This is a genomic window from Otoolea muris (genome assembly GCF_943193115.1).
In the GTDB taxonomy this organism is placed as follows: Bacteria; Bacillota; Clostridia; order Lachnospirales; family Lachnospiraceae; genus Otoolea; species Otoolea muris.
Window position 1 is genome coordinate 1 of record NZ_CALPCY010000027.1, and the last position, 56508, is coordinate 56508.

Sequence of the window (56508 nt, forward strand, 5' to 3'; positions counted from 1 at the left end):
GTGACATGGTACTTGGAATTGCCGGCATTCACATTCACGCCGCCCTTTTCCGGCGTTCCGTCCCCGATGCCGATGTCTGGAAGGGTGGAACCGGCCTCCAGCCTGGAGTCCACGCGCACGCTGACCTTATTGATCGGCCTGGAAGCGGCCAGGGCTGTCGCGGGAAGCAGCACAGTCATAGATAACACAAGAAAATAAACAGATAATTTTTGAAATAGTTGTTTCATTCCATACAATCCTCCTTTTTATCATTGTAGCATAAGGAAAATGGGAAGGTTTTACTTTTTTATTGCGAATTCTGTACGAATACAGACGGCTGTTTATCTTGCAGGATGGGAAAAAAGGCCATATAATGAGAGACATCCGGTAACCGTTTCATTTTCCTGAACGGCTATGGTGTATAAGTATGAAGGCTGTGGTTCACGGTAGGCATTCCGTGGATGCAGCCGGAAATAAGGTTGTAACAGATTACAGACGGCGGTTCAGCCTGCGATGACAAAAGGAGGAAAAGGAAATGATTTTGGCAGCCAGCCACCTGGTGACAGGAGACGGGAAAACGCATCTGCAAAACGCCGCGCTCCGTCTGGAAACAGATGGGCGCATCGGCTTTATCGGAAGCCGGGAGGAAATGAAACACCGCTATCCGGAGGATGCGGCACAGGACTTTGGGGAGGCAACGATCCTTCCGGGACTGTTCGATATGCACGTCCATTTCGGCTATTACTACAGCCAGCCGGATATCGGAAATTACGATGATTACATGATAGCGTATTATGCGCTCCGGCAGGCATCGAGCGCGCTGCGCCTCGGCATTACGACCGTGCGCGATCTCTCCTCACCCCACAACCTGTTAAAACAGCTCCGTCTGGCCGGAGAAAAGGGGTATGTAAAGGTTCCGAGAATCTTTCATTCCGATACGGGGATCTGCATGACCGGCGGCCACGGCCATCAGGACGGAATTGTGGAAGCAGACGGCCCGTGGGCGCTGCGAAAGGAGATCCGCCGTCAGTGCCGGGACGGCGCGGACTGGGTAAAGATCTTAACGAGCAACCGGGAGGATCTGGCAGAATTTACACAGGAGGAGCTGGACGCGGCGGTGGATGAAAGCCATCGCAGGGGATATAAGGCGGCGGTGCATGCGGGGACGCAGCCGTCGATCCAGATGTGCATTGACGCAGGGTTTGACACGATAGAGCACGGCACCTTCATGACTGCGGAGCAGGGACGCCAGATGGCGGAAAAGGGCATCGCCTGGGTTCCGACCATCACGGCTTATGCATACCTGTATCAGCAGACCAGAAAGCTGATCGAAGAAGGCGGCGATCTGTCAAATCCGATTTCCGCCAGAGCCGTAAAAGATCAGGCCTTCTTTAAGCCTGCATATGAGTCATACCGGGATCATTTTAAAGAAATATACGATACGGGCGTAACGGTTCTCGCCGGGACGGATATGGTGCTCTACGGCGCGCCGCCCCTTCCGCTCAACCGGGAGCTGGCCTATATGGTGGAATACGGGATTACGCCGCTTGAGGCCATCCGCACGGCGACCGTGAACCCGGCCCGGGTTCTTGGGATCGATAAAGAGACAGGCTGCTTAAAAGAAGGTCTTCTGGCTGATATTCTGGTGGTAAAGGGCAACGCGGCAGCCGATATCGCCGCGCTGAATCAGGTGCTTGAGGTACGGATGGCGGGAAAAAGCGTCTTCAAAGCCCCCGAAGAACCATGCTGTCCCTGAAAACACCCTACAGAATGACTTCTTCCCCGTGAACAAAGGGGTTCGGAGAATTCACCGTCAGTATCTTAACCACACGGTTGGTGTGATTGACCCAGTTATGGGGAACCTGGGAGTGGATCTGGATGCTGTCCCCGGGATTTAAGGAGTATTCACAGCCGTCCAGATAGACGGTCAAAATCCCCTCCAGGACATAGACAAATTCCTCCCCCTCATGCAGGTTCATCTCCAGCTTATCCTGCGAGGTATTGGCAAACGGCATCAGGTGGAAAATGCGCGGAAGAATGCCGAATTCCCTGGCGTTTCCGGTTAAGAGGTACTGAATAATCTGCGGGCTTACCTGCGTGCAGCGCGGCTCAAAGCTGCGGACAACCGGAGATTTCTCCTGTTCCGCGCCGGAGTCGAAAAAGGCGGATAAGCTGACGCCTAAAATATCAGCCAGCCTGGCCAGGGAATCAATGGCGATCGAGGACAGGCCGCGCTCTAACTGGGAGAGAAAGCCAATCGACAGCCCGGATTCCTCACTGAGCTGTTTCAGGGTGTATTTTTTAGCGGTACGGAAGGCTTTGACCTTGGCTCCGATGGTGATATTGTGATCCATATGTGAAATCTCCTTGACAAGCGGGTGAATTTTTATTATGTTCCAACTATACAGGATAAAAAAGAAAACGTCAATAGTTACTGTTTATACGCGCGCCATTTACTGGGGATGTCCTGTAGTGAAGTGTATGCGGGCCGGGGGGATCGGCGGGCAATACTTTAATAAGGAAGTAAATTTATGGATACAGAAGTAAAGAGATGATCGGGGAGTGTTCCCAGTTGGAGAGGCTTAATCTCGTGACAAGGCTGGCTGTGTGATCAGCGGACTGTATTTTAATGATGAAGGAAATAAGTTTATGGATACGGAAGTAAAGAAATATATCGGGGAGTGTTCCCAGATGGAGAGATTTAATCTCGTGACAAGGCTTGGGAATGATATTTTATTAAACGGCGGGGAGATTTTCAGGGCGAATGAGGCTATGGAGTATGCGGCGAAGGCGCTTTTACTTGAGGGGTTCAATGCGTATGTGATAGCGAACGGGATTTTCTCGACGGCGGTGATTGACGGGAGATTTTATTCGAGCCGGATCTGTTACGTCCCGCTGGCTCCTACTATGCTGTGCCGCGTGGATGCCCTGAACCATTTGTCCAGGCGGATTGCGTCTGGCGAATGCGGGCCGTATGAGATGCGATCTGAGCTGGAGCGGATCGAGCGCATGGAGACAGCCGGAAACAGGGCTAAGATCGTGGCTTCCGGCTTTGGAAGCGCGAGCTTCTGCTACCTGTTTAAAGGAAGCTTCTTTGACTCGGCGATGGCATTTGCCGCGGGAGTCATCCTGTACATCTTCCTGCTGTATGCCGCCCCGCGCATATCCGTATCCCGGATCATCAATAACATACTGGCCAGCGGGCTTGTAGCCCTGTTTTGCTGCTTTGCCTACGGCGCAGGGCTGGGAGACAACTTAGACCGGATGATGATCGGAGCGATTTTCCCCATGGTACCGGGAATTCCGCTGACGAATTCCATCCGGAATTTTCTGGAAAATGACTATTTATCAGGTCTGATACGCATGGTAGACGCCTTTCTGACAGCCGGGTGTATCGCGATCGGAGTGGGAATGGCAATGCGGCTGTGGATGACAATGACAGGAGGAACCATCGGATGACATACTTTTTCACACAGCCGGAATTCTGGCAGGCAGCGCGCCTTTTGGCAGACGCCGCTCTCCAGCTTGCCATGGCTTTCATCGGAACCGTAGCCTTCTCCGTCCTCTTCAGCGTCCCGCGCAGATTCTACGTCTCCTGCGGCGTGACGGGCAGCATCGGCTGGGCCGTGTACATCTTTATCAACCATACCTTTAAAATGCCCGTCATGGCTGCCTTTGCCGCAAGCATCGTCCTGACCGCGGTGTCAAGGGCTCTTTCCGTCCGCCGCAAGGCATCGACAACCGTATTCCTGCTATGCGGCATATTCACGCTCGTACCGGGCGCGGGAATTTACTATACAGCCTACAGCTTCTTCATCGGGGCGGAAGAAGCGGCCATGCTTAAAGGGATTGAAAGCATCAAGATGGCAGTCGCTATAGGGCTTGGGATTGGGGTGGCGTATTCGATTCCGACGCGCGTGTTTGGGTGGAAGAGGAAGCCGGAGGTTTGGCGTGGGGAGGAGTGATAAATATTTCCGTGATGTTAGCCGGGGTGGGGAGGGGCGCGAGGGGGACGCCTGAACCAGGCCATATATCCGACGAAACCGCGCTCACGCTCAGAGAAAAGCGCAGCGGACACTAAGCTCGAAAAGACCCCGCTAAAGTGTCCGCTGCGCTTTTCTCCGAGCGTGGGCGCGGTTCCGTTGGATACAGAACCTGACACTGGCGGCCCTTTCACATTTCCCCTTTCACCAGCATTATATTGCAAAGCAAAAACCAAAGAGCAAAAACCGAAAAATAACGCAACATTTACATTTCCACAAAAATATAGTAAAATAGGAAATTATGAAATCACAAAAAGGAGCTCATCGCCCATGAAACAATACGATTATCTCCTCGCAGGCAGCGGCCTCTACGCTTCCGTCTTTGCATGGATGGCCAGAAAACGCGGTAAACGCTGCCTGATCGTGGAAAAGCGGGATCACATCGGGGGAAACATCTACTGCACAGAGATAGACGGAATCCGGGTTCACCGCTACGGGGCCCATATTTTCCATACATCTAACCGCGAGGTATGGGATTTTGTAAACCAGTTTACGCAGTTTAACCGCTATACCAACAGCCCGGTGGCAAATTACAAAGGGGAGATGTACAACCTTCCCTTTAATATGAATACCTTCAGCCGTATGTGGGGCATATCGACTCCGGAGGAGGCGAGGGCGATTATTGAAGAGCAGAGGAAAGCGGTCCCCGGGGAGCCAAAGAATCTCGAAGAGCAGGCGATCAAGCTGGTCGGATCTGATATATACCGCAAATTGGTAAAGGGATACACGGAGAAGCAGTGGGGGCGCGACTGCCGGGATCTGCCGGGATTTATTATCCGCCGCCTGCCGATGCGGTTTACGTATGACAATAATTATTTTAACGACGCGTTTCAGGGAATTCCGGTCAGTGGATATAATGCGCTGATTCAGGGGCTGCTGGAGGGCTGTGAGATCCGGACGGGCGTGGATTATCTGGCGTGCAGAAAGGAGCTGGATCCGCTGGCAGAGCGGGTTGTGTATACAGGCATGATCGATGCCTTTTATGGCTTCTGTTACGGGAATCTGGAGTACCGGAGCCTGCGCTTTGAGACAGAGCGGCTTGATACGGACAATTATCAGGGCGTTGCGGTTGTGAATTATACGGATCGGGAGACGCCTTTTACGCGGATTATTGAGCATAAACATTTTGAATTCGGGACACAGCCGGGGACAGTGATTACCAGGGAATACCCGGCGGAGTGGAAGCCGGGCCTGGAGCCGTATTATCCGGTGAATGACGACAAGAACCAGGCGCTGTATAAGCGCTATGCAGGGCTGGCCGAAAAGGAGCCGAATGTGATTTTCGGTGGGAGGCTGGCTGAGTATAAGTATTATGATATGGACAAAGTGATTGAGTCAGCGCTTATGAGGGCGAAAGAGGAATTGGGCGATGAGCGGTAAATTTTATGAGCCGGAGACGCTGAAACGCCTCCAGCAGGAGATCCTTTCGATCCTGGATGATTTTGTGAGGATCTGTGAGGACTACCATCTGGAGTATTTTGGCATAGCCGGAACCGGGATCGGCGCGGTCCGCCACGGCGGGTTTATCCCGTGGGACGATGATATTGATATTGCCATGCCGCGGCGTGACTTTGAGAAGCTTTTGCGGATTGTGGAAAAGAAGATGGGGGACCGTTATCTGGTTTTGAATGCCAGGCGCTATCCAGCCTATCCTCTGATGACAACGCGCCTGGTGAAGCGGGGGACGGAGTTTGTGGAGGAGGTTATGAGGGATGTGGACTGCCCGTTCGGTATTTTCCTGGATCTGTATGTGCTGGACAATGTGGCGGACGACCCGATCGGTTATCAGATTCAGTCCTGGAGCGCGTGGTTTTGGAGCAAGCTGATGATCCTGCGCGCGATTCCGAGGCCGACGCTGGCCCAGAAGGGGCTTAAGGCCAGGCTTATCTGGGCCGTGTGCGGGGCGGCGCATCAGATGATGGAGATGCTTCGCGTCTCGCCGGAATGGCTGCGGGATCGCTGCGAGGCGGAGTGCCGGCGTTATAATAAGAAAAAGACGCGCCGGATGGCTTTTCTGCCGGACACAAGCCCTTACTGGAATGTGGTGGACAAGCGGAAGTACCATCCGCTCAGGAAGCTGGATTTTGAGGGCAGGAAGCTGAACTTTGCGGGGAATCTGGAGGAGATGCTTAAGAATCAGTACGGGGATTATATGACGCTGCCGCCGGAGGAGAAACGCAAGACGCATTATCCTTATAAACTGAGCTTTTCAGACAGGGCGCAGGAGCCGGGCGTATGAGGTTTTTGGGGCGTCTGCTGATCGGAGGGGACGAGCGCGTCGAACAGCGCAATATGGGCTGGAATATGGCGGGCAGCTTTCTCTATGCGCTGGCCTCCATGGTTCTGACGATCGCGGTCGTGCAGCTTGTTGGAGAGGACGAGGGCGGGATCTTTTCGTTTGCGTTTTCGACCTTCGGGCAGCATATGTTCATGGCCGCCTATTTCGGGATGCGCCCGTTTCAGATCACGGATACGGGAAGACGGTATACGTTCGGGGAATACCTGGGGCTGCGCGTTGTGACGTGCGGCGGGGCGCTGGCGTTTGGCCTTTTTTATGTGTTCCTGAACCGGGATTCCTATACCTGGGTCAAGGCGGCGACCGTGTTTCTGATGGTCTGCTATAAAGTGATTGACGGCTTTGCCGATGTGTATGAGGCGGAATTCCAGCGCGACGGGCGGCTTTACCTGACAGGTAAATCCAATACCTTCCGCACCATTCTCTCCGTGTCACTGTTTCTGGGCTGCCTGGGGTTTACGCGTAATCTGGTATTCTCCTGTGCGGCGGCGGTAGCGGCCCAGCTTCTCGGGCTGGCGCTTTTTAATTTTTCAGTGATCGGGGAGCTCGCGGGCGTGGACTGGGAGCGCAGGCCGGGCAAATGTGGCCTTCTTTTTAAGGAGAATGTGCTCCTGTTCCTCTCCGTGCTGATGGATTTTTATATCTTTTCCGCGGCCAAATACGCGATTGAGGGGAATATGGCGGATAAATACCAGGCGCTGTTCGGGGCGATCTTTATGCCGACGAGCGTGATCAACCTGGTAGCCGGCTTTGTGATCCGCCCGTATATTACCAGGCTTTCTATCCAGTGGGAGAGCGGGAAGCTTAAGGACTTTGCAGGCGTGGTGAGGCAGTTGTCAGCCATTATCGCGGGCCTTACGGCGCTGGCCATGGGCGGGGCCTGGCTTCTGGGGATACCGGTATTAAACCTGCTTTATCCGAAGCTTGCGTACCTGCTTGTCTCGTGCAGGGCGCCGCTGCTTCTGATCATCCTGGGCGGGGCCTGCAACGCGTATGTAAATTTGTTCTATTATGCGCTGATTATCATGCACAGGCAGAGGGTCATCTTTGGCGGGTATATCCTGGTATCGGCGCTGGCGGCAGTGATTTCATCGCCGTGCGTGCGAGCGGCGGGGATCCTGGGCGGGGCCGCCTCATACCTTGCCCTGATGGCGGCGCTGGCGGCGTGCTTTGGATGTATGGCATTTTCAGTTTACAGAAAAAGGAGGAAAAGGATATGTTGAATTTTGCAGTAGGGCCGGTTCAGATGGAGGAGGAGATCCGCTCTCTTGGCGCGGAGGAGATTCCGTATTTCCGGACGCCGGAGTTTTCAAAGCTGATGCTTGAAAATGAACGGCTGATGAAGCGGCTCATGAAGGCTGGGGAGGATGCAAGGGCGGTGTTTCTGACAGGCTCCGGCACATCGGCCATGGAGGCGGCCGTGATGAATCTGTTCACCGGGGCGGACCGGCTTCTGATCGTTAACGGAGGGAGCTTCGGGGCGCGCTTTGTGAAGATATGTGAGATTCATCAGATCCCTTATACGGAGATTTCGCTGGAGGCGGGGAAGGCCCTGACAAAGAGCCATTTAGAGCCGTTCGCGGGCCAGGGATACACGGGCTTTCTGGTCAATGCAGACGAGACGTCAACGGGCGTTTTGTACGATATGGAGCTGATCAGCCGTTTCTGCCGGGAAAATGGGCTGTGGCTGGTTGTGGATGCGATCAGCTCTTTTTTGACGGATGACTTTAAGATGGAGGAGTGGGGCGTGGACGCCGCCTTTACGGGTTCGCAGAAAGCGCTTGCCCTGCCGCCGGGGATCGCGGCCATGGTTTTAAATGCGCGCGCCGCAGCGCGTGCGGAAGCCATGGAAGTGAAATCGCTTTACCTGAATTTAAAGGATTATCTGAAAAACGGGGAACGCGGGCAGACGCCGTTCACGCCGGCGGTAAGTGTTTTGATCCAGTTGAACAGGAGGCTTAAGGGGATTGAGGAAAGGGGCCTTTTGGAGGAGCAGGCGCGGATACGCAGGCAGGCGGAGGACTTCCGCGAAAAGATAGCGGGGCTTCCGTTTGAGATCGTATCCGAATCCCTGTCGAATGCGGTGACGCCGCTTCACCCGACCGGTACGGACAAGGACGGAAATCCGGTGTCCGCGCACAGGATTTTTGAGATTTTAAAGGATGAATACGATATTTTCGTGTGCCCGAACGGGGGAGCGCTGGCAGAGAGCGTGTTCCGGGTGGGGCATATGGGAAACCTGACGCCGGAGGATAATGACAGGCTGATTCTGGCATGGAAAGATATGCACAAGAGGGGGCTTTTGTGAGGGCGCTGATACTGGCTCTGGTTCAAAGGGGCGTAAGGCGGGCAGATAAGGAGTGAAAGATATGCAGGATCGCAGGGGCATAGAATGGGCGGCCGGGATCAGACGGCGCATATCCGGCGCGGCATGGCCGCAGGGCGCCGGGGGATGGATTGCGGCCGTGGTTCTGGCGCTTTTTGCGGGCCTTGCGCTCGAAATCTGCTTAAGCCTTCCGGCAATCCGCGCCGCCGGAGGAGGCGGGGCCTCTTTCCGCGCGATCCCATTTGATCAGGTTATCGCAGAGGGCTTTGAGGAGCGTGACGGAACGCTTACCCTTACCGGGGAGAGCGGTTATCTGCATATTCCTCTGGACGGGGAGTATGTGGGGAAATTCGTGTATTCCTATCAGTACGGGGGCCTGATGAATACGCTGGTGAAAATCGGCGTGTACAATGAATACGGCGAGCTGCGCGAGCGCGACGCGGTTCTCACGGAGGATCGCAACAGCCGTGTGATCGGCGCTTCCTATATCCCGGTGGGAGGCCGCGCCGCTTATGCGGCGATCTCCGTGACCAGGGACCGTCTTCGGGAGCCGGGGCTTTTGTCTGTGGATTTTGACTCCTATCCGGTGGTCTTCACAGGCTTTGGGACAGAGACGCGCGGCGGGCTTAACCCGTACCGCCTTGTCTTCTTCTGGTGTGCGGCGGGGCTTGCGGTTCTGGTTCTTTCGGGGCGTAAATGGGCGGGAATGCGGCCGGAGATTGGCTTTCTGGCAGTTTCCTTAAGCGTGGGAACCCTTGTCTCCCTGTCCCTTCCGGCCAATAAAGTCTCCTGGGATGAGGAGACGCACTTCGCGCAGTCCTTCTGGATGGCCAATTACCGCTCGCCGGTCCCGGTATCCCACGCGGTCCTTCAGGAATTTGTGACCGGGATGGACACCTGGCCTTACAATCAGCCCGGCGGACGCGAAGAGCAGGAGGCGCTTGACCGTTATCTGGACACAGAGGGGGATTACAGGAACGGGGAGCATCTCTGGAGCATTGATCTAAATAAGACTACCATGACCGGATACGTCGGATCAGCCCTGTTTTTAAAGCTGGGACAGATGTTTAAGCTTCCGTTTTCCCTGCTCTATAAGCTGGGGAGACTGGGCAACTTGTACGTGTACTGTATTGTGATGTTCCTTGCCATAAAACGGGCCCCGGTGGGAAAGGCGATCCTGATGTTTCTGGGCCTGATGCCGGAGCCGATGCTGCTGGCCGGCGTGTATTCGTATGATCCCACAGTGACGGCTTTTATGTTCCTGTCCTTTGCCTGGATGCTGGACGCCATCCTGAATGAGGAGCGGAAGGTGGGATGGAAGGAGTATGCGGTTATGATGGCCGCCTTTTTGTGGGGCTGCCGTTTAAAGGCTGTATACGCCCCGCTGCTTCTGGCCGGTCTTCTGATCCCCGGGGAGCGCTTCAGAAGCCGCCGGGAACAGCTCCTGATGAAAGGCGGGATGATTGCGGCCTGCGGCCTTTTGATGCTGTCCTTTGTGCTGCCGGTGCTGATCGCGCCGAGGGCGACCGGGGATGTGAGAGGGGAGAATACAAGCGAGATCGGACAGATGGGCTACATTCTGGGACAGCCCCTGTCCTACGCGTGGATTCTCGCAAAAAACATGCTCCGGACGCTTCCTTCCTATGTCCTTGGGGAACAGTCCCTGGGTCTTCTGGGGCATCAGGGGCCGGTGTCCTTTCCCTGGCTTCTCTACGCCGGATCAGGGGCGGTGATCCTCACGGCGGGGCAGTCATCATGTGGGAAACGGCTGAATGGCCGGCAGAAGGTATGGATATTCCTTCTGTGCGGCGCGGCGGCGGTTCTCGTCTGGACGTCCATGTATATCGCGTTCACGACGCCGGGGAACACGTATATTGAAGGCGTGCAGGGCAGGTACTATATACCGTGTCTGTTCCTTTTATGGCTGGTGCTGAACCCCCGCTGCGTGCGCGCGGATGTGAAGGACGGGACGTATTACCGGGCTGTGCTTGCCCTTGGCGGCGGGGTATTGCTGGCGGCATACGGGCTCGATATTTTGCCGCGGTTCTGCCTGTAGGCGGCGGGAGCGCGCGGCTTTTGCCGGAGCGCGCCTGAATGAAAGAAAGGATGAAACGAAGATGAACCAGAGCGGGAAGCAGGCGGCCCGGCCGCTGCATACCTTTGCAATTTGCGCGTATAAGGATTCTCCGTACCTGGAGGCGTGTATCCGTTCACTGACCCTGCAGACGGTCCCGTCGGAGATTATCTGCTGTACGTCCACCCCCAGCCCCTATATCCGCGGCCTGGCAAAACGGTACGGGATCCCTCTGCATGTCAGGGAGGGGGAAAGCGGGATACGGGCCGACTGGCTGTTTGCCTGGCAGAAGGCGTGCGGGCGGTTCGTCACGATTGCGCATCAGGACGATGTATACCGGAAGAGCTATACCGGAGAGCTTTTAGAGGCTTTCCGGCAGCATCCGGATATGACCGTTTTTGTGAGCGATTATATAACCATCAAAATGAAAGGAAAAGAGGCCAGGCTTCAGCCGGCGAACGCGGTCTGGGCCGTGAAAAAGCTTTTGAGGCTGCCGCTGCGACTGAGCGCCCTTTCGGGAAACCGTTTTGTCAAGCGGTCGGCCCTTATGTTTGGAAATGCTCTGTGCTGCCCTGCGTGTACGTACTGCAAGGAGAGGATCGGGGATCAGATGTTTCAGTCAGGCTATGAGTTTGCCCTGGACTGGGACAATCTCTGGGAGCTGGCGGGAAAGCCGGGGCGCTTTATCTGCTGTGAAAAACCGCTTTTAGCCTACCGGGTGCATGACGGAGCCGCAACCAAGGCATGTATAAAGGATAACCGGAGGATGGACGAGGAGACAGCCATGTTCCGGAAGATATGGCCGGAGCGTTTCGCGGCGCTTCTGATGCGTTTCTATCAGAAAGCCTATGGGGCGTACGGGGAGGAATGAGGAAATGGCGAAAATTGATGTGATTATTCCCACCTGCGAGCCGGGGGATAAGCTGGAGGAGCTGCTGAAAAGGCTGTTAAAGCAGAGCTGCCCGGTCAGCCGGGTGATCATTATGAATACAGAGAGCCAGTATTGGAACGCAGAGCGGTATGAACCCCTGTTTGAGGGCGGCCGGACGCGTCTGAGCGTGACGCATCTGACCCGTGATGAATTTGACCATGGGGCGACCAGACATGAGGCGATTGAGGCGTCGGATGCGGACATCTGCGTCTGTATGACCCAGGACTGTATTCCGTATGACCGGAACCTGATCCGGAACTTAAAAGAAGCCCTTTTGCAGGCTGAGGATGTGGCTGTCGCCTACGCAAGGCAGCTCCCGGCCGCGGACTGCGGGCCGGTTGAGCGCCGCGCAAGGCTCTTCAACTATCCGGAGGAGAGCTGCGTAAAGGGCGGCGGCGACTTAAAGAGGCTGGGCATCAAAACGTATTTCTGTTCCAATAGCTGCGCGGCCTATAAGCGCGCGATCTATCTGGAGCTGGGCGGATTTACCAGAAGGACGATCTTTAATGAGGACATGGTGTTTGCGGCCGGGGCGGTGAAGGCCGGATACCGGATCGCGTACGCGGCGCAGGCAAAGGTCATCCATTCGCACAATGATCCCCCGCTTGAGCTTCTGCGCCGGAACTTTGATCTGGCCGTATCCCAGACGGATCACCCGGAGGTCTTTGCGGGCCTTAGTTCAGAGGGCGAGGGGATGCGTCTGGTAAAGGAAACCGCGCTCTGGCTCATCCGCACGGGACGCCTGCTTAAGCTTCCTGAGCTGTTTGTAAAAAGCGGGTGCAAATATGCCGGTTTTCTTCTGGGAAAGCGCTATAAAAAGCTTCCAAAGGCGGCGATCCGCTTTCTCACCAAGAACCCGTCCTACTGGAGGAGGCAGGGATGAGGGAAGGAAGAAAGGAGCTTCTGATCGTCATACCGGCGTACAATGAAGCGGAGAATATTGAGCGTGTGGTGAACCGTCTGATAACGGATTTCCCGCAGTACGACTATGTGGTGGTAAACGACGGCTCATCGGATGGGACAGCAGAGATCTGCCGGAGAAACAACTACAATTTCCTTGATCTGCCCGTGAACCTGGGGCTGGCCGGCGGCTTTCAGGCCGGGCTTAAATATGCGGCGCGCTGTGGGTACCGCTATGCGGTCCAGTTTGACGGGGACGGCCAGCACCGGCCGGAATATCTGGCCGCCATGCAGGCCAGGATGGAAGACGGTTTTGATATCGTGATCGGATCCCGCTTTGTAGGGCAAAAGAAGCCGCGCTCCATGCGGATGCTGGGGAGCAATCTGATTGAACACGCGATCCGCCTGACAACCGGAGTGCGGATCAAGGATCCCACGTCCGGGATGCGGATGTTTAACCGCGCAATGATAGAAGAATTTGCCGGGGGCCTGAACTACGGGCCGGAGCCGGATACAGTGTCCTATCTGATCCGGCAGAGAGGCGCGCGGGTGGACGAGGTTCCGGTCGTCATGGACGAGCGCCTGTTAGGCAAGAGCTATTTGACGCCGCTTAACGCGGCCCGCTATATGATTAAGATGCTGATTTCCATCTGTCTGATACAGAGCTTCAGGAAAAGGAGGTAGCGGAACATGACCGTGACGCTTCGTATCGTGGTGATCATCGTTTCCGTGCTGACGACGGCGATGATCCTGCGCAAGATACGCAACGCAAGGCTGCAGATCGAGGATTCGATTTTCTGGATCGGATTTTGCGCCATGCTGATCCTGTTCAGCCTGTTCCCCGGCCTTCCGGATCTGATGTCAAGACTGGCAGGAACGTATACAACGGCAAATTTTATCTATCTGGCCGTGATTTTTCTGCTGATTGTAAAGCTGTTCCACATGACGCTTAAGCTTTCCGAGCTGGAGACAAAGGTAAGAGCGCTGGTTCAGGAAATGGCGCTGGAGGACAACCGCCGCAGGCGTGAGGAGGAGGCCCGTCTGCCCGGATGTGATAAAAAAGGAGAGGATGAAAATGGGAAAAATAGAGGTAATGCCCTGCGAGATTAAAGGGCTTTATATCATTAAACCAAAGGTGTTTAAGGATGAAAGAGGCTATTTTGTGGAAACGTATAACCAGAATGATTTCCTTGAAGCCGGGCTTGACATGGCGTTCGTGCAGGACAACCAGTCCATGTCCGTGAGAGGCGTTCTGCGGGGGCTGCACTACCAGAAGGAACACCCGCAGGGAAAGCTGGTGCGGGTTCTGCGCGGCGAGGTGTACGACGTGGCCGTGGATCTGCGCGGCGGCTCTGAGACCTTTGGAAAATGGCACGGCGAGAAGCTGTCCGCGGAGAATAAGAAGCAGTTCTACATTCCCGAGGGCTTTGCCCATGGCTTTCTCGTCCTGTCCGACGAGGCGGAATTTGCCTACAAATGTACAGACTTCTACCGTCCGGGCGACGAGGGCGGCCTTGCGTGGAACGATCCGGAGATCGGCGTAGAGTGGCCGATCGAAGAGGGCATGGAGCTCATCATATCAGAAAAGGATAAAAAATGGGGCGGCCTTAAGGACACATTCCGGTTTCAACTGTAAACGCCTCAGGAGGATTTCATGAAGGATTTGCTCTCCCTTTTAAAAGGGATTAAGGAAAAGCGGAAGCTGATACTGGAGCTTTCAAAGGCGGATTTTAAAAAACGGTTTGTCGGCTCGTATTTCGGCGTTGTCTGGATGTTTATACAGCCCATGGTGACGATTGCCATCTATGCCTTTATTTTCGGAGAGCACGGCATGAAAAATGCGCCGCCGGTCCCGGGCGCTTCCTATGTCATATGGCTGGCCCCAGGGATTATTCCCTGGTTTTATTTCAGCGAGATCTTAAATACAGGAACCAACTGCCTTCAGGAATACCACTATCTCGTCAAGAAAGTCGTGTTCGAGGTGGAACATCTGCCGCTTATTAAGCTGATTTCCTGTTTTATGGTGCATGCCTGCTTTCTGGCGATCATGCTGGGGCTCTACCTGGTAAGCGGCCGCGCTCCGAAACTTATGTGGCTTCAGATCCTCTATTATTCCTTCGCGGCATCCATGCTCGGGCTGGCGATCACGTACTTTACCAGCGCGGTTCAGGTCTTTTTTAAGGATATGGCGCAGATTGTAAGCATATGCCTGCAGTTTGGGATGTGGCTGACGCCGATCATGTATGACGAGGCGATCTTCACCTCCCGGGCGGCGTGGCTTTCGGTTGTATTTAAGCTGAACCCGTTTTACTATATTGCAGCCGGGTACAGAGACAGCATGCTGACCGGGAACTGGTTTTTTGAGAGGCCGACGATGACCGTCTATTTCTGGGCGGCGACGCTGGTTTTGCTGGTTTTGGGGCTTAAGATGTTTAAGCGCATGAGGCCGCATTTCTCAGACGTCCTGTAAGGAGGCGGAAAGATATGGCCTTTAGCTCCATTTTATTTCTGTGGGTTTTCCTGGCGCCTGCGTGGCGTTAAATCTCCTCATTCTCGGATACTATAAATACGCCGGCTTTACGGTGGAATGCGTCAATGCCCTCATCCATAAAACAGGCCGGACGCTGCGCGCGGTCAATTCAGTCAGGCTGAAAAGAAAGGAAACATTATGAATTCGTTTATATTTGAAAATTCCACAAAAGTATATTTCGGAAAGGGATGCGTGAGGGAACACCTGTCCGAGGCGCTGAAGGACTGCGGGGAAAATGTGCTGCTTGCCTATGGGAACGGCTCCATTAAAAAGAATGGAATATACGGGGAGATCATGGATATTCTTCTGCGGGCCAAAAAGAATGTGATCGAATTTCCGGGGATCATGCCGAACCCCACCTATGCAAAGGTTTTAGAGGGAAAGCGTCTCGTGCGGGAGCGCCGGGCCGGACTGATCCTGGGAGTGGGGGGCGGCTCTGTGATGGACTGCTGCAAGGCCGTATCCATGGCGGCTGCCACCCGAAAGGATGTATGGGAGGAATACTGGGAAAAGGAGGGCGTGATCGACTTTGAGCCGATACCTGTGGGCGTTGTGGTCACAGTCACGGGAACCGGGAGCGAGGTAAACGGGGATTCGGTTATCACCCATGAAGAAAAGAAAATAAAGACAGGGCGCGATTACAGGGCCTGCAACCCGCGCTTTGCCATGCTGGATCCGGAATATACATATTCTGTATCCCCGGCCCAGACGGCGGCAGGGGGCTTTGACATGCTGAGCCATGTGATGGAAACCTACTTCAGCGCGCCGGACGGGGAGAATCTCTCGGACGCGATATCAGAGGCCCTGATGAAAAGCATCATTAAAAATATCCCCATTGCTATGGAGGAACCGGAAAATTATGAGGCCAGAAGCAATCTGATGTGGGCCTCTTCCCTGGCAGAGCTGCGCCTCATCAAGCTGGGAAAAAAATGCGATTTTGAAGCGCATCAGATCGAGCACCAGCTCGGGGCCTTTACGGACTGCAGCCACGGCCGCGGGCTGGCGGTCATCCACCCGGCCTATTACCGCCGTATTTGTAGCTGCGGACTGGATAAATTTGCGCGGTTTGCGGAAATTGTCTGGGAGATTCCGGCAGAGGGAAGGACAAAGGAGGAGATGGCGCAGGAGGGCATCCGGGCGCTGGAAGGATTTATACGGCGGATCGGGCTTCCCACGACGTTAAGAGAGCTGGGGCTTGCGGATAAGGGGATCCTGAAAACGATTGCCGATTCGTGCGCGATCAATACAGGGGGATATAAGGTGCTGACAAAGGAAGAGATACGGGAGATTTTGGAGGTTTGCTTTGAGTGATATATCATCTGCAACAATGAAGGTGATAAGGCGGCAGAAAGAGATCCTGTATGTCTCTTATGCGAGGGGAAAATTCAGGCCGGATTCTGATACAGATATTTAGAGCGATATCAGACTGTCTTGCAGAAGATGCGAAAGAACAACTGGAAACAGCGAGAGAAGTAGTGAATATTGTAGAAAAATATTTGAATTTAATGATATAAAAGCAGCGCGTTTTACTCTCTCCCTGATAAAACGCGCTGTTTTTATGAATGCTGATAATTATAAATTTGGAATCAATAATTGACATCCGCTGTCTTTTGCACTGAACTGCATATGGCCGAACTATGAAATTGGAATACCCTTATGATTTTCAGTTCCTGATGGAAGGCAGTGGTCACTGTGTTTTTTCCATGCTGTTGATCATATCGACATACATATCAGCGGGGAGCATCGGCTGCCGCAGCTTCGCCGATGCTGCGTGAGAAACCGCGCCTGTTTGGTTAAATTCTGCACCAGCGCGGTTAAGCGCAGTAAACAGCCTGCCTTTTGCTTCCTGCAGCTCAGGGTTGGGGAATGCAGCTAACCCCGCTTCAGAGATGAAGATCAGGCAGGGGTTCAGAAAGATATTTTGCATCTGCAGCTTTAATGATGCAAAGTTATCCTCAAAATATGGGAAACCACAGCCACAGATAATAACATTCTTTTTTTTCGGCAGGTCAACCACGGTGTCATGGAAAAAACGTTTTCCATCGCTGTACATCCGCATTTTAAGGAAGGGATTTGTTCTGTCCAGCAGTGTTTTAAGAGGCCCTGGAACCCCGTACTCATATAGTGGGAAGCTCCAGACAATCATATCGCTTTCTGCCATTCTGTCCAGAAGACCGTTCATATCATCCTGGATGGCACAATGCCCGTCCTGCCTGATCCAGCAGGACAAACACCCCTGGCAGTAGTTGATTTTTTTTCAACTATGTTTACAGATTCTATCTGGTGTTCGTTATTTTCATTTACACCTTTCATAAATTCCCATGTAAGAACCAGTGTGCTGCTGTTTTGTTTGGGACTGCCGTTTAAAATCAAAATTTTCATTATGTACCTCCTTGTTCTGATTGCGGGGATTGTGCTTATGTCAGGCGCTTGCATTTTCGCCTGTCTACACGTATAATAGCACTAATTAATACCACAAAAAAGTCGAAGGTTTCGATTTTAAAATTCCATATTTTCGATGAATACCGGAGAAACTTTGGAATGAATACGAAATATCTGTATACAATGAAAACAGTGCTGGAAACGGGGAGTTACCAGAAAGCGGCATCAAAACTAAATTACACACAGTCAACAGTCACATTCCATATCCAGCAGATAGAACAGGAGCTGGATATCAAATTATTTGACTGAATTGGCCGCAAAATGGTTTTAACACAGGCTGGCAGGGAAATTTTTCCGCATATAGAGGCAATACTCCAGGAGGAGTACGCCTTACACAATTATGCGGGCGGTGCTGCTGAAATGTCTGGCAGCCTGCGTATAGGTATGCCTGATTTTCTGCTCTGCTATAAAATTACGCCGCTTATAAGGTTATTTCAGCAACAGGCTCCAAAAGTACGTTTGATGATTCCGGCTCTTCCCTGTAAAGAAATACGGAGCGCCATCATAAATGGTGATTTAGATATGGGCATTCACTGCAATATTGGCGGATATCCGAAAACGATTATAGAAGAACCATGGTCTTCCTATAAAGCGCGGCTGGTGGCTTCAGCGGATGCTGCAGCAGATACCTTTGATTTTATAACGCAGCATCAAAGGAAAAATGTCAACCTTATTACAAGCGATGCAGGCAGCCTCCATCAGCAGAGGCTGCTGGATTATTGCAGAAGCTGTGACATAATCCTGGAGAATAATATTGACATGGGAAGCCTGGAGGCAGCAAAGATCAGTGTAATGAATAATCTTGGCATAGCATATTTTCCAGACTTTACGGTAGAAAAAGAACTTTTGGAAGGCAGGCTCCAGGTAATCCAGATACCTTTAGACAATGTTCCTGTTCCCGTAATATGTGCTTATCATAAAAATAAAGAAATCAACCCGGCCATGCGCCTGTTCAAATCGCTTCTGTTTTCGTTTGACCGTGATGCAGGGGAATCCGGACCGCTGTCATAGCGGGCATGCTGATGAAAAACGGCTGCTGTTATGATTGCGGAACACAGATCGTCTGATGTTCCATTCTGCCTGTTTGCACAAAGAAAAGGATATGTCAGGACAGACGCCGCCTCTGTGCGCGCGCTCGAGTCCCTCTGCAACGCGTTTTACATTTCCGGAAAGCGTATCCTCAAGAAGCTGATCAGACGCCTCCAGAATGCGTACGATCCCGGCCCAGCCACCCGCTCTCATCGCATTTTCAAATTCGCCGGCAATTTCTTTGTTCGGGATAAAGCTTTCCCCAGTCTCAGCGTCATATCCAAGATAACCAAGATGGATCAGGAGCGTCAGTACATCGTCTTTTGTGAGGAAGGTGCGCATGTCATTAGCGGCGCGGCCGGCTCACGCAGATGAATTTTCTTCCGTATGGATACGTTCATTCGTATGCGCAACCAGTCCGGCCTTATCCACATAGATTTTGGAACGGATTGACTTTCTGTAACCATCATTTCCCGGATTCAGATAAAATCCCATAAATATCTCCCGGAAAACATATTGATTTCACCCTGACAAAATGCTATTATGAAATTCGGAAAGAGGCGGCGATGTAACTGCCGCCTTTAGAGAAATCTGATTGCCTAACTTAAGCAATCGTCATCCGACCCGTCAGTTGCCGCCAAGCTCGCTGAGGGGTCTTTTTCTGTCTGTTCCCTGCGCCGGTTTATGTAAGATTTATACTTCTCGGTCAAAGTGGTAATGCCCACAAGGCTTCCCACAATGCCTGCAAAGATACTCACAACACGGCTCGCGATGTCTAAAATACCCACGACCCGATCCTCCTTTCTCTGGTGTTTACACACCTGCGGACTGGTCTAACTTAAATTAAACCAGTCCCGAAGGTGTGTATCCTCCAAATAGGGAGTGCTCACCCGCTCTCGCTGATGTCTCCAACCTGCCTTCTATTCCTTATGGAACTTTCAGCAGGTATGCCATCATAAAGGATTTAGGGAGGGAATGGAATACCATGGAAGTAGAAATCTCTCAATAAATGCCATTGCTATCTGAACTGTTACCATTTTCAGAAACAAAACCCGGAATTGTGCTTGACATCCTTGGTTTAAAGTGATAACATAAACATATGAACAATCATTCATATATAAAACAGGATAAAGAGAAAGGAGAGCATGATTTGGCGGTTCAGGATATCGAATGCTGTGATTTTTACCAGGTACATGAGGAAGTGGTAAGAGCGGTTAAGGATAAGATGCCCGAGGACGGCGCTCTGTATGATCTGGCTGAGCTTTTCAAGGTTTTTGGGGATTCCACCCGGATCCGGATTCTGTATGTGCTATTTGAGTCCGAGATGTGCGTCTGCGACATTGCGCAGCTTTTGAACATGACGCAGTCGGCCATTTCCCATCAGCTCCGGATTCTGAAGCAGTCGAAGCTGGTGAAAAGCCGGAGAGAAGGAAAGTCGGTATTTTATTCCCTGGCGGACAGCCATGTATACAGCATTATCAACCAGGGCTTTGAACATATCAGCGAATGAAGCAGCACATGAAGCAGACAAAACAAAAAAGATTAAAATAAGGAATAAAAGAAAAGGAGAAAAAGCTGTGAAAAAGAAATTTAAACTGACGGATCTGGATTGCGCGAATTGCGCGGCGAAGATGGAGAATGCCATCAGGAAGATAGAGGGAGTATCGGACGCGTCAGTCAGTTTTATGACGCAGAAGATGACGATCGAGGCGGACGACGCCCGGTTTGACGCGATTATGGAAGAGGTAGTGAAAGTCTGCAGGAAGGTGGAGCCGGACTGTGTGATCAACCTGTAGCGCCGCATTTGTCATTCGCATGGCAGCCCGCATCCCGTCCGGGAGGCGGGCTTTTGCAGGAGGGAAAGAAAGTGACAAAAAAACAGAAAAATATGCTTGCAAGAATCGCCGCGGCATTTGTCCTCTACGCGGCGTCTTTGATCCTGGATGGCCGCGGAGTGTTTGCACAGACAGGCTTTCCTGCCGCGCCGCTTCTGGCTTTTCTGATCCCGTATCTGACGATAGGATGGGATATCGTCTATAAGGCGTTTCGCGGGATCGTGGGCGGCCAGGTATTTGACGAGAATTTCCTGATGACCGTGGCGACCTTCGGCGCGTTTGGCGTGGGGGAATATTCGGAGGCCGTGGCTGTGATGCTGTTTTACCAGGTGGGAGAGCTGTTCCAGAACTACGCGGTGACGCGCTCCAGGCAGTCTATCGCGGATCTGATGGATATCTGTCCGGAATACGCCAATATTGAGGAGGACGGCCAGATAAAGCAGGTGGAGCCGGATGACGTGGCGATAGGGGATATCATCATCGTGAAGGCGGGAGAGCGGATTCCTCTGGACGGCGTGGTTATGGACGGGGAATCGATGATTGACACCTCTGCCCTGACCGGAGAATCCGTTCCGCGAAGGGTGGAGGCCGGCAGCGAGATCATAAGCGGATGCGTCAACGGCAGCGGCGTGCTCCGGATCCGGGTTACGCGCGAGTTCGACGATTCCACGGTGGCAAGGATTCTGGAGCTGGTGGAGAATGCCAGCAGCAAAAAGGCGCAGGTGGAAAATTTTATCACCCGCTTTGCCAGATATTATACCCCGGCCGTCGTGTGCGCGGCCCTGTGTCTGGCTCTTTTGCCTCCGCTCCTTTTGGGAGGCGGATTCGGTGAATGGCTGCAGAGGGCGTGTATCTTTCTGGTTATCTCCTGCCCGTGCGCGCTGGTGATTTCCGTGCCGCTCAGCTTTTTCGGGGGTATCGGGGCCGCGTCGAAGCGGGGCGTGCTGGTAAAGGGCAGCAATTACCTGGAAGCGCTGGCAGAGATGGAGACCATTGTTTTTGACAAGACAGGAACCCTGACAAAGGGAGAATTCAAAGTGACGCAGATCCGTCCGGAGGGCATGGAAAAGGAAGAGCTTCTGGAGCTGGCCGCCCTGGCGGAATCGTATTCCACGCACCCGATTGCAGAGTCTGTCCGCGAGGCGTGCAAACGCGCGGGCCTGGGAGAGCGCTTAAGCGCGGAGCGCGTCGGCGATACGAAGGAGCTGTCCGGGCGCGGGATCCGGGCCCGGATCGACGGCCATGAGATTCTGGCCGGAAACGGAAAGCTGATGGAGGAATTCCATATTTCTTATCAGGAATGCGAAGAAATCGGAACGGTCATTTACCTCGCAAAGGACGGCGATTTTGCCGGAAGCATCCTGATAGCGGACAGCTTGAAGGAGGAGGCCCCGGAGGCGATCCGAAGTCTGAAGGCGTGCGGCGTGAGAAGAACCGTGATGCTCACCGGGGATCGGAGGGCCGCCGGGGAGGCGGTCGCGGCAAAGCTTGGGCTCGACGAGGCGTTTACAGAGCTCCTTCCTGTCGGTAAGGTAGAAAAGGTGGAGGAGATGCTGGCGCAGACGGGCGGGAAGAGCCGGCTGGCCTTTGTGGGCGACGGCATCAACGACGCCCCGGTTCTGTCGCGGGCGGATATCGGTATTGCGATGGGAAGCATGGGCTCTGACGCGGCGATTGAGGCTGCGGACATTGTCCTCATGGATGACAATCCGGCGAAGATTGCCGCGGTTGTGAAGATTGCCCGGAAAACTCTCCTGATTGTCAGGCAGAATATCATCTTTGCCCTGGCTGTCAAGGCGCTGGTCCTGATTTTGGGGGCTTTTGGCCTTGCCAACATGTGGGAGGCTGTCTTTGCCGACGTGGGCGTGTCCGTGATCGCGATTTTAAACGCGATGCGGACCTTAAGAACAGAGGAGCAGGCGTAACTCTTCACGCCGCTCAGGAACGCAGATCCGGCAGAACGCATTTTCAAATATGCTCTGGTCAAAACGCTGTAAAAATATGGATGGGAACCGGCATGCCTGCGCAACAGTTATGCATTATGCATATAAATGTGAATAAAGACTTCTGTTTCGGTTCCGATATGTATAAAAAAAGAAAATAAAAAGTTTAAAAAACCTTGATAATTATTTGACATAATCAGCTAAGAGTGATAAGATATAGATACTATCAAATCAATTATTTTATTTACTTGGCAAGTCATTTTAAGGAGGAAATTGAGATGTCAAAGAAAGTCGTAATTGCAAGTGCTTGCCGTACTGCCATCGGCTCCATGGGAGGCCAGCTCAGCACAGTGCCGGCCGCTGAGATGGGCGCTGTTGTTATTAAGGAAGCGCTCAAGAGAGCAGGAGTTGCCCCGGAGCAGGTTGATCACGTTTACATGGGCTGTGTAATCCAGGCCGGCCTTGGTCAGAACGTGGCGCGCCAGATGTCGATTAAGGCAGGCCTTCCGGTAGAGGTTCCCGCTGTGACGCTTAACGTTGTGTGCGGTTCCGGTTTGAATTCCGTGAACGCAGCGGCGGAGATGATTATTGCCGGCGATGCGGATATCGTAGTGGCAGGCGGCGCTGAGAATATGTCGGCAGCCCCCTATGCGCTTATGAACGCCCGTTACGGCTATCGCATGAACAATGCTCCGATGATCGACACCATGGTAAATGACGCCCTGTGGGACGCCTTCAACGGCTATCATATGGGAATTACTGCAGAGAATATCTGCGATCAGTGGGGAATTACCAGAGAAGAGCTGGACGAGTTTGCAGTAGGCAGCCAGAAGAAGGCCTGCGCGGCGGTTGAATCCGGCAGATTCAAAGACGAGATCGTTCCGATCGAGGTTAAGAAGAAAAAAGAGACGGTTGTTGTTGACACAGACGAGGGTCCGCGTCCGGGAACAAGCCTTGAGGGGCTGGCAAAGCTGCGCCCGGCATTTAAGAAGGACGGCGGCCGCGTGACGGCAGGTAATGCTTCCTCTATCAACGACGGCGCTGCAGCGGTTGTTGTAATGAGTGAGGAGAAGGCGAAAGAGCTGGGAATTAAGCCTATGGCTACATGGGTTGCCGGCGCTCTCGGCGGAGTTGATCCGAGCATCATGGGTATCGGCCCGGTTGCCGCGACCAACAAGGTATTTAAGAAGACAGGCTTAAAGGTTGAGGATCTGGATCTGATTGAGGCAAACGAGGCGTTCGCGGCACAGTCTATCGCCGTAGCGCGCGACTTGAACTTCAATAAGGACATCCTGAATGTAAACGGCGGAGCGATTGCTCTTGGTCATCCCGTGGGAGCTTCCGGATGCCGTATTCTTGTAACCCTGCTGTATGAGATGCAGAAACGCGGCGCAAAGAGAGGTCTTGCCACACTTTGCATCGGCGGCGGCATGGGCTGCGCTACGATTGTAGAGAGAGACTGACACTATGATGTAGCATTTCAGCATGTCTGAGATGTTACATATCAGGCAGGATAACCGGAACGCGAGGAGGGGCGGGGCCTCTCCCGGCTCCGGCTGTCTTGGTTTCTGCGCAGGCCCGCGCAGAAAAGTACAGCGCGCGGGCTGCGCGGCGGGCAGGGAAAGCGTTTTTCTCTGCCCGGTTATATGAGTTCAGGAATACTGCTTTATATATACGGGTATTCCGGGCGGCTTAAGGTTAGGAGGCTGATAGCAATGGGCTTTGTAGATTACGAAGTGGAAGGGCATGTCGGTATTATGACAATCAACCGTCCCAAGGCGCTGAATGCGCTGAACGAGGATGTGTTGAAGGACCTTGGCGCTGCGTTTGACGCAGTTAATTTGGACGAGATCCGTGTGGTTATCCTGACAGGCGCAGGGGAGAAATCCTTTGTGGCAGGCGCGGATATCGCGGCGATGAGTACCATGACAAAGGCAGAGGGAGAGGCGTTCGGCAAGTTCGGAAATGATGTATTCCGCAAGATCGAGATATTCCCTGTCCCTGTTATAGCAGCAGTAAACGGATTTGCGCTCGGCGGCGGCAATGAGCTGGCCATGAGCTGCGATATCCGCATCTGTTCTGAGAACGCCGTATTCGGCCAGCCGGAAGTCGGCCTTGGCATCACGCCGGGCTTTGGCGGCACACAGAGGCTTGCCCGCCTGATTGGACCGGGCAAGGCGAAGGAGATGGTTTACGGCGGCAGAAATATCAAGGCGGACGAGGCGTACAGAGTGGGCCTTGTAAATGCCGTATACCCGCAGGAAGAGCTGATGGCCGCCGCGAAGAAACTGGCGTCGGGCATCGCGAAGAATGCGCCCATTGCGGTCAGAAACTGCAAGAAGGCGATAAACGACGGGCTTGAGGCCGACATGGATCAGGCGATCGTGGTGGAGGAAAAGCTCTTCGGCGACTGCTTTGAGACAGAGGATCAGAAAGAGGGGATGGCTGCTTTCCTTGAAAAGAGAAAGGTAGAGCGCTTCATCAATAAATAACAGGCAGGAGGATTTGTCATGAAGGTTGGTATTATCGGCGCGGGAACGATGGGTTCCGGAATTGCACAGGCATTTGCTCAGACAGAGGGTTATGAAGTTTGCTTATGCGATATTAACGAGGAGTTTGCGGCGAACGGCAAGAAAAAGATCGCCAAGGGCTTTGAAAAGAGAGTTGCCAGGGGCAAGATGGATCAGGCGAAGGCAGACGCAATCCTGGCCAAGATCACAACAGGCGTAAAGGATATCTGCACAGACTGCGATTTAGTCGTTGAAGCTGCCATCGAGAATCTGGAGATCAAGAAGCAGACCTTTAAGGAGCTGTCCGCTATCTGTAAGCCGGACTGCATTTTTGCAACCAACACCTCATCCCTTTCCATTACTGCGATTGGGGCGGGACTTGACAGGCCGGTGATCGGCATGCATTTCTTCAATCCGGCGCCTGTGATGAAATTAGTTGAGGTTATCGCCGGATTAAACACACCGGCGGAGCTCGTAGATAAGATTAAAGCCATTTCCACCGAGATCGGCAAGGATCCCGTACAGGTAGAGGAAGCAGCGGGCTTTGTGGTAAACCGTATCCTTATCCCGATGATCAATGAGGCGATCGGCATCTACGCAGCCGGCGTTGCATCCGTAGAGGGAATTGATACAGCGATGAAGCTGGGCGCAAACCATCCGATGGGACCGCTGGCGCTGGGCGACCTGATCGGTCTTGACATTGTACTGGCCATTATGGAAGTGCTGCAGACGGAGACAGGCGATCCGAAGTACCGTCCGGAGCCGCTTCTTAAGAAGATGGTACGCGGCGGCAAGCTGGGCCAGAAGACCGGAGAAGGCTTCTACAAATATAATTAATTCACAAACCGCATCAGGCGGGCAAGACCTGCCTTTAAGCGCTATATAAGAAAATGATGGAGGAATAGACACATGGATTTTACATTAAGTAAAGAGCATGAGATGGCGAGAACGTTATTCCACGACTTCGCCGAAAAAGAAGTGAAACCGTTAGCACAGGAAGTCGATGAGACAGAGCATTTCCCGGCAGGAACCGTTGCCAAGATGCAGAAGCTCGGTTTCATGGGCATCCCGGTTCCGAAGGAGTACGGCGGACAGGGCTGCGATCCTCTGACCTATACGATGTGTGTAGAGGAGCTCTCCAAGGTTTGCGGCACCACAGGCGTTATCGTATCCGCACATACCTCTCTTTGCTGCGATCCCATCCAGACTTATGGTACGGAAGAGCAGAAGCAGAAATACTTAGTTCCCCTTGCAAAGGGTGAAAAGCTGGGCGCATTTGGCTTAACCGAGCCGGGCGCAGGTACGGACGCGCAGGGACAGCAGACCAAGGCTGTGTTAGAGGGCGACGAGTGGGTTCTCAACGGCTCCAAGATCTTTATCACCAACGGTAAAGAGGCTGACATCTACGTTATCATCGCTGTAACAGGCGTAAAAGAGGACGCAAGAGGAAGAAAGAAGAAAGAGATCTCCGCATTCATCGTTGAGAAGGGAACACCGGGCTTCTCCTTTGGTACAAAAGAGAAGAAGATGGGTATCCGCGGATCCGCTACGTATGAGCTGATCTTCACAGACTGCAGAATTCCGAAGGAGAACCTGTTAGGACAGATCGGCAAGGGCTTTGGTATTGCCATGCATACTCTGGACGGCGGACGTATCGGTATCGCTGCTCAGGCTCTTGGCCTTGCAGAGGGCGCTCTTGAGAGAACGGTTGAGTATGTAAAAGAGAGAAAGCAGTTCGGACGTTCCATCGGACAGTTCCAGAACACGCAGTTCCAGCTTGCAGATATGGCTACAAAGGTAAAAGCAGCTCAGCTCCTTGTTTACAGAGCAGCTATGGCGAAGAAGACACAGAAGGTTTATTCCGTGGAAGCGGCTATGGCAAAACTGTACGCAGCAGAAGTTGCTATGGAAGTAACAACCAAAGCTGTACAGCTTCACGGCGGTTACGGCTACACGAGAGAATACGACGTAGAGCGTATGATGCGTGACGCCAAGATCACAGAGATCTACGAGGGAACATCTGAGGTTCAGAGAATGGTTATTTCCGGCAGCCTGTTGAAGTAATATCAGATTTCCGGCGGACATCATGAACCGTGAAGGCTCTCATAAACAGAGAAAAAACAAAAAATAAGGAGTGAAAATACCGTGAAAATAGTAGTTTGTGTAAAACAGGTTCCGGATACCAAGGGTGGAGTTAAGTTTAACCCGGATGGTACGCTTGACAGAAGCGCAATGCTGGCCATTATGAACCCGGATGACAAAGCCGGCTTAGAGGCGGCTCTTCGCTTAAAAGATCAGTACGGCGCAGAGGTTACGGTAGTGACAATGGGTCTTCCGAAGGCGGAAGAGGTTCTGCGCGAGGCTATGGCTATGGGCGCAGACAAGGGTGTTCTGGTAACTGACAGAGTGCTCGGCGGCGCTGATACATGGGCAACCTCCCAGACGATCGCAGGCGCGCTTCGCAACTTAGAGTATGACTTAATCATCACCGGCCGTCAGGCGATTGACGGAGATACCGCACAGGTTGGACCGCAGATTTCCGAGCATCTTGGACTTCCGGTAATCAGCTATGCACAGAATATCAGAGAAGTTAATCTGGAAGAGAAATATATTGTTGTTGAGCGTCAGTATGACGACAGATATCATGTGTTAAAGGCACAGCTTCCGTGCTTATTAACCGCGCTTGCTGAGTTAAATGAGCCGCGTTACATGACTCCGGGCGGAATCTTCGATGCATATGCAAAGGATATCACTGTTTGGGGAAGAAATGACTTAAAAGACGTAGAGGATTCCAACTTAGGCTTAAAAGGTTCTCCGACTCAGATTGCCAAGGCTTCCGATAAGGTAAGAAAGGGCGCCGGCGAGAAGGTTACATTAGATCCCGCAGGTTCCGCAGACTATATCGTAGCGAAACTGACAGAGAAACACGTTATCTAAATCATATAGAAAAGAGTGGTGAATAAGAATGAACTTAGAAGCATATAAGGGAGTATTTGTCTTTGCACAGCAGGTAGATAATGTAATCAGCGGCATCGCGTTCGAGCTGATCGGCAAAGGAAAAGAATTAGCAAAAGATCTGGGAACAGAGGTAACCGCTGTTTTAGTCGGCTCAGATGTAAAGGGCCTTGCAGACAGCCTGGCTGAGTACGGCGCAGATAAAGTAATCGTTGTTGACGATCCGGAGTTAAAGGAGTACAGAACAGAGCCGTATACACACGCTCTTGCTTCCGTAATTGATGAATTTAAGCCGGAGATCTTCTTAATCGGCGCTACCGCTATCGGCCGTGACTTAGGTCCCCGCGTTTGCGCGAGAATCCACACAGGCTTAACGGCAGACTGCACGAAGCTGGATATCGGCGATTTCCCGCTTAACCCGGTACCGGGCAAAGAGCAGAAGCACAATCAGCTTCTCATGACCCGTCCGGCATTCGGCGGCAACACGATCGCCACCATCGCATGCCCGGATTTCCGTCCGCAGATGGCTACCGTTCGTCCCGGCGTTATGCAGAAGGCTCCGAAGGTAGAGGGCGCAAAGGCTAATGTTGTAGAATACAATCCTGGCTTCACAAAGAACAATAAGTACGTGGAGATCATGGAGGTTGTTAAAGCTGTTACGGATACGGTTGATATCATGGACGCAAAGATCCTGGTATCCGGCGGCCGCGGCGTAGGCAGCCCCGAGAACTTCAAGATTCTGGATGAGCTGGCAGCCGCTATCGGCGGAACCGTAAGCTGCTCGCGCGCAGTAGTGGACGCTGGCTGGAAGCCGAAGGATTTACAGGTTGGACAGACCGGTAAGACCGTTCGCCCGAACGTATACTTCGCAATCGGTATCTCCGGAGCGATTCAGCATCTGGCAGGTATGGAAGAGTCTGACATCATCGTTGCCATCAACAAGGATGAGACAGCTCCGATCTTTGACGTAGCAGACTACGGTATCGTAGGCGATCTGAACAAGGTTGTTCCGCTGCTGACCGAGAAGATCAAAGAGGCGGTAGCTGCTTCCAAGTAATCGGGAAGAGACGATAAACATAATTCAGGGTAACTGAATGCATAAAAAGAAGCGCCAGAGCACAAAAGGCTTTTGGCGCTTCTTTTTATGCGCAGGCCGTTTGCTGCCAGGGCAGTATGCGGGCCGCGCGGCGGGCAGGGAGAAACGTCTTCCCTGCCTGATTGCGTACAGGCGCATGTGAAACGGTCATTCAATCGTTTGATACGATTCGAGCGCCTGGATGAGATGCGGCAGGATCACCTCCACATTGCCCACGATCCCCAGATCCGAGATATCAAAGATCGGGGCCGCCGGGTTTTTGTTGATGGAGATAATCAGGCCGGATCCCTCCATGCCGGTGGTGTGCTGGAAGGCCCCGGAAATGCCGCAGGCGAGATAGAGCGCCGGGCGCACCGTTTTGCCGGTCTGGCCGACCTGACAGGACGTATCGGCCCATCCGGATTCAATACAGGCCCTGGAGCAGGCGACAGAGCCGCCTAAGAGCGCCGCGATGCGGCCAAGCGTCTCAAAGCCCGCCGGGCCTCCCATTCCGCGGCCGCCGGCGACGAGAACGCGGGCGGCTGTGATGTCGTCCGTCCGCTTGACTCCCAGTTCAGCTTTAAGCAGTTCAACACCGTTCTGCATGCGCAGCGCTTCTTCCGGTTCAGGAAGCTTAAGCTCCTGCACAGCGTCCGGCGACGGAGCCGGGAGAGAGAGCGCCTCTTCTTTGGTGAGAGGCGTGAGAACGCCGGGGCGCAGGGTAACGATCACCGTATTCCCGCCCGGGCAGCAGAGCGTATCGTTTGTGATGCCGTCAAGGCTGGGACGCGCCATGCGTACGCCGTCCTCCACCCACAGCCCGGTGCAGTCCGCAGCCAGGCCGGCATCCAGTTTTACGGCCAGGGCCGGCGCGAGATCCATGCCTATCGTGGTAGACCCCAGAAGAATGAGGCCCGGATTTACATTTCTCGCGGCCTGCTCCATGAGAGCCCCGTAGAGGCCGGTTGAGTAGAAAGCCAGAAGGGGGGAATCCGCTGTAAATACAGCGTCCGCCCCGGCCTTCAAAAGGATTTGCGCTTCTGCAGATACATCACGGCCGGGCAGAAAGGCGATCGAGCGTCCTCCCGACTGCGCGGCAAGGCGCTTCGCGCCGCCGGCCAGTTCAAGGCTGATCTTCTGAATGCGGCCGTTTCGCTGTTCGGCAAAAAATAATATATCATTCTGCATGGTTTAGAGAAGACCTCCAATCAGCTTAAAATGTAACAGTTCACACGGGGCATCTTCTTGCCCGTCTGCGCCGGACAAGAAGCATCGGATGTCCATCCGATGTGGAATCTTGTGGACATTTTGGCTTTTAAGCAAGCTTAACGCCAAAATGTCCGCCATATTCCCCGCCGTCTGAACTGTTACATTAAAATATGGTTTTTAATCATTAAATCCATCATAGCCTGGACGGCTTCGGCGGTCGGTACTGTTAAGACGCGCCCGCGCTCCCGCGGCTTCTTCATACGGGAATCCAAAATATGGATTTTTACTAACTGTTCTGCAGGGGGAAGACCGTTCTGTTCCAGAAGCTCAGAGACAGAAATGACAGGGATTTTCTCGCGGTAGGCACGGGAGATTCCCTGGGCCGTCATATAGAAGGGCTGATTCGGTCTGGGGAGCGCGCTGATAAGGCACGGGATGGGAAGCTTTAACTGACAGGCTCCGTCCTCAAACTGCCGTCTGACGGTGAGAAAACCTATTTCCTGCCCGTTTCCAGGAGCAAAGACAGGCGAGATCTCTTCCACATAGCTGGCGGATGGAAGTCCCAGCTTTCCGGCCAGCAAAAGAGCGGTCTGGATGGCGTCAGAGTCCACGGCATAGGAGCTTCCCATCAGCACATCATAGCTGCAGTCCTTAAGAAATGCGGCCAGTATCGAAGAACAGGCGGCGCCGTCCAGCGTCTGCGGGGCCGGACAGGAGAGCAGCGCCCCTTCATCACAGCCCATTGCCATAGCCTCGCGGATCTGGGTTATGGCAGAATCATCGCCGATGCACAAAAAGGCCACAGAGGCCCCCGTCTTTTTCTTAAGGCGCAGCGCGGCTTCCAGGCCGGAACGATCGGGCCTTACCCGGTTATCCTGCAGGATTTGTTTTGAACATACAATAACTTTCATATCCGATTTCCATTCAGATTTTTATATGCACACAAACTTTATATGCATACAATTTATAAGCATATCAAAAAATTAGTATGCAAATCATATTGCAATAAAAAAATATTGGGAAAAACCAGCTACAGGGATTTTTCCGCAATCTGGCGGAGGCATTTTTTAAAGAATACTGCCTCATCTTCCGAAAAATCAGCCAGCACATCGCGGTTTACATCTTCGATCACCTGAAGCACCGGCTCTTTCAGGGCCTCGCCCTTTTCCGTAATAATAACAAGAATCTCCCGTCGGTTTTCCGTGTTGATCACGCGGTCAATCAGTTCCTTTTTCTGCATGCGGTCCAGAATACCGGAAACTGTAGAGGTCTCAAGACACAGCATCTCCGCAATCTTTCGCGGCAGACAGGTACCCCCGTTGGCCCACAGGCAGTTCAGCACCCCATACTGAGAGGGCGTGACGTCAAAAGGAGCCAGTTTTTGGCTGATATATTGGAAAACCGTATGCTGGGATGTGGTGAGAAGAAAATTAATGCACTCTTTTAACTCCATAATCGATCTCTCTTTCCTTTGTTTGCTAATGCGTCTTATAATTATATTAAATAAAAAAGAGAAAGTCAAACCGCATGTTACTATTTTCACAGGTAGGGCGGGAGCTACTGGAGAAATATATGCGGGCTGTAGTTCATTGCGGGAAGGCCGCCGGCGGCTCCCCCAGACAATTGGTATTGGCTGCAACAGCCGTAATATTTACAAACAGCCGGCGGGAAACCCCATCCGGCTGTTTAGGAGGTATATGCATAAATTGACGAATGTCTTATCTAAAGAGCGCTCCGCTGATTACCAGCTTCTGGATCTCATTGGTTCCCTCATATATCTGAGTGATCTTCGCGTCTCTCATCATCCGCTCTACGTGATACTCTTTCATAAAGCCGTTTCCACCGAGCATCTGCACAGCCTCGGTTGTCACATGCATAGCGGCATTGGTGCAGACTAATTTAGCCTTTGCAGCCGGAATGGAGTACGGCCGTCCCTCGGATTTGTCGAGCGCCGCCTTGTACAGCATGTATTTGGCCTGCTCAATCTCGCATTCCAGTTCAGCCATCTTGAAGGCCAGGTACTGGTTGCGGTAGATGGGTTTGCCGAACTGCTCTCTTGTCATCAGGTACTTTCTTGCGATCTCAAATGCGCCCTCTGCGATTCCAAGGCCCTGAGCGGCTACGCCGATACGGCCGCCGTCCAGCGTCTTCATGGCGATCTTGAAGCCCTGGCCTTCCTGGCCGATCAGTGCGGAAGCGGGGATCTCGCAGTTCTCAAATACCAGCTCGGAAACCTGTGCGGAGCGGATACCCATCTTATTCTCAATCTTGCCGATGGAGAGGCCCGGCGTTCCCTTTGTCACATGGAAGCAGGAAAGGCCCTTGGACTTTAACTCCGGCTGTGTTAAAGCATATACGGCGAAGTGATTGGAAAGAGGCCCGTTGGTATTAAAGCACTTTAAGCCGTTCAGCACATATTTGTCGCCTTTTTTCTCGGCAACGGTTACGCATCCGCCTGCGTCGGAACCGGCGTTGGGCTCTGTGAGGCCAAAGGAGCCAAAGGTCTGGCCGCTCAATACTTCAGGAAGGAATTCTCTCTTCTGCTCTTCGGAAGCGCCGTTTGCGATGCTGCCGCCGTAGAGAGAGGTAGATACGGAGTAGGAGATGCCGACAGAGGCATCTACCTTGGAGATCTCCTCCACTGCAATCGCGTAATCGAGATAATCCCCGCCGGATCCGCCGTACTCTTTAGCGTAGGGAAGGCCGATAAAGCCCATCTCGCCCATCTTTTTGTAGAGGTCTAAAGGGAAAGCGCTGGTCTCGTCACGCTCAATTACGCCTGGCGCTAACTCGTTCTCTGCAAATTCCCTGACTGCTTTCTGTAAGGTCAGACGCTCTTCGGATAACTGGAAATTCATAAATAAGTCCTCCTTTTTCATATTCGGTGATTGTTATTTAACGGGGCGTGCGAAACGATTTTAAAGAATTGTAGAATAATTCTTATTCAAAATATCTAGCACGCTAAATAATAGCATACATAAATAATACATGATCCCATCTCTGTAGTCAAGAAGCAATCTGTCAAATTTTGTCCCGTTTTTTTGTGCAAACTGCCATAAGACAGGATTTGAAATTCGCGATTTACTGTCACTATTATGTGTGGCAGTCAGTACGCGATGGCATTTCCCTATAATCCCATGCTGGCGAGCATGATGAATACGCCGCAGGCAATGAAGGGGATCAGGATCTGGGTGATTGCGATATCGCCGTAGGCTTCCTTATGCGTCATCTTACAGATGCCCAGAAGAGTGATCTGAGCGCCCTGGTGCGGAAGCGTGTCAAGCGTTCCGGCAGCGATGGCGGCGATACGGTGTACATACTCCAGATTTAAGCCCATCTCAACGTAGGTGGCTTTTAATGCGTTAAAGGCAACGCCGATACCGCCGGAAGCGGATCCGCACGCGCCGGCGCAGATAGCTACCGTGATCATACAGAACACGAGCGGATTGATAGAAAGGTTCTTTAAACCATTTACCAGATCCGCAAATGCCTGCGTGTTCTGAACTACGCCGCCGAAGCCGACTACGATACCGGTATTCAGGATAGCGACGCCGGAGTCTGCCGCGCCCTTGTTGAAGACCTCAATCCACGCGTTAAGACCGCCGATCCGTTTAAACATCAGGATAACGGAAAGGATGATGCCGACCATAACCGAGGTTTCCACCGGGAGGTGAAACAGGTTAAAGGAGGCCAGGATCGCCGCGATCGGCAGAGCCGCCTGAATCCAGTGCGGAAGAGATTTGTTCTCGTCCGTGCTGAGCTCTTCCTCGGTGAGCTGATATTTAAGCGTCTTATCATCAAAGAAATATCCCTTTTTGGCAAGGGCGCGGGCGCGGTACTCGAGCCAGCCAAAAATCAGAAGAAACATCACGATCGTGGTGATCAGGGAGGGAACAAAGGCCGCTGTCGCCGGGGTTCCCAGATCCGTCATGGGAATAACATTCTGGATCGACGGGGATCCGGGGCCGCTCATGGACCAGGTCCAGCAGCCGGCGGAAATCGCAGCCGGAAGAAGGCGTCTGCTGATGTTTGCCTCGCGGAACAACTGAATCGCGATCGGGTAGATAACAAAGAATACAACAAAGCCGCTGACGCCGCCATAAGTCAGGATACCGGTAATGCACATGATGATCGGCGCGGTGAAACGTCCTTTGCTGATGCCGGCAATGGCTCTTGCCAGAGATTCGGCGGCGCCTGTAAACTGGTAAACCGCTCCAAATAAAGCTCCCGCGAAGAAGGTCAGGAAATACTTGATGACATAATCTCCGGCGGCGGGCATAAAGGAATTTTTGAGGCTGTCAAGGATCGGAAGACCGCTGCAGACAGCTACGAAAATCGTGATAAGCGGAGCCAGAATCAATGCGCTTACCTGCTTAAAGGCCAGAAGCCCGAATAGAATAATAGCAATAAAAAGTACAAGAATTTGAAAATTCATGGTTCCTCCTGTTCACGGCCTGCGAAAAAGGCAGTCCCCCTTTTACAGGCCGCGGCGAAATCATCCTGAAAGCCGCGGCGCAGCCCTGACGGGCCGTCCGCCGCCGCTTTTTGTAACATAGGGTTACATTTTTTTATTCCCGCGGGCAACGAGCCAAGTGAGCATGCTTGCATGCACATTTGGCGGCTGCCGCGAGGGTCAAATACCCCGCTGCTCTGCAGCGCTGCAAGTTTGACGCACCGTTGCTTGCAGCGGGGTTGTTGACTTATAACAGTTCGTCTGAACGGATGCGGTTATTTTCCAAGCCCCATCAGCTCATCCTTAAAGATTCTGGCATCCATCAGCTTCGGCTGTCCATCCATCCTGGGAACAAATCCCATCAGATCAATGATCTGGGTCTGAATGTCAATGCCCGGAGCAACCTCAGTGAGGTATACGCCATCCGCGCGAAGCTCAAATACGGCGCGCTCCGTGATATAGAGAACCGGCTGGCCGGTTTTGTTGGCATAAGCGCCGCTGAAGGTGATCTGCTCTACGTGGTCGATGAACTTCTTCTCGCGCCCTTCTTTTACAATCTTAAGGGAACCGTTCTCGAACTCCACGGCAAGGCCGCCGGCCGTAAAGGTGCCGCAGAAGAACACGCGCTTTGCGTTCTGCGTGATGTTGACGAAACCGCCGCAGCCCGCGATTCTGGGTCCGAACTTGCTGACATTGATATTTCCGTCCTGATCCGCCTGCGCCAGCCCTAAGAAGGCGTAATCCACGCCTCCGCCGTCGTAGAAGTCAAACTGGTAAGGCTGATCCAGGATTGCTTCCGCATTGACGGAACCGCCGAATTTCGGGCCGCCCTGCGGAACGCCGCCGATCGGGCCGGCCTCAACCGTCAGAGTCATGTAATCGCCGATGCCTTCCTCGTTTGCAACCATGGATATGTATTCCGGGATACCGATCCCCAGATTGACAACGGAATTTTCTTTTAATTCCATGGCGGCGCGGCGGCCGATGACTTTCTTTGCGGAGAGCTTCGGATACTGCAGGCTGCTTAAGGGTACACGGAAATCGCCGGTCATAGAGCCGTCATACTCGCATCCCACGCACTGCTCATGATCCTTCGGATCCTCGCATACAACAACTGCATCCACATAGATGCCGGGAACCTTTACAAGCTTGGGGTCAAGGCAGCCGTTTTCAACCACCTTCTCAACCTGGACGATGACCTTGCCCCCGCTGTTTTTCACCGCCTGGGCGATGGAGGTGGCCTCAAGGGAAGCGACCTCATGCTCCATGGTGATATTTCCGTTCTCATCCGCATACGTTCCGCGGATAAAGCCGATGTCAATGGGGAAGGCTTTATATAGAAGCTTCTCCTCGCCGAGAATATTTACAACCTCCACCAGATCGTCTGTGGAAATCGAATTGAGCTTTCCTCCCTCAATACGCGGATCGGCAAAGGTGTTCAGTCCTACGTGGGTGATGGTTCCGATGCGGTGTCCGGCAATATCGCGGTAGAGCTGGGACAGCGTGCCCTGCGGCAGGTTGTAGCCCTCGATCTTATTTTCCAGAACCAGCTTTCCCAGATTGGGGACCATGTTCCAATGGCCGCCGATGACACGTTTTGTCATGCCCTCATGCGCAAAATGGTCAGCTCCGCTGCCGTCCCGGTTGCCCTGCGCCGCGGCATAGAAAAGAGTCAGGTTTTTCGGGGATCCTGTTTCCAGAAAACGCGCTTCCAGAGCCTTTGTCAGAGCCTCCGGCATATCGCTGGCCACAAAGCCGCTGGCGGTTACCATCATGTTATCAGACACCATGGAGGCCGCTTCCTGCGCTGTAATAATTGAGACCTTAGCCATCGTAATTCCTCCTTAGATTAAAAATCGAAACGATGCGGGGTTCATTTCCTTCCGGTTATGAACCGATGCGCCTAAAAAAGGGTGTAAAAATAACAGGGCCGGGAAAATTCATCCCCCGGCCCCGCGGGTCAGATGCAGTAGTTATAGGAAACGACAAAACGATTTTCGTTTTGCCCGTTTCCTGCGCCGGATTTGCGCTGCGTAAGCAGCATATTTCCTATGCAAATTCGTGCGCATCCCCCGGAGGGGCTATAGCAAACGGAAAATTTATTTGTCGTTTGCTATAGAAATTAGAAATCGGTCAAATCTGCTTTTCTCTTTTCAAGGAAGGCAGCCATGCCCTCAGCCTTGTCATGCGTCGCGAAGGAAAGGCCGAACAGATTCGCCTCAAGCTTTAAGCCGCTGGCAAGATCTGTATCCATACCAGTGTTGATGGCCTGCTTGGCAAGCGTTACGCCAAAGCTTGCCTTGGACATGATCTTCTTCGCCATGGCCTTGCAGTAGTCGAGAAGCTCTGCCTGGGGAACCACCTTGTTAGCCAGTCCGATGCGGTATGCCTCTTCGGCATCGATCTGATCCGTTGTGAAGATGAGCTCCTTTGCACGGCCCTTGCCTACCAGTCTCGGAAGTCTCTGTGTTCCGCCAAAGCCCGGCAGAATGCCAAGATTTACTTCCGGCTGTCCGAACTTCGCGTTCTCAGCCGCAACACGGATATCGCATGCCATGGAGATCTCACAGCCGCCGCCCAGAGCGTAGCCGTTTACGGCCGCGATCGTAACCTGAGGCATGTTCTCCAGGGTGTTGAACGTCTCGGCAGCCAGAAGAGCCATCGCACGGCCTTCCTGTGCGGAAGCATTCACCATTTCAGAGATATCAGCGCCGGCCACAAATGCCTTCTGTCCGGAACCTGTCAGGATCACAACCTTAACCTCCTTGGACTTCTCAATTGTGGAAGCCACATCGCCCAGCTCAGCCAGCGTCTCGCTGTTCAGCGCGTTTAAAGACTTCGGACGGTTGATGGTGACAACCGCAATGCCGTCCTCGATTTCCACTAAGAGATTGTTGTAAGTTTTGAGTTCCATAAAAACGTCCTCCTTATAAAAAAACTATGTACTGTTCGATTGAGAAAATTATATAACACCTATAATTAAAAGTAAATATATTTCTCTATAAAATATTTTGCATACTAATAATTTTCTAATAAAAAAGTTTGATATTATACAAAGATGCATAAAAATGAAAAGTAATTTTTGTATAATAATAACAATAAAATGAGGTGTTTAGGAGTGAGAAGGAAAAGTCAATGGGAAAAATAAACAAAAAATAAATGGGGAATTTTACAATCAGGAGTGGGAAGGCTGTCTGCGGTGTAGTTCTGAGAATACTGTGTGAATGCGCGCTGGCCGGGAGAATGTATCTCTTCACATCCGCGCGCCCTGCGGCGGCGCAATAGAAATTGAAATGCTCTTTGCGAAATGGTATAATAACGCCAAAGGAAGGAGTAGTTGGATGTCTTTGAATATTTACAGGAGCAGGCAAGCCGCTGAAGCGGCCGGGCTTACGGTGATACAGGTAAATGATACGCTCTTTGACGGCCGTACTCCCTTAGCTCATAATCCTTTGGTGTCAGAAATACGGAACGAGGTGGATCATGCAGAGTACGTGTCAAAGACCTCGTTCAGAGACAGGGTGGGAGAGGTGTGCGAAAAAAGCATTGAACTGGGTTTTCTTGAAGAGACAAAGCATCCGATTGTAGATGTGTTTGTGAAATATGTGGTAAAAACGCTTAATCCCGAACGCAAAGCACAGTTCAAGAGGGCTGTTTTGCAGATGTAACTGCAGAGACTGCAGGCTTTGTATGTATACTGGCTCGTTAATTGTTAAGGCTGAAAATCTATATGCCAGTTTACCAATATTTGATAATAAGAAACGCCTGACTTTAAGGCAGCTACAGAGTAAATGCTATCATTTTTATGAAGCGTTTCGCAAAAGCATGAAAAGCGATGTCGAAGTCATCATTAATTTTGGCAGCAAGAGTGAATTTTAATCACAGATAAATAAAGAAAGGTCGGTTCCCGCATATGCTGTTCAGCTCCCTTGTGTTTTTATGGTATTTCCTCCCCGCTGTTTTTTTCCTGTATTTTATAACGGGAAACGCCGCGGTGCGAAACGGCGTCCTGCTGGCGGCGAGCCTCCTTTTTTATGCATGGGGGGAGCCGGTATATGTCTGCCTGATGCTTCTCTCCATTGGAATCAATTATGCCTTCGGGCTGCTGTCCGCGCGTATCCGCCGCCGGGCAGGGGGAAAAAGCGCTGGCGGCCATCTGCTTTTGGGACTGTGCGTACTGGTAAACCTTGGCCTTTTAGGATATTTTAAGTATTTTAATTTCGCGGCGGAGAGCCTGAATGTTCTGTTATCCAGGCTGGTGGGAGGGCGTTTTCTCCTGAATCCAAAGGAGATTGCGCTGCCGATTGGGATCTCGTTTTATACTTTTCAGGCGCTTTCCTATGTGGTTGACGTGTATAGGGGCACGATTGAGGCGCAGAGAAATCCGTTTTACCTGGCGCTTTACATCTCCTTTTTCCCGCAGCTTATTGCAGGGCCGATCGTGAAATATCATGACATCTGTGAGCAGATAGAGAGCCGGCTCATAAGCGCGGAAGGGATGGCGTACGGCATCCGGCGGTTCAGCTATGGCCTGGCCAAGAAAATGCTGCTTGCCAATCCCTTTGCCTTGGTCGTGGACTCCATCCTTGAAAAGCCGCTTTACGGGCTTGGGACGGGCGCGGTATGGCTGATGGCCGTTCTGTATACTCTGCAAATCTATTTTGATTTTTCGGGATACTCGGACATGGCCATCGGGCTGGGGGAAATGTTTGGCTTTCACTTCATGGAAAATTTCCGCTATCCCTACCTCTCGTCCTCGATCCGGGATTTCTGGAGGAGATGGCATATATCCCTCTCCACATGGTTTAAGGAATATGTCTACATCCCTCTGGGGGGGAGCAGGAACGGCGGCCTCAAAACGTGCTGCAACCTCATGATCGTATTCTTTGCGACGGGCCTCTGGCACGGGGCGGGCGCGAATTTTATTATATGGGGACTGTATTACGGCGTATTCCTGATTCTGGAGCGCGGGTCGTGGGGGACATTCCTGGAGAAGAACCGTTTCCGCGCGCTGAATCATGTATATGTGATGCTGATTGTGGTGATCGGCTGGGTCTTTTTCAGGGCGGAAAACCTTCCGGATGCGCTGCTTTTGCTGCGGAAGATGTTCTGCCCGCAGGCGGGGATATATCCGATCCGGCTGTTTGTCAACCGTAAGGTGCTTTTTACGGCAATATGCGGGATTTTCGCCTGCGGAATCCTGCAGCGCCTTGCGCCGGGGCTTACAAAGCGTTTATACGACAGAAAGCTGACAGGGGCGGCCGATGTGGCTGTCATGCTCGTCCTGATGTTTCTGTGTACCATGTATCTGGTCAACAACACATATAATCCCTTTATCTATTTCCGATTTTAACCCGTAACCGTTCAGACAGCCTCTGAACGGTTACTTTAGTCCGCCTTTTTTGAAAACAGCCGGAAGGCCGGCCGGAGTCCGGGCGGCAGGCGCGAACCGGATGAAGCTCTGTAAAGGCCGCGTCACATCCACCCGCCGTCTAGCCCGATGATCTGCCCTGTCAGATATGACTCCTTATACCCAAGGTGATAGGCCAGATCCGCGACCTCCGCCGCCTGTCCCAGACGGCCGGCCGGAATTTCATCCAGAAGCGCGATCAGATCCTCCCTGTGAAGAAAATGATTCATCTCCGTATCGATCGCGCCGCATGCAATGGCATTGACCTGGATATTGCTGGGCGCGAGTTCTTTGGCCAGCGCCTTTGTCAGGGCGTTGACGCCTCCCTTCGTGGCGGAATAGGCCGCCTCGCAGGAAGCGCCGCAGACGCCCCACACAGAGGAGATATTAATAATCTTCCCTCTTTTTTTAGTCAGCATCATAGGGATCGCAAGGCGGCAGCAGTTGAAAACGGATGTCAGATTCGTGCGGACGATCCGATCCCAGTCCTCAGGCTTCATATCCTGAAAAAGGCCGATATAAGACACGCCGGCGTTATTGACCAGCACATCCAGGGAGCCGAACTGCTTGCGGATACGCGAAAACAGCTCCTCACAGCTCCCATAATCCCCCGCATCCCCAAGCCATGCCAGGCATCCCATGCCCATGCCCTCAATCTCCTTCCGGGTCTGTAAAAGCTGCTCTTTCCGGTGAATACAGGTAATCACTGTGTTATAGCCTTTTCCGGCATACTTAAGGGCAATCGCCTTCCCAATCCCGCGCGAGGCTCCGGTGACTAAAACGGTTTTACGCGACATATGTGTCAACTCCTTTCAAAAACAGATGTTTGTATGGTCAGCGCGTCAGGCGTAACTGTTCAGATAACCTGAACGGTTACATCACAGGGCTATTATAGCATAAACGGAAGGAGGAGAGAAGCGTGTTGGTGACTCACGGCATCATACAGAAACATGAACCAGTTACTTACAATATTCTGAATAGCATTTTAAGGGGGTATGAAATCCCTCAGAAGTATGATATACTGTCTTCAACAATTTTCAAAAGACAAAGCGGGCCGTAAAAAGCCGCCCGCCTTCTTGCCGCATGAACACCCACTATCATTATGAAAAGGAAATGAATCCATGAAAATACACGATCTGATCATCATCGGCTCCGGCCCGGCTGGTTTGAGCGCCGCGATTTATGCCCGGCGCGCGGAACTGGACGCCATTATAATAGAAAAAAGCGCTATGAGCGGAGGCCAGATTCTTGACACTTATGAGGTTGACAACTATCCTGGCCTTCCGGGAACCAGCGGCTTTGATCTCGCTGAGGCGATGCGGGCCCATGCGGACAAGCTAGGAGCTGTCTTTCAGGAAGACACGGTAATCCGCACAGAGCTTGCGGGCCCTGTCAAAACCGTAATATGCGAGGATGGCGAATACCAGGCCAGGGCAGTGGTCATCGCCGCGGGAGCCCGCCACAGGACGCTGGGAGCGCCGGGAGAGACGCGGCTTGCCGGGGCTGGGGTGTCCTACTGCGCCACTTGCGACGGCGCGTTTTTCAGGGGTAAAACTACGGCCGTGGTCGGCGGGGGCGACGTGGCGCTAGAGGATGCGATCTTCCTTTCACGGCTGTGTGAGAAGGTTTACCTCATCCACCGCAGGGATGAGCTGCGCGGGGCCAGAAGCCTGCAGAAGCGTCTTATGTCCCTTGATAATGTGGAGGTTGTCTGGGATACGGTTGTGGAAGAGATTACGGGCGAAGGCAGAGTGTCTTCGCTGAAGCTGCTGAATAAAAAGACATCGGAGACACGCGAGCTGCCGGTTGACGGCGTGTTTATCGCAGTAGGTATTGAGCCGGACAGCCAGGCGTACAGGGAGCAGTTGGATCTGGACCCGCAGGGATATATCATAGCGGGGGAGGACGGGCGCGCGTCGCTTCCCGGCGTATTTGCGGCCGGGGATATCCGCACAAAGGCGCTGCGCCAGATCGTCACCGCGGCGGCGGACGGAGCGAACTGTATCGCGAGCGCAGAGCGTTATCTGTCTGAAGGACAGGAGGAATTCGGATGAGGAAGCAGTTAAGGGTACTGGTACAGCATTGCGTAAACTGCAGTGAATCCCCGTCCCGCGCCCGCTGCCTGAAAAACGGCGCGCTGATTTTGTGCAGCATATACATCTGCATGGGAGGCGCGGGCGGCTTTGTGTCGCAGGCTGCCATGAATCTGGAGACGGAAGCCCCGGCGGCGGGCGCGTCGGTCATCATCAACCATTACCATGCGAGCAGCCTTGATCCGGGGGCCGAGCTTGAGGAGGCGTTTACCGGCGGGCTGTCCGGCGCGGGGCAGGATGCGCCGCAGGCAGAGACAGGCGGCCGGACGGAGGTTCCAACCGTCGCCGCGCCGCCCACATCGGAATATGATAATGTCGCCATTTCCCGCGTCAGCAATTATGTAAATGTGCGGTCTGACGCCAGCACGTCCGGGGCCGTGGTGGGAAAGATTTACAATAACTGCGCCGCCACGATCCTGGAGACAGTGGACGGCGAGGGGGGAACTTGGTATAGGATCCAGTCCGGGAATGTGCAGGGCTTTATCAAGGCGCAGTATTTCATCACAGGAACTGAGGCGGAATCCGTGGCCAGGCAGGTGGGGACTTCGTTTGCCCGCGTGACGAACACCTCCAGCCTGCGTCTTCGGGAGGCACCGAATCTGGAGAGCCGCACGCTGGATGTGCTCACGCCGGACGCGGAGTATGAGGTCATAGGCGAGGAAGGGGATTTTGCTAAAATCTCGGTTGACAATGATCTGGTGGGATATGTCTTTAAGGAGTATATCCACATCCGCGTGGAGTTTAACAAGGCGGTCACCACAGATGAGGAAAACGCTAAAAAGGCGGAAGAGGAGAGGCTGAAAAAGGAAGCGGACGAGGCGATTAAGCGTCTGGAGGAGGCAAAGCAGGAGGCGGCGAAGGAATCGGCGGCCCAGAACACGAAAGCGCCTGAGACGACAAAAGCGCCGCAAACAACCAAAGCTCCTGCGACAAAGGCTCCGGAGACGGTAAAAGCGCCGGCGCCTTTATTTGACGGGACGATAGAGGCCAACCCGGCCGGAGGAAACGGGACGACAAAAGCGCCGGAGACTGTGGAGGCGCCGGAGACAACGAAAGCCCCTGAAACGACAAAAGCGCCGGAGACAACGAAGGCCCCGGAAAGCCCGAAAGCGCCCGGGACAGGCAAAGCGCCGGGAAGCAATGCGCCCGGGACAGACGCCGGGGGCGGGCCGGGAGCCGGGAGCGGCGGTTCGGGCGCGGTGGCCAATGCGACGCGCTCGGCGATTGTGGCCTATGCAAAGCAGTTTTTGGGCAATCCGTATGTGTACGGCGGGACGAGCCTGACAGACGGCGCGGATTGTTCAGGTTTTACACAGGCTGTCTTTGCCCACTTTGGCATCGCGATCGGGCGAAGCTCGAGGGATCAGGCGGCAAAAGGGCGCGAGATTTCAGTCGGGGATGTGCAGCCGGGCGATCTGCTGTTTTATGCCAGCGGCAATTACATCAACCATGTAGCGCTCTACATAGGCGGAGGCCAGATCATCCATTCCAGCACAGAGCGGACCGGAATCACCACCGCCCCGTCCAATTACAGGACGCCGTGCAAGGCGGTAACGTTTCTTGACTGACGGCTCTGACGGGAATGCTGTACTGGTAAAATTTGATAATGAGAACTCAGGTTTTACAGTTTTGCCATAGGGCTGAGCTGTTACAAGCAGGGAGATTTGAGAATGGGAGATTTAAAGGAACTGACGGTTGAAGAATTTACCGGCCTGACCGCTTCCGACGCGCCGTCGCCGGGCGGCGGAGGCGTGTCGGCCCTTGTCGGGGCCCTGGCGGCGGCGCTGTCTGAGATGGTGGCCAATTTAACGATCGGCAGGGAAAAATATGCGGGCGTACAGGAGGAGATGGAGGCTCTGGCGGGCCGGGCCGCCGCGTTGCGAAGCCGTCTTCTGGACGATATCCAGAAGGACAGCGTGTGCTTTAACGCCTGTATGGCCGCGCTGCGCATGCCGCGGGAGACAAAGGAGCAGCAGGAGGCGAGGCGGGACGCCATCCAGGAGGGCTTAAAGGAGGCGTCCGCCGTCCCGCTCTCGATCGCAGAGACAGCGGCCGGCATATTTCCGATCGCGGAGGAGGTAGTCAAAAAGGGTAATCAGACCGCGGTATCGGACGGCCTTCTGGCGGCCATGCTGGCGCGGACCGCGGTTTTGGGCGCGCTTTTGAATGTAAAAATCAACCTGGCTTCTATCCGGGACGAGGCGTTTGTCAGGGAGACAGCCTCGAAAACGGACCAGCTCGAGGGGGAGGCCGTCACATGGGAGGCAAAGATTCTGAAAGCCTCCGGCTTTTTGCAGGTAAATGTTCTGTAACCGCCCGCATTTCGATTTGAATGGGTTTTGGCAGCAGTTCAGAGCTTTCTGAACGGTTACGGGTTTTGTACATCTTACGGAGGAATGTGAAATGATAAAAACGGATATTGAAATCGCTCAGGAATCGACGCCGCTTCATATTCGCGAGATTGCGGCGGCCGCGGGAATCGAAGAAACGTATTTAGAGCAGTACGGCAATTATAAGGCAAAAGTGGATTACAATTTACTGAAGGAGAGCGCGGGCAGAGACGGGAAGCTGATTCTGGTGACGGCGATCAACCCGACCCCGGCCGGAGAGGGGAAGACGACGACGACCGTGGGGCTGGCCGACGGACTGAAACGGCTGGGAAAACGCGTGACCGTGGCGCTGCGCGAGCCCTCGCTGGGGCCTGTGTTCGGCGTCAAGGGAGGGGCGGCCGGAGGCGGATATGCGCAGGTGATTCCCATGGAGGATATCAACCTGCATTTCACAGGCGATTTTCATGCCATCGGCGCGGCGAACAACCTTCTGGCCGCTATGCTGGACAACCATATTTATCAGGGAAACAGCCTGCGCCTTGACCCGAAGAGGATCACATGGAAGCGCGTGGTGGATATGAATGACCGTCAGTTAAGGAATATTGTGGACGGCCTCGGCAGAAGAGTGGACGGCGTGACGCGCGAGGATGGGTATGATATCACGGTGGCAAGCGAGATCATGGCGGTTTTGTGCCTGTCTTCGGATATTACGGACTTAAAGGAGCGCCTGTCGCGGATCATTGTGGGTTATACGTATGACGACGAGCCTGTGACAGCAGGGGATCTGAAGGCGGCGGGGGCCATGGCCGCCCTTTTAAAGGACGCGCTTAAGCCGAATCTGGTGCAGACCCTGGAACATACCCCGGCCTTTATCCACGGCGGCCCCTTTGCGAACATCGCTCACGGCTGCAATTCGGTTATCGCCACCCGCATGGCCTTAAGGCTGGGCGATTACACGGTGACCGAGGCCGGATTTGGGGCCGATCTGGGAGCTGAAAAATTCCTGGATATCAAGTGCCGCATGGCGGGGCTTAACCCGGCCGCGGTGGTAGTTGTGGCAACGGTGCGCGCTTTAAAGCATCACGGCGGCGTGGCAAAGGCGGATTTAAATAACGAGAACTTAGAAGCGCTGGAGAAGGGCCTGCCGAACCTCCTGCAGCATGTGGAAAATATTACAAAGGTATTCGGCCTGCCATGCGTGGTGGCCATAAACCGTTTCCCGCTTGACACGGAGGCGGAGCTTGCCCTGATTGAAAAGCGGTGCCGGGAGCTGGGCGTGAATGTCGCCCTTTCCGAGGTTTGGGCAAAAGGCGGCGAAGGCGGCGTGGAGCTGGCTAAGGAGGTCTTACGCCTCTGTGAGGAGGAGAACCATTTCTCTTACTGCTATGAGGATGCGCTTGGTATTGAAGAAAAGCTGAACGCGATTGTGACCAGGGTATACCACGGCGACGGCGTTGAGCTGACGGATATGGCCAAAAAGCAGGCAAAGCGTTTGGAGAGCCTTGGATTTTCCGGTATGCCGATCTGTATGGCCAAGACGCAGTACAGCTTTTCCGATGATCAGAAGCTTCTCGGAGCTCCGAAGGGATTTCGTGTGACGGTGCGCAGTCTCAAGGTATCGGCAGGAGCCGGGTTCATTGTGGCCTTAACCGGGGATATTATGACCATGCCGGGCCTTCCGAAGGTTCCGGCCGCAGAACAGATCGATGTTGATGAGAACGGGCGGATCCTGGGCCTGTTCTGAGCGCTGTGAGGAGAGAGACAGGATGAATTTTTTTACGGCCCCGGAAATTTTAAATAATTTTGCGGCGGCAGGAGAGAAAAAGACAAAGCTTTCCACAGGGAGGCTGCTGGCGCTCGCGACGCTGGCAGGAATGTTTATCGCGCTGGGAGGGGCGGTGACCAACACCGCCTCCCACAGCATCGCAAACGTGTCGGCTGCGCGGATCATAAGCGGCCTGCTTTTCCCGGGCGGATTGTCCCTGGTGATTCTGATGGGCGCGGAGCTGTTTACCGGGAACTGCCTGATTGTTATATCGGTTCTGGAAAAGAGAGCTACGCTTCCAGGAATGCTCCGGAACTGGGCGCTCGTGTATCTGGGAAATTTTCTGGGGGCGCTTCTTGTCTCCTGGGGCTGCGCGTTTTTTGGACAGCTTAACTATTCAGGCGGGGAGCTGGCTGTTTTTACGATGCGCCTGGCGGCGTCCAAGCTGGAGATCCCGGTCATGGACGGCATCGTGCGCGGTTTTTTCTGTAATGTGCTGGTCTGTCTGGCCGCGCTGTGCAGTCTTTCATCAAAGGATACCGCCGGGCGGATCCTGGGCACGGTTTTCCCGATTGCCTTTTTTGTGATCTGCGGTTTTGAGCATTGTATTGCCAATATGTACTATATCCCGGCCGGGCTGTTTGCGGCTGCGGTTCCGGGCTATGCGTCCGCGGCGTCCGCGGCGGGGATTGACATAGCCTCCCTTTCCTGGGGCGGTTTCCTGGCTGGGAATCTTTTGCCTGTAACGTTCGGAAATATCCTGGGGGGCGTGTTTACGGGCCTGATGCTGTGGCTGGGGCACAGAGAGACAGTTCCTGAGCCGGCCGGGGACAGGGGCGCGCGGCCGTAACATAACATATTTTCCGGGTCTTTTGCATATATTTGGACAACAGGGCAGGGAGTGTACAGAATGCATACCTGCCCGCCGGATACCGCTGGATTTTTTGTGAGAATTCTTCGCCAAAGCAATTATTCGGAGTGGGAACATATAAAAAATGCGCAAAAAAATGAGTTTATTATTGACAATTACTGTCGAACATGATAAGATAAATATAAATTTGGAGGACAATAGAAGAACAAGAACCAGGAGAATGGAGCAGGTTATCAACGACAGAAATGTTGTAAATTACTGATGCTCTTTTTTTGTATCATCAAGCATTCGCCATGGGTGACGTTCGTCCGGGCCGTGAGGGCAGAAAAGAGCTCGTCAGAAAGTAAAAAATGACGGAGGATTTTATAAGATGAAACAGAGCTTTTATGATGCGCTCACAGATTGCCCGGTTGTTGCGGCGATTAAGGACGACAAAGGGCTTTACCGCTGCCTGGAGTCAGAGATTAAAATTGTCTTTATTTTGTACGGCGATATAGTGAGGATCGCGGACATTGTAGACTGCATAAAAGAAAAGGGAAAGCTGGCTGTGGTACATATGGATCTGGTGACCGGCCTGTCCGGGAAGGAAGTGGCGGTTGATTTCATTAAGAAAAGCACCAGGGCGGACGGGATTATCAGCACAAAGTCGTCCCTCATCAGACGGGCCAGGGAATTGGATTTGGTGACGATACTGCGCTTATTTGCAATTGATTCCATGGCGTTTGACAACATAAAAAAGCAGTATGAGGCTGTTTTGCCGGATATTGTGGAGATCCTGCCGGGTATCATGCCCCGGATTATCAAAAAGATCACCCATTTGGTACCTTCGCCGGTGATTGCGGGGGGTATGATCGTGGAAAAGTCGGATGTGATCGCGGCGATTGACGCGGGAGCCATATCGATTTCATCCACGAATCAGGATATCTGGTTTATATAGAGAAGGAAGAACATAATAACATGTTTCATGTTATTCAATTATATTAAGGAGGGGTTTTTATGGCAAAATATGTAATGGCGCTCGACGCCGGCACGACCAGCAACAGATGTATCCTTTTTAACGAAAAGGGCGAGATGTGCAGCGTGGCGCAGAAGGAATTTACCCAGTATTTCCCGAAGCCGGGCTGGGTGGAGCACGACGCGGACGAAATTTGGTCCACGCAGCTTGAGGTGGCTCTGGGCGCTATGAACCAAATCGGGGCGACCTCGGCGGACATTGCGGCTATCGGCATTACGAACCAGCGCGAGACGACAATTGTGTGGGATAAGGTGACAGGGGAGCCGGTATATCATGCGATCGTGTGGCAGTGCCGCCGTACTTCCGAATACTGCGACAGCTTAAAGGACAAAGGTCTGGTTGATACGTACAGAGAGAAGACGGGCCTTGTGATCGACGCGTATTTCTCCGGAACCAAGTTAAAATGGATCCTGGACAATGTAGAGGGCGTAAGAGAGCGCGCAGAACGCGGGGAGCTTCTGTTCGGTACGGTTGAGACATGGCTGATCTGGAAGCTGACCAAGGGCAGGGTTCATGTGACGGATTACACAAATGCATCCAGAACCATGCTGTTCAATATCAAGGAATTAAAGTGGGACGATGAGATTCTGGCAGAGCTGAATATTCCGAAGTGTATACTTCCGGAGGCGAAGCCCTCAAGCTGCGTTTACGGCGAGGCGGATCCGCAGTTCTTCGGCGGCCCGATCCCGATCGGCGGCGCGGCAGGCGATCAGCAGTCCGCTCTGTTCGGCCAGACCTGCTTTAAGCCCGGCGAGGCAAAGAATACATATGGAACAGGATGCTTCATGCTCATGAATACGGGCGATCAGCCGGTTTACTCCAAGAACGGCCTTGTGACGACCATCGCCTGGGGCCTGGACGGCAAGGTGACCTACGCTCTGGAGGGCTCGATCTTCGTGGCCGGCGCCGCGATCCAGTGGCTGCGCGACGAGATGAGGATGGTGGATTCCTCGCCGGACTCCGAGTACATGGCTAAAAAGGTGGATGATACGAATGGATGCTACGTTGTGCCTGCCTTCACAGGACTGGGCGCTCCGCACTGGGATCAGTATGCGAGAGGCGCGATCGTGGGCCTCACAAGGGGTGTGAACAAATACCACATTATCCGCGCGACTCTGGAGTCCCTGGCTTACCAGACGAATGATGTTTTAAAGGCCATGAGAGCAGACTCCGGTATCGATCTGGCGGCCCTGAAGGTGGACGGCGGCGCCAGCGCCAACAACCTCCTGATGCAGATTCAGGCAGACTTAATCAATGCCCCTGTTCACCGCCCGAAATGCGTGGAAACCACCGCGATGGGCGCAGCTTATCTGGCAGGTCTGGCAGTAGGCTACTGGGCGAGCAAGGAAGATGTCATTAAGAACTGGGCGATTGACCGCGTATTCGATCCGGAGATCGGAGAGGAAGAGAGGACGCAGAGGCTTAAAGGATGGGATAAAGCAGTGAAATGTTCCTTTGGATGGGCGAAGGAGGACTAAGCTCCCTCAGTCCGGTTATAAAGAGACGGCGCAATCATGTTTTAACTTGAAAAGGGGGAAATCTTATGTTACCATATATAGCGGAGTTTTTAGGAACAATGCTTCTGATTCTATTGGGCGACGGCGTTGTTGCCAATGTGACACTGAATAAATCAGGCATGAAAGGGGCGGGGTCGATTCAGATCACCTTTGCCTGGGGTCTTGCGGTTATGGTACCCGCTTTCATTTTCGGGGCAGCCTCAGGCGCTTCGTTCAATCCGGCGCTGACGCTGGCGCTGGCGATCGACGGCTCCTTTGACTGGGCGCTTGTTCCGGGCTATATCATTGCGCAGTTTGCGGGCGCATTTGTCGGAGCCTGCCTTGTATACATCCTGTTCAAGGAGCAGTTTGACGCGACGGATGATCCGGGCGCGAAGCTGGGCGTGTTCTCCACAGGCCCGTCGGTTCCGAATCTCCCGCTCAATATTTTATCAGAAGCCATCGGCACTTTCGTACTGGTGTTTGCCATTAAGGGCACGGGAAATGTAGCCGGCCTTGGCGATATGGGACTCAACTACATTTTTGTATTTGCCATTATCGTATCTGTCGGTATGTCCCTCGGCGGCCTGACGGGCTATGCGATCAACCCGGCCCGTGACTTAGGTCCCAGGCTGGCCCACGCGGTGCTTCCGATCAAGGGCAAAGGCGATTCAAACTGGAGCTATGGAGTCGTAACGCTGGTTGGCCCGATTGTGGGCGCAATTGTCGCTGTTCTGGTTTACGGAGCGATTCCGTGGTAGAACGCGGCGCGGAGCGGCCTGCGTCCCGGTTGTCTGCCGGAACACAGACCGCGCCAGGTGTCTGTTAAAAATCCATTCAGAAGCTTAAGCTTACCGGCCCCTGCCTGAAAACGGGAGCGGGCCGGGTTAATTTCATAATTTAAGTGCGCAAGAGAAGGATGAGCCAGGCACACAGGATATCAGCCGAAGAGGGTGATTTCTGTCAGCCTGGCTTTTTTCATAAAAACCTAATAGGCAGGAGGATAATAAATATGTATGATATTATCGTAATCGGCGCAGGTGTATCCGGATGTGCGGCGGCCAGAGAGCTTTCGCGCTACCAGGCAGATATCTGCGTTGTGGACAAAGAGGAAGACGTCTGCTGCGGCACCTCAAAGGCCAACAGCGCTATCGTCCATGCGGGCTATGACGCGGCAGAGGGCTCTTTGATGGCAAAGCTGAATGTAGAGGGAAACCTCATGATGGAGCAGCTTTCCAGGGATCTGGATTTCTCGTTCCGGAGAAACGGTTCCCTGGTTCTGTGCATGCGCGAGGAGGATCGCCCCAACCTGGAAGCTCTGTATGAGAGAGGCGTGAAGAACGGCGTAAAGGATCTGCGGATCCTGACAAAAGAGGAAGTAAAGGAGATGGAGCCCAACGTAACGGACAATATGGTGGGCGCGCTCTATGCCCCCACGGGCGGCATCGTATGTCCTTTTGGCCTGACCATCGCCCTGGCGGAAAATGCGGCCATGAACGGCGTGGAGTTCAAATTCAACACAGAGGTTGAGAATATCGTAAAGACAGACGAGGGCTTTGAGCTGACAACCAGCCAGGGCGTTCTGAAGGCGAAATATGTGGTAAATGCAGCCGGCGTTCATGCGGATCGCTTCCACAATATGATGAGCGCAGAGAAGATCCATATCACGCCAAGGCGCGGCGATTACTGCCTGCTTGACAAGACGGCCGGGGATCTGGTGGACAAGACGATCTTCACCCTGCCGGGCAAGTTCGGCAAGGGTATCCTTGTGACGCCGACGGTACACGGCAATCTTCTGCTCGGCCCGACTGCGATTGACATCGACGATCCGGAGGGAACCAATACGACGAGAGAGGGCCTGGACGAGGTGATTGGAAAGGCCCAGAACAGCGTAAACAACATCCCCATGCGGCAGGTGATCACCTCCTTTGCAGGACTGCGCGCCCATGAGGATCAGCATGAGTTTGTCATTAAGGAGTTAGAGGACTGCAAGGGCTTTATCGACTGCGCCGGGATCGAGTCCCCGGGTCTTTCCAGCAGCCCGGCGATCGGTAAGATGGTGGCGGATATTCTGAAGGAGAAGGCCGGCTTAAAGGAGAAGGATGACTTCATCGCCACCAGAAAAGGTATTGTGGATCCCAAGGAGCTCTCAAAAGAAGAGTATTCCAAACTGATTAAAGAAAATCCGGCCTACGGCAATATTATCTGCCGCTGCGAGACTATATCCGAGGGTGAGATTTTAGACGCCATCCACCGTCCGCTGGGGGCGAAGTCCTTAGACGGTGTGAAGCGCCGCACCAGAGCGGGCATGGGACGCTGCCAGGCAGGCTTCTGCTCACCGAGAACCATGGAGATTCTTGCAAGAGAATTGAATATGGATATGGGCGAGATCACGAAATCAGGCGGCGAGTCTAAGATTATTGTCGGAATCGACAAGGATAAACTGTAAGGAGGGGAACCATGAGATCCTATGATATTGTAATAATCGGCGGCGGCCCGGCGGGACTGGCGGCAGCGGCGGCTGCAAAAAAGAGCGGAATCGACAGCATTCTGATCCTGGAGCGCGACAAGGAGCTGGGCGGAATCCTGAACCAGTGCATCCACAACGGCTTTGGCCTGCACACCTTCAAGGAGGAGCTGACAGGGCCGGAATATGCAAGGCGTTTCATTAATGAAGTAGAAGAACTGAAGATCGAGTATTACCTGAATACCATGGTTATCGACATCAGCCATGAAAAGGTTGTGACAGCCATGAACCGCGGGGAGGGCCTGTTTGAGATTCAGGCAAAAGCTGTGATCCTTGCCATGGGCTGCCGCGAACGCGCCAGAGGCGCGCTCAACATCCCGGGCTACCGTCCGGCCGGCATCTTCTCCGCCGGCACGGCGCAGCGTCTGGTGAACATGGAAGGCTATATGCCGGGGCGCAAGGTGGTTATCTTAGGATCCGGCGATATCGGGCTTATCATGGCGCGGCGCATGACCTTAGAGGGCGCTCAGGTGCAGGTAGTGGCAGAGCTGATGCCATATTCCGGAGGACTCAAGAGAAATATTGTGCAGTGTCTGGATGATTTCGGCATCCCGTTAAAGCTGAGCCATACGGTTGTGGATATCCGCGGCAAATACAGGGTAGAGGGCATCACCATCGCCGAGGTGGATTCCCATGGCAAACCGGTTCCCGGCACGGAAGAGGACTATGACTGCGATACGCTGCTTCTCTCCTGCGGCCTGATTCCGGAAAATGAGCTTTCCAGGGGAATGGGCGTGGACATCGAGCCTGTGACCTCCGGCCCGTCCGTCAATGAGAGCCTGGAGACAAATATCGACGGCGTGTTTGCCTGCGGAAATGTGCTCCACGTGCATGATCTGGTGGACTATGTGTCAGAGGAGGCCACCACAGCCGGCCATAACGCGGCGAAATACGTGCAGGGCAGCCTCGCGAAGGGCAGCGGGAAAGAGATCAGGCTGGTTCCCACGGGAGGCGTACGCTATACGGTGCCGAAGACGATCGACGTGGATCGCATGGCAGAGGAGCTGACCGTCCGCTTCCGCGTCGGCAATGTGTATAAGAACTGTTTTATCAGTGTATACTTCGACGATGAGCAGGTCGTACACAGAAAGAGGCCGGTTATGGCCCCCGGCGAGATGGAGGATGTGAAGTTCAAGAAGGAAAAGCTGGCTTCCTATCCTGATTTAAAGACAATCACAATAAAGATCGAGGAGGCATAAGAATATGGAAAAGAGAGAATTGATCTGTATCGGCTGCCCTCTGGGATGCATGATTCAGGTAGAGATGGACGGCGCAGAGGTGGTAAGCGTTACGGGGAATACCTGCAAGCGCGGCGATGACTATGCCCGCAAGGAGGTAACGAATCCGACCCGGATTGTGACCTCCATCGTCAATGTCACAGGCGGCCATCTGGATATGGTTTCCGTGAAGACAAAATCCGATATACCGAAGGGGAAAATTTTTGACTGCGTGAAGGCGCTCAAGGGCGTAACCGTGGAAGCTCCGGTGCATATCGGGGATGTGATCGTATCCGACGTGGCAGGGACCGGCGTGGATATTATCGCGACGAAAGAGATTTTTGTTAAATAAGAGGTATGGAGATTGGGCCTCCCGCGCAGTAGCGGGGGGCCTTATTTGTTGTTTTGATGGGTTTGTTACGGATATACTGCCTGCTTCCGGCTGCGCGTGGCGGCCCTTTTGCATAATGCCTGTCAAAAGCAATTCATAAACCGCAGGATGTTTTGGCAAATATCCACAGTTTTTTTCCGATTTTAAACGATTCTTTAGCGGAGTGCAAGGTTGTAAGAGGAGGATAAACTTGCTATAATGGGTGGCTGAGCAAGAAGATTTTTCAGACTAAAAATGAAGTAGAAGTGGAGGAGTTATGAAATGAAACGATTGCTTGCATTCTGCGTGAGTCTTGCGTTTCTGCTGTTTTGCAGTCCTGCGGGGGCGATGGCAGCGGATGGGCTGGCGGCAGAGACGGCCGGTTCCGGGCTTTTGTGGCTGTGTATTCCCTTTGCGGGGCTTCTTCTGTGCATTGCTGTGCTTCCTCTTGTGAAGCCGGAATGGTGGGAGGAGCATCAGCCGCATGCAGTGGCTCTGTGGTCCGTGCTGTTTGCCGTTCCCTTTGCTGTCATGTTTGGCGCGGGAGCCGCTTTGGAGACGATCCTGGAATGTCTGATAAATGATTATCTGACCTTTATCATCCTGCTGTTCGGCCTGTTCTGCGTTTCGGGTAATATTACCATGTCAGGCGATCTGGCGGGCTCGCCGCGGGTAAATGTGGGGCTTTTGGCACTGGGGACGCTGCTCTCGAGCTGGATTGGGACAACGGGCGCGAGTATGCTGATGGTCCGCCCTGTGATTAAGATGAATTCCTGGAGAAAAAGGAAGCGCCATATTATCATCTTCTTTATTTTCCTGGTGTCCAATATCGGCGGCTGCCTGACGCCGATCGGCGATCCGCCTCTTTTGATGGGCTTTATGCGCGGCGTTCCGTTTTTCTGGAGCCTGCATCTGTTTCCGCTCCTGCTGTTTAATATGGCGGTGCTGCTGTTCCTGTTTTACTGGATTGACCGGCGCGCGTACCGGAAGGATATCGCGACCGGCTTAAAGCCGGACATCAGCAAGCCGGGTACAGAGGTGAAGATCCGCGGGGCGCATAACCTGATTTTCCTGGTGATGATCGTGGCCGCTGTGATCTTGAGCGGCATGCTGCCGTCGCTCCCGGCTTTTCAGGACGCGTCGGGCCATGTGCGCGGTATCCATCTGTACGGCGAGGTGACGCTCGGATATCCGGCTCTGATCGAGATTGTGATAATTTTAACGGCGGCGTTCCTGTCATTCCGAACGACAAAAGCGGAGATCCGCAGGGCGAACCACTTTACCTGGGGCGCGATCCATGAGGTTGCGGTGCTGTTTATCGGTATTTTTATCACCATGCAGCCTGCGCTGATGCTTTTAAAGGCCAACGGCGCGAACCTGGGTATCACAGAGCCGGCGCAGATGTTCTGGACCACGGGCCTTCTGTCCAGTTTTCTGGACAATACGCCGACGTATCTGGTGTTCCTGACGACGGCCGGGGCTTTGCATTTTACAGAAGGGATGGCCACCTCGCTGGGAATGGTGCCCCTTAAGATGCTGACCGCGATTTCAGCGGGCGCGGTTTTCATGGGCGCCAATACGTATATTGGAAATGCGCCGAATTTTATGGTAAAATCAATTGCAGATGAAAATGGTGTCAATATGCCGTCCTTTTTTGGGTATCTCGTATGGTCGTTTGGAATCCTGATTCCGGTGTTCATGCTGGATATGGCGTTATTCTTTCTATAAAGGAGGGGACAGGAAATGCAGAAGGAGCAAAATAATGAAGCCTTTGTCAGAGAGCTGGCGGAGTGCATCTATGATCTGGACGCCGAGGTTTACAGCCAGATCGGTTCATCCCTGGGGCGCGTCTTTAACCGCGACAGGGAGCGGTGCGTGCGGGAGCTGACCGAGCTTTTGACCACCCGTCCCCAGGGGCATCTCGTGCGGAGCGAGCTGGCCCTGATTGCAAATATGGCGCGCACGATTCCGGATCGCGCGGAGAAAAAGCTGGTTATGACGGAGTATAACCGGATCCTCACAGAGGTCATGAAGCTGCCCGGAAACTTTGTCAGCGGGGACGTCATTGATCCGGAGCTTGCAAAGCTGAATGTGTTGAATCTCCAGAACCGTTTTTCAGAAAATGATCACCTGATTATCTGTATTAGCTGGGGCTATGCCAGCGGAGGCGTGGATGTCGGGTTCAAGCTGGCGGATAAGCTGAAGATCAATTATTACGATGAAGAGATTTTCCAGGCCGTGCTAAAGCGCCTGGAGGCGGAGAAGGGCACGGTGCAGGATTCAGTCCATTATACAGGCGATCTGGGCTTAAACAGCCCCACCAGTGTGTTTGAATCAGCGAGCAATCTGACGCTGCGCCAGCATTTCCGGGAATTCAGCCGCTATCACGGGCTTTCCAAGCGGGATGCGGTATTCTTTAACCAGAGCGATCTGCTGTGCGATATGGCGAAAAAAGAGGACTTCATCATCATGGGACGGTGCGGGAATGCGATTATGACCAACAACCAGATTCCCCACATCAGTATCTATATCACAGCGCCCTTTGAACAGCGGGTGCGCCATGCCTGTGAGATCAATAATATACAGGCCGGGAAGGCGAGCCGTCTTATAAAGCGGCTGGATCGGAAGCATGCGCGTTACTATAACTTTTATACCAGCCGGAAATGGGGGCATGCGAATAACTATGATCTGTGCATTAACACAGCGAGCTATGGCATAGACGGGACGGTAGACTTTATTCTGCGGATGATTGACCGCGGGCATATCGGGATCCGGGGTGTGAAGGCGCAGGACGTGAAGGCGTGAGAGAAAGCCGCCGTAAACAGGTTGTCGGATATGGCCTGTTTACGGCGGCTTTTTGGTGTAACAGTTCAGACAACCTGAA

The 56508-nt window shown here is 53.3% G+C and carries 54 protein-coding genes and 1 pseudogene; 41 read left to right on the top strand and 14 right to left on the bottom strand.

Features of this window, described 5'->3' with window-relative positions; all coding sequences use genetic code 11:
* Positions 1 to 227 (bottom strand): annotated as a pseudogene (locus NFS31_RS15765) (N-acetylmuramoyl-L-alanine amidase family protein); the annotation flags it as partial.
* Positions 228 to 514: 287 nt separating this feature from the next.
* Between NFS31_RS15765 and NFS31_RS15770 the strand changes: the two are divergent.
* The gene (locus NFS31_RS15770) at positions 515 to 1735 is read left to right on the top strand and encodes a metal-dependent hydrolase family protein (RefSeq protein WP_251497008.1); all 1221 of its coding nucleotides are present in this window, start codon (positions 515 to 517) and stop codon (positions 1733 to 1735) included.
* 7 nt (positions 1736 to 1742) lie between these two features.
* Here NFS31_RS15770 and NFS31_RS15775 read toward each other — a convergent pair whose 3' ends face one another.
* Positions 1743 to 2333 carry a helix-turn-helix domain-containing protein gene (locus tag NFS31_RS15775; RefSeq protein WP_251497011.1) on the bottom strand — a complete coding sequence of 197 codons (591 nt, stop codon included), beginning with the start codon at positions 2331 to 2333 and terminating at the stop codon, positions 1743 to 1745.
* Positions 2334 to 2628: 295 nt separating this feature from the next.
* Between NFS31_RS15775 and NFS31_RS15780 the strand changes: the two genes are divergently transcribed.
* The 14 genes from NFS31_RS15780 (at position 2629) to NFS31_RS15845 (ending at position 16390) form a co-directional block, all read left to right on the top strand.
* A complete protein-coding gene (locus tag NFS31_RS15780; RefSeq protein WP_251497014.1) occupies positions 2629 to 3438 on the top strand; it encodes a threonine/serine exporter family protein in 810 nt (269 codons plus the stop codon).
* The gene (locus NFS31_RS15785; RefSeq protein ID WP_251497018.1) at positions 3435 to 3944 is read left to right on the top strand and encodes a threonine/serine exporter family protein; all 510 of its coding nucleotides are present in this window, start codon (positions 3435 to 3437) and stop codon (positions 3942 to 3944) included. Before NFS31_RS15780 ends, NFS31_RS15785 begins: the two co-directional genes overlap by 4 nt.
* Before the next feature lie 348 nt (positions 3945 to 4292).
* Positions 4293 to 5402 (top strand): UDP-galactopyranose mutase, encoded by a 1110-nt coding sequence (gene glf, locus NFS31_RS15790; RefSeq protein ID WP_251497021.1) that lies wholly within the window; start codon positions 4293 to 4295, stop codon positions 5400 to 5402.
* Positions 5392 to 6261, top strand: a complete 870-nt coding sequence (locus tag NFS31_RS15795) for a LicD family protein (protein ID WP_251497024.1) — start codon at positions 5392 to 5394, stop codon at positions 6259 to 6261. Before glf ends, NFS31_RS15795 begins: the two co-directional genes overlap by 11 nt.
* Positions 6258 to 7541, top strand: coding sequence for a lipopolysaccharide biosynthesis protein (locus tag NFS31_RS15800; RefSeq protein ID WP_251497027.1), 1284 nt, complete (start codon positions 6258 to 6260; stop codon positions 7539 to 7541). Before NFS31_RS15795 ends, NFS31_RS15800 begins: the two co-directional genes overlap by 4 nt.
* Positions 7535 to 8626 (top strand): pyridoxal-phosphate-dependent aminotransferase family protein, encoded by a 1092-nt coding sequence (locus tag NFS31_RS15805; RefSeq protein WP_251497030.1) that lies wholly within the window; start codon positions 7535 to 7537, stop codon positions 8624 to 8626. The genes NFS31_RS15800 and NFS31_RS15805 overlap by 7 nt, the downstream gene beginning before the upstream one ends.
* Before the next feature lie 61 nt (positions 8627 to 8687).
* Positions 8688 to 10700, top strand: coding sequence for a DUF2142 domain-containing protein (locus NFS31_RS15810; protein WP_251497033.1), 2013 nt, complete (start codon positions 8688 to 8690; stop codon positions 10698 to 10700).
* Positions 10701 to 10761: 61 nt separating this feature from the next.
* Positions 10762 to 11589 carry a glycosyltransferase family A protein gene (locus tag NFS31_RS15815; protein ID WP_251497036.1) on the top strand — a complete coding sequence of 276 codons (828 nt, stop codon included), beginning with the start codon at positions 10762 to 10764 and terminating at the stop codon, positions 11587 to 11589.
* Positions 11590 to 11593: 4 nt separating this feature from the next.
* Complete coding sequence (locus NFS31_RS15820) at positions 11594 to 12532, top strand: glycosyltransferase (RefSeq protein WP_251497039.1); 939 nt, start codon at positions 11594 to 11596, stop codon at positions 12530 to 12532.
* Positions 12529 to 13233, top strand: a complete 705-nt coding sequence (locus NFS31_RS15825) for a glycosyltransferase family 2 protein (protein ID WP_251497042.1) — start codon at positions 12529 to 12531, stop codon at positions 13231 to 13233. The genes NFS31_RS15820 and NFS31_RS15825 overlap by 4 nt, the downstream gene beginning before the upstream one ends.
* Before the next feature lie 6 nt (positions 13234 to 13239).
* Positions 13240 to 13659: a DUF2304 domain-containing protein gene (locus NFS31_RS15830; RefSeq protein ID WP_251497045.1), complete on the top strand. Its 420-nt coding sequence runs from the start codon at positions 13240 to 13242 to the stop codon at positions 13657 to 13659.
* Positions 13625 to 14185, top strand: a complete 561-nt coding sequence (gene rfbC / locus NFS31_RS15835) for a dTDP-4-dehydrorhamnose 3,5-epimerase (protein ID WP_251497048.1) — start codon at positions 13625 to 13627, stop codon at positions 14183 to 14185. The genes NFS31_RS15830 and rfbC overlap by 35 nt, the downstream gene beginning before the upstream one ends.
* Before the next feature lie 18 nt (positions 14186 to 14203).
* A complete protein-coding gene (locus NFS31_RS15840; protein ID WP_251497050.1) occupies positions 14204 to 15019 on the top strand; it encodes an ABC transporter permease in 816 nt (271 codons plus the stop codon).
* Between the two features lie 198 nt (positions 15020 to 15217).
* Entirely contained in the window at positions 15218 to 16390 is a 1173-nt protein-coding gene (locus NFS31_RS15845) for an iron-containing alcohol dehydrogenase (protein ID WP_251497052.1), read from the top strand.
* A 376-nt stretch (positions 16391 to 16766) separates the two neighbouring features.
* Here NFS31_RS15845 and NFS31_RS15850 read toward each other — a convergent pair whose 3' ends face one another.
* The gene (locus NFS31_RS15850) at positions 16767 to 17261 is read right to left on the bottom strand and encodes an NAD(P)H-dependent oxidoreductase (protein WP_251497054.1); all 495 of its coding nucleotides are present in this window, start codon (positions 17259 to 17261) and stop codon (positions 16767 to 16769) included.
* Complete coding sequence (locus tag NFS31_RS15855; protein ID WP_251497056.1) at positions 17258 to 17461, bottom strand: flavodoxin family protein; 204 nt, start codon at positions 17459 to 17461, stop codon at positions 17258 to 17260. Before NFS31_RS15855 ends, NFS31_RS15850 begins: the two co-directional genes overlap by 4 nt.
* 159 nt (positions 17462 to 17620) lie before the next feature.
* Here NFS31_RS15855 and NFS31_RS15860 point away from each other — a divergent pair, with 159 nt between their 5' ends.
* Both NFS31_RS15860 and NFS31_RS15865 read left to right on the top strand, forming a co-directional pair.
* The gene (locus tag NFS31_RS15860) at positions 17621 to 17770 is read left to right on the top strand and encodes a helix-turn-helix domain-containing protein (protein ID WP_251497058.1); all 150 of its coding nucleotides are present in this window, start codon (positions 17621 to 17623) and stop codon (positions 17768 to 17770) included.
* Between the two features lie 111 nt (positions 17771 to 17881).
* Positions 17882 to 18532, top strand: coding sequence for a substrate-binding domain-containing protein (locus NFS31_RS15865; RefSeq protein WP_275563897.1), 651 nt, complete (start codon positions 17882 to 17884; stop codon positions 18530 to 18532).
* Between the two features lie 381 nt (positions 18533 to 18913).
* Here the strand turns inward: NFS31_RS15865 and NFS31_RS26890 are convergent, their stop codons facing one another.
* Both NFS31_RS26890 and NFS31_RS15875 read right to left on the bottom strand, forming a co-directional pair.
* On the bottom strand, positions 18914 to 19045 hold the full coding sequence (locus tag NFS31_RS26890; RefSeq protein ID WP_275563898.1) for a hypothetical protein: 132 nt from the start codon (positions 19043 to 19045) through the stop codon (positions 18914 to 18916).
* 104 nt (positions 19046 to 19149) lie between these two features.
* Positions 19150 to 19338, bottom strand: a complete 189-nt coding sequence (locus tag NFS31_RS15875; RefSeq protein ID WP_251497060.1) for a hypothetical protein — start codon at positions 19336 to 19338, stop codon at positions 19150 to 19152.
* Between the two features lie 362 nt (positions 19339 to 19700).
* On the opposite strand from NFS31_RS15875, the gene NFS31_RS15880 reads away from it, so the two are divergent.
* The 9 genes from NFS31_RS15880 (at position 19701) to NFS31_RS15920 (ending at position 28850) form a co-directional block, all read left to right on the top strand.
* Positions 19701 to 20060: an ArsR/SmtB family transcription factor gene (locus tag NFS31_RS15880; protein ID WP_251497062.1), complete on the top strand. Its 360-nt coding sequence runs from the start codon at positions 19701 to 19703 to the stop codon at positions 20058 to 20060.
* Between the two features lie 67 nt (positions 20061 to 20127).
* Positions 20128 to 20346, top strand: coding sequence for a cation transporter (locus NFS31_RS15885; RefSeq protein WP_160225824.1), 219 nt, complete (start codon positions 20128 to 20130; stop codon positions 20344 to 20346).
* Positions 20347 to 20417: 71 nt separating this feature from the next.
* On the top strand, positions 20418 to 22310 hold the full coding sequence (locus tag NFS31_RS15890; protein ID WP_251497064.1) for a heavy metal translocating P-type ATPase: 1893 nt from the start codon (positions 20418 to 20420) through the stop codon (positions 22308 to 22310).
* A 296-nt stretch (positions 22311 to 22606) separates the two neighbouring features.
* Entirely contained in the window at positions 22607 to 23791 is a 1185-nt protein-coding gene (locus NFS31_RS15895; RefSeq protein ID WP_251497067.1) for an acetyl-CoA C-acetyltransferase, read from the top strand.
* A gap of 252 nt (positions 23792 to 24043) precedes the next feature.
* Positions 24044 to 24820: an enoyl-CoA hydratase-related protein gene (locus NFS31_RS15900; RefSeq protein WP_251497070.1), complete on the top strand. Its 777-nt coding sequence runs from the start codon at positions 24044 to 24046 to the stop codon at positions 24818 to 24820.
* Between the two features lie 18 nt (positions 24821 to 24838).
* Positions 24839 to 25675, top strand: a complete 837-nt coding sequence (locus NFS31_RS15905; RefSeq protein WP_160225820.1) for a 3-hydroxyacyl-CoA dehydrogenase family protein — start codon at positions 24839 to 24841, stop codon at positions 25673 to 25675.
* A 72-nt stretch (positions 25676 to 25747) separates the two neighbouring features.
* A complete protein-coding gene (locus NFS31_RS15910; protein WP_160225819.1) occupies positions 25748 to 26902 on the top strand; it encodes an acyl-CoA dehydrogenase in 1155 nt (384 codons plus the stop codon).
* 81 nt (positions 26903 to 26983) lie between these two features.
* Positions 26984 to 27775 (top strand): electron transfer flavoprotein subunit beta/FixA family protein, encoded by a 792-nt coding sequence (locus NFS31_RS15915; RefSeq protein WP_160225818.1) that lies wholly within the window; start codon positions 26984 to 26986, stop codon positions 27773 to 27775.
* A gap of 28 nt (positions 27776 to 27803) precedes the next feature.
* Positions 27804 to 28850 (top strand): electron transfer flavoprotein subunit alpha/FixB family protein, encoded by a 1047-nt coding sequence (locus NFS31_RS15920; RefSeq protein WP_251497073.1) that lies wholly within the window; start codon positions 27804 to 27806, stop codon positions 28848 to 28850.
* A gap of 186 nt (positions 28851 to 29036) precedes the next feature.
* On the opposite strand, the gene NFS31_RS15925 is transcribed toward NFS31_RS15920, so the two are convergent.
* The 7 genes from NFS31_RS15925 to NFS31_RS15955 form a co-directional block, all read right to left on the bottom strand.
* Positions 29037 to 30056 (bottom strand): electron transfer flavoprotein subunit alpha/FixB family protein, encoded by a 1020-nt coding sequence (locus NFS31_RS15925; protein WP_251497075.1) that lies wholly within the window; start codon positions 30054 to 30056, stop codon positions 29037 to 29039.
* Between the two features lie 179 nt (positions 30057 to 30235).
* Positions 30236 to 30988 carry an electron transfer flavoprotein subunit beta/FixA family protein gene (locus NFS31_RS15930; RefSeq protein ID WP_251497077.1) on the bottom strand — a complete coding sequence of 251 codons (753 nt, stop codon included), beginning with the start codon at positions 30986 to 30988 and terminating at the stop codon, positions 30236 to 30238.
* A 119-nt stretch (positions 30989 to 31107) separates the two neighbouring features.
* Entirely contained in the window at positions 31108 to 31530 is a 423-nt protein-coding gene (locus NFS31_RS15935) for a MarR family winged helix-turn-helix transcriptional regulator (RefSeq protein WP_251497080.1), read from the bottom strand.
* Positions 31531 to 31795: 265 nt separating this feature from the next.
* On the bottom strand, positions 31796 to 32935 hold the full coding sequence (locus NFS31_RS15940) for an acyl-CoA dehydrogenase family protein (RefSeq protein WP_251497082.1): 1140 nt from the start codon (positions 32933 to 32935) through the stop codon (positions 31796 to 31798).
* A gap of 269 nt (positions 32936 to 33204) precedes the next feature.
* Positions 33205 to 34512 carry a GntP family permease gene (locus NFS31_RS15945; protein WP_251497084.1) on the bottom strand — a complete coding sequence of 436 codons (1308 nt, stop codon included), beginning with the start codon at positions 34510 to 34512 and terminating at the stop codon, positions 33205 to 33207.
* 293 nt (positions 34513 to 34805) lie between these two features.
* Complete coding sequence (locus tag NFS31_RS15950; RefSeq protein WP_251497086.1) at positions 34806 to 36362, bottom strand: acyl CoA:acetate/3-ketoacid CoA transferase; 1557 nt, start codon at positions 36360 to 36362, stop codon at positions 34806 to 34808.
* Positions 36363 to 36652: 290 nt separating this feature from the next.
* Positions 36653 to 37444, bottom strand: coding sequence for an enoyl-CoA hydratase-related protein (locus NFS31_RS15955; RefSeq protein WP_251497089.1), 792 nt, complete (start codon positions 37442 to 37444; stop codon positions 36653 to 36655).
* A 427-nt stretch (positions 37445 to 37871) separates the two neighbouring features.
* On the opposite strand from NFS31_RS15955, the gene NFS31_RS15960 reads away from it, so the two are divergent.
* Positions 37872 to 38198, top strand: coding sequence for a hypothetical protein (locus tag NFS31_RS15960; RefSeq protein WP_251497091.1), 327 nt, complete (start codon positions 37872 to 37874; stop codon positions 38196 to 38198).
* 245 nt (positions 38199 to 38443) lie between these two features.
* Entirely contained in the window at positions 38444 to 39883 is a 1440-nt protein-coding gene (locus NFS31_RS15965; protein ID WP_251497093.1) for an MBOAT family O-acyltransferase, read from the top strand.
* Positions 39884 to 40005: 122 nt separating this feature from the next.
* Here NFS31_RS15965 and ymfI read toward each other — a convergent pair whose 3' ends face one another.
* On the bottom strand, positions 40006 to 40737 hold the full coding sequence (ymfI, locus tag NFS31_RS15970; protein ID WP_251497095.1) for an elongation factor P 5-aminopentanone reductase: 732 nt from the start codon (positions 40735 to 40737) through the stop codon (positions 40006 to 40008).
* Between the two features lie 324 nt (positions 40738 to 41061).
* Between ymfI and trxB the strand changes: the two genes are divergently transcribed.
* From trxB to NFS31_RS16035, 13 genes are all read left to right on the top strand, one after another.
* Complete coding sequence (gene trxB / locus NFS31_RS15975; protein ID WP_251497097.1) at positions 41062 to 41994, top strand: thioredoxin-disulfide reductase; 933 nt, start codon at positions 41062 to 41064, stop codon at positions 41992 to 41994.
* Positions 41995 to 42104: 110 nt separating this feature from the next.
* Positions 42105 to 43601 carry a C40 family peptidase gene (locus tag NFS31_RS15980; protein ID WP_416389472.1) on the top strand — a complete coding sequence of 499 codons (1497 nt, stop codon included), beginning with the start codon at positions 42105 to 42107 and terminating at the stop codon, positions 43599 to 43601.
* Between the two features lie 102 nt (positions 43602 to 43703).
* Positions 43704 to 44345 carry a cyclodeaminase/cyclohydrolase family protein gene (locus NFS31_RS15985; protein WP_251497101.1) on the top strand — a complete coding sequence of 214 codons (642 nt, stop codon included), beginning with the start codon at positions 43704 to 43706 and terminating at the stop codon, positions 44343 to 44345.
* Between the two features lie 91 nt (positions 44346 to 44436).
* Complete coding sequence (locus NFS31_RS15990) at positions 44437 to 46107, top strand: formate--tetrahydrofolate ligase (protein ID WP_251497103.1); 1671 nt, start codon at positions 44437 to 44439, stop codon at positions 46105 to 46107.
* 22 nt (positions 46108 to 46129) lie between these two features.
* A complete protein-coding gene (locus tag NFS31_RS15995) occupies positions 46130 to 46978 on the top strand; it encodes a formate/nitrite transporter family protein (RefSeq protein WP_251497104.1) in 849 nt (282 codons plus the stop codon).
* A gap of 391 nt (positions 46979 to 47369) precedes the next feature.
* Positions 47370 to 47936 carry a glycerol-3-phosphate responsive antiterminator gene (locus tag NFS31_RS16000; RefSeq protein ID WP_251497106.1) on the top strand — a complete coding sequence of 189 codons (567 nt, stop codon included), beginning with the start codon at positions 47370 to 47372 and terminating at the stop codon, positions 47934 to 47936.
* Between the two features lie 59 nt (positions 47937 to 47995).
* Positions 47996 to 49492, top strand: a complete 1497-nt coding sequence (glpK, locus tag NFS31_RS16005) for a glycerol kinase GlpK (protein ID WP_251497108.1) — start codon at positions 47996 to 47998, stop codon at positions 49490 to 49492.
* A gap of 65 nt (positions 49493 to 49557) precedes the next feature.
* Positions 49558 to 50271: an MIP/aquaporin family protein gene (locus NFS31_RS16010; RefSeq protein WP_251497110.1), complete on the top strand. Its 714-nt coding sequence runs from the start codon at positions 49558 to 49560 to the stop codon at positions 50269 to 50271.
* Positions 50272 to 50522: 251 nt separating this feature from the next.
* On the top strand, positions 50523 to 51959 hold the full coding sequence (locus tag NFS31_RS16015; protein WP_251497113.1) for an NAD(P)/FAD-dependent oxidoreductase: 1437 nt from the start codon (positions 50523 to 50525) through the stop codon (positions 51957 to 51959).
* 11 nt (positions 51960 to 51970) lie between these two features.
* A complete protein-coding gene (locus tag NFS31_RS16020; protein ID WP_251497116.1) occupies positions 51971 to 53236 on the top strand; it encodes an NAD(P)/FAD-dependent oxidoreductase in 1266 nt (421 codons plus the stop codon).
* A 4-nt stretch (positions 53237 to 53240) separates the two neighbouring features.
* Positions 53241 to 53606 (top strand): DUF1667 domain-containing protein, encoded by a 366-nt coding sequence (locus NFS31_RS16025; protein ID WP_251497119.1) that lies wholly within the window; start codon positions 53241 to 53243, stop codon positions 53604 to 53606.
* A 300-nt stretch (positions 53607 to 53906) separates the two neighbouring features.
* The gene (locus tag NFS31_RS16030; protein WP_251497122.1) at positions 53907 to 55352 is read left to right on the top strand and encodes a sodium:proton antiporter; all 1446 of its coding nucleotides are present in this window, start codon (positions 53907 to 53909) and stop codon (positions 55350 to 55352) included.
* Positions 55353 to 55367: 15 nt separating this feature from the next.
* Complete coding sequence (locus NFS31_RS16035; protein ID WP_251497125.1) at positions 55368 to 56429, top strand: cytidylate kinase-like family protein; 1062 nt, start codon at positions 55368 to 55370, stop codon at positions 56427 to 56429.
* Positions 56430 to 56508: the final 79 nt, after the last annotated feature.

What these genes read in the sequence shown, in the direction of transcription:
- NFS31_RS15930 (WP_251497077.1), bottom strand. Translation starts at nt 30,988, where the DNA reads ATGAAAGTTATTGTATGTTCAAAACAAATCCTGCAGGATAACCGGGTA.
- glpK (WP_251497108.1), top strand. Translation starts at nt 47,996, where the DNA reads ATGGCAAAATATGTAATGGCGCTCGACGCCGGCACGACCAGCAACAGA.
- NFS31_RS15770 (WP_251497008.1), top strand. Translation starts at nt 515, where the DNA reads ATGATTTTGGCAGCCAGCCACCTGGTGACAGGAGACGGGAAAACGCAT.
- NFS31_RS15850 (WP_251497054.1), bottom strand. Translation starts at nt 17,261, where the DNA reads ATGAACGGTCTTCTGGACAGAATGGCAGAAAGCGATATGATTGTCTGG.
- NFS31_RS15865 (WP_275563897.1), top strand. Translation starts at nt 17,882, where the DNA reads ATGTCTGGCAGCCTGCGTATAGGTATGCCTGATTTTCTGCTCTGCTAT.
- NFS31_RS15905 (WP_160225820.1), top strand. Translation starts at nt 24,839, where the DNA reads ATGAAGGTTGGTATTATCGGCGCGGGAACGATGGGTTCCGGAATTGCA.
- NFS31_RS16030 (WP_251497122.1), top strand. Translation starts at nt 53,907, where the DNA reads ATGAAACGATTGCTTGCATTCTGCGTGAGTCTTGCGTTTCTGCTGTTT.
- NFS31_RS15910 (WP_160225819.1), top strand. Translation starts at nt 25,748, where the DNA reads ATGGATTTTACATTAAGTAAAGAGCATGAGATGGCGAGAACGTTATTC.
- NFS31_RS16010 (WP_251497110.1), top strand. Translation starts at nt 49,558, where the DNA reads ATGTTACCATATATAGCGGAGTTTTTAGGAACAATGCTTCTGATTCTA.
- NFS31_RS15785 (WP_251497018.1), top strand. Translation starts at nt 3,435, where the DNA reads ATGACATACTTTTTCACACAGCCGGAATTCTGGCAGGCAGCGCGCCTT.
- NFS31_RS15945 (WP_251497084.1), bottom strand. Translation starts at nt 34,512, where the DNA reads ATGAATTTTCAAATTCTTGTACTTTTTATTGCTATTATTCTATTCGGG.
- NFS31_RS16020 (WP_251497116.1), top strand. Translation starts at nt 51,971, where the DNA reads ATGAGATCCTATGATATTGTAATAATCGGCGGCGGCCCGGCGGGACTG.
- NFS31_RS15810 (WP_251497033.1), top strand. Translation starts at nt 8,688, where the DNA reads ATGCAGGATCGCAGGGGCATAGAATGGGCGGCCGGGATCAGACGGCGC.
- glf (WP_251497021.1), top strand. Translation starts at nt 4,293, where the DNA reads ATGAAACAATACGATTATCTCCTCGCAGGCAGCGGCCTCTACGCTTCC.
- NFS31_RS15830 (WP_251497045.1), top strand. Translation starts at nt 13,240, where the DNA reads ATGACCGTGACGCTTCGTATCGTGGTGATCATCGTTTCCGTGCTGACG.
- NFS31_RS26890 (WP_275563898.1), bottom strand. Translation starts at nt 19,045, where the DNA reads ATGGGATTTTATCTGAATCCGGGAAATGATGGTTACAGAAAGTCAATC.
- NFS31_RS15860 (WP_251497058.1), top strand. Translation starts at nt 17,621, where the DNA reads ATGAATACGAAATATCTGTATACAATGAAAACAGTGCTGGAAACGGGG.
- NFS31_RS15805 (WP_251497030.1), top strand. Translation starts at nt 7,535, where the DNA reads ATGTTGAATTTTGCAGTAGGGCCGGTTCAGATGGAGGAGGAGATCCGC.
- NFS31_RS16000 (WP_251497106.1), top strand. Translation starts at nt 47,370, where the DNA reads ATGAAACAGAGCTTTTATGATGCGCTCACAGATTGCCCGGTTGTTGCG.
- NFS31_RS15845 (WP_251497052.1), top strand. Translation starts at nt 15,218, where the DNA reads ATGAATTCGTTTATATTTGAAAATTCCACAAAAGTATATTTCGGAAAG.
- NFS31_RS15775 (WP_251497011.1), bottom strand. Translation starts at nt 2,333, where the DNA reads ATGGATCACAATATCACCATCGGAGCCAAGGTCAAAGCCTTCCGTACC.
- NFS31_RS15955 (WP_251497089.1), bottom strand. Translation starts at nt 37,444, where the DNA reads ATGGAACTCAAAACTTACAACAATCTCTTAGTGGAAATCGAGGACGGC.
- rfbC (WP_251497048.1), top strand. Translation starts at nt 13,625, where the DNA reads ATGGGAAAAATAGAGGTAATGCCCTGCGAGATTAAAGGGCTTTATATC.
- NFS31_RS15925 (WP_251497075.1), bottom strand. Translation starts at nt 30,056, where the DNA reads ATGCAGAATGATATATTATTTTTTGCCGAACAGCGAAACGGCCGCATT.
- NFS31_RS15995 (WP_251497104.1), top strand. Translation starts at nt 46,130, where the DNA reads ATGAATTTTTTTACGGCCCCGGAAATTTTAAATAATTTTGCGGCGGCA.
- NFS31_RS15935 (WP_251497080.1), bottom strand. Translation starts at nt 31,530, where the DNA reads ATGGAGTTAAAAGAGTGCATTAATTTTCTTCTCACCACATCCCAGCAT.
- ymfI (WP_251497095.1), bottom strand. Translation starts at nt 40,737, where the DNA reads ATGTCGCGTAAAACCGTTTTAGTCACCGGAGCCTCGCGCGGGATTGGG.
- NFS31_RS15840 (WP_251497050.1), top strand. Translation starts at nt 14,204, where the DNA reads ATGAAGGATTTGCTCTCCCTTTTAAAAGGGATTAAGGAAAAGCGGAAG.
- NFS31_RS15795 (WP_251497024.1), top strand. Translation starts at nt 5,392, where the DNA reads ATGAGCGGTAAATTTTATGAGCCGGAGACGCTGAAACGCCTCCAGCAG.
- NFS31_RS15895 (WP_251497067.1), top strand. Translation starts at nt 22,607, where the DNA reads ATGTCAAAGAAAGTCGTAATTGCAAGTGCTTGCCGTACTGCCATCGGC.
- NFS31_RS15820 (WP_251497039.1), top strand. Translation starts at nt 11,594, where the DNA reads ATGGCGAAAATTGATGTGATTATTCCCACCTGCGAGCCGGGGGATAAG.
- NFS31_RS15920 (WP_251497073.1), top strand. Translation starts at nt 27,804, where the DNA reads ATGAACTTAGAAGCATATAAGGGAGTATTTGTCTTTGCACAGCAGGTA.
- trxB (WP_251497097.1), top strand. Translation starts at nt 41,062, where the DNA reads ATGAAAATACACGATCTGATCATCATCGGCTCCGGCCCGGCTGGTTTG.
- NFS31_RS15950 (WP_251497086.1), bottom strand. Translation starts at nt 36,362, where the DNA reads ATGGCTAAGGTCTCAATTATTACAGCGCAGGAAGCGGCCTCCATGGTG.
- NFS31_RS15960 (WP_251497091.1), top strand. Translation starts at nt 37,872, where the DNA reads ATGTCTTTGAATATTTACAGGAGCAGGCAAGCCGCTGAAGCGGCCGGG.
- NFS31_RS15965 (WP_251497093.1), top strand. Translation starts at nt 38,444, where the DNA reads ATGCTGTTCAGCTCCCTTGTGTTTTTATGGTATTTCCTCCCCGCTGTT.
- NFS31_RS16035 (WP_251497125.1), top strand. Translation starts at nt 55,368, where the DNA reads ATGCAGAAGGAGCAAAATAATGAAGCCTTTGTCAGAGAGCTGGCGGAG.
- NFS31_RS15990 (WP_251497103.1), top strand. Translation starts at nt 44,437, where the DNA reads ATGATAAAAACGGATATTGAAATCGCTCAGGAATCGACGCCGCTTCAT.
- NFS31_RS15825 (WP_251497042.1), top strand. Translation starts at nt 12,529, where the DNA reads ATGAGGGAAGGAAGAAAGGAGCTTCTGATCGTCATACCGGCGTACAAT.
- NFS31_RS15940 (WP_251497082.1), bottom strand. Translation starts at nt 32,935, where the DNA reads ATGAATTTCCAGTTATCCGAAGAGCGTCTGACCTTACAGAAAGCAGTC.
- NFS31_RS15855 (WP_251497056.1), bottom strand. Translation starts at nt 17,461, where the DNA reads ATGAAAATTTTGATTTTAAACGGCAGTCCCAAACAAAACAGCAGCACA.
- NFS31_RS15800 (WP_251497027.1), top strand. Translation starts at nt 6,258, where the DNA reads ATGAGGTTTTTGGGGCGTCTGCTGATCGGAGGGGACGAGCGCGTCGAA.
- NFS31_RS15780 (WP_251497014.1), top strand. Translation starts at nt 2,629, where the DNA reads ATGGATACGGAAGTAAAGAAATATATCGGGGAGTGTTCCCAGATGGAG.
- NFS31_RS15985 (WP_251497101.1), top strand. Translation starts at nt 43,704, where the DNA reads ATGGGAGATTTAAAGGAACTGACGGTTGAAGAATTTACCGGCCTGACC.
- NFS31_RS15980 (WP_416389472.1), top strand. Translation starts at nt 42,105, where the DNA reads ATGGGAGGCGCGGGCGGCTTTGTGTCGCAGGCTGCCATGAATCTGGAG.
- NFS31_RS15815 (WP_251497036.1), top strand. Translation starts at nt 10,762, where the DNA reads ATGAACCAGAGCGGGAAGCAGGCGGCCCGGCCGCTGCATACCTTTGCA.
- NFS31_RS16025 (WP_251497119.1), top strand. Translation starts at nt 53,241, where the DNA reads ATGGAAAAGAGAGAATTGATCTGTATCGGCTGCCCTCTGGGATGCATG.
- NFS31_RS16015 (WP_251497113.1), top strand. Translation starts at nt 50,523, where the DNA reads ATGTATGATATTATCGTAATCGGCGCAGGTGTATCCGGATGTGCGGCG.
- NFS31_RS15900 (WP_251497070.1), top strand. Translation starts at nt 24,044, where the DNA reads ATGGGCTTTGTAGATTACGAAGTGGAAGGGCATGTCGGTATTATGACA.